The organism is Tabrizicola sp., from assembly GCF_022842145.1.
Classification (GTDB): domain Bacteria; phylum Pseudomonadota; class Alphaproteobacteria; order Rhodobacterales; family Rhodobacteraceae; genus Tabrizicola.
In genome coordinates this window covers 550434-608104 of record NZ_JALHQD010000002.1, presented here as the reverse complement: position 1 = coordinate 608104, position 57671 = coordinate 550434, and the positions used below count along the sequence as shown (strand labels likewise).

46 protein-coding genes (1 of these 46 only partly in view) are annotated in these 57671 nt (G+C 66.5%); 26 read left to right on the top strand and 20 right to left on the bottom strand.

Annotated elements, in window-relative coordinates; all coding sequences use genetic code 11:
- The 7 genes in view from Q0C42_RS07990 to Q0C42_RS07960 are tightly spaced (at most 1 nt apart) and all read left to right on the top strand, a layout consistent with a single transcriptional unit that may run on beyond the window.
- Positions 1–863: the 3' portion of an ABC transporter permease gene (locus Q0C42_RS07990; protein ID WP_295074278.1), read on the top strand. The gene continues 91 nt to the left of window position 1, outside the view; only the last 863 of its 954 coding nucleotides appear in the window; its start codon lies off the left edge, out of view; the stop codon is at positions 861–863.
- A 1-nt stretch (position 864) separates the two neighbouring features.
- Positions 865–1806 (top strand): ABC transporter permease, encoded by a 942-nt coding sequence (locus tag Q0C42_RS07985; protein WP_295074277.1) that lies wholly within the window; start codon positions 865–867, stop codon positions 1804–1806.
- The gene (locus Q0C42_RS07980; RefSeq protein ID WP_295074276.1) at positions 1803–2783 is read left to right on the top strand and encodes an ABC transporter ATP-binding protein; all 981 of its coding nucleotides are present in this window, start codon (positions 1803–1805) and stop codon (positions 2781–2783) included. Before Q0C42_RS07985 ends, Q0C42_RS07980 begins: the two co-directional genes overlap by 4 nt.
- Positions 2780–3778: an ABC transporter ATP-binding protein gene (locus tag Q0C42_RS07975; protein ID WP_295074275.1), complete on the top strand. Its 999-nt coding sequence runs from the start codon at positions 2780–2782 to the stop codon at positions 3776–3778. Before Q0C42_RS07980 ends, Q0C42_RS07975 begins: the two co-directional genes overlap by 4 nt.
- Positions 3775–4728 (top strand): 4-hydroxythreonine-4-phosphate dehydrogenase PdxA, encoded by a 954-nt coding sequence (pdxA, locus tag Q0C42_RS07970; protein WP_295074274.1) that lies wholly within the window; start codon positions 3775–3777, stop codon positions 4726–4728. Before Q0C42_RS07975 ends, pdxA begins: the two co-directional genes overlap by 4 nt.
- Positions 4725–5639 (top strand): dihydrodipicolinate synthase family protein, encoded by a 915-nt coding sequence (locus Q0C42_RS07965; RefSeq protein ID WP_295074273.1) that lies wholly within the window; start codon positions 4725–4727, stop codon positions 5637–5639. The genes pdxA and Q0C42_RS07965 overlap by 4 nt, the downstream gene beginning before the upstream one ends.
- Positions 5636–6748, top strand: coding sequence for an iron-containing alcohol dehydrogenase (locus Q0C42_RS07960; RefSeq protein WP_295074272.1), 1113 nt, complete (start codon positions 5636–5638; stop codon positions 6746–6748). The genes Q0C42_RS07965 and Q0C42_RS07960 overlap by 4 nt, the downstream gene beginning before the upstream one ends.
- Here Q0C42_RS07960 and Q0C42_RS07955 read toward each other — a convergent pair.
- The 3 genes from Q0C42_RS07955 to Q0C42_RS07945 all read right to left on the bottom strand — a co-directional run bounded on the left by Q0C42_RS07955 (position 6745) and on the right by Q0C42_RS07945 (position 9508).
- A complete protein-coding gene (locus Q0C42_RS07955; RefSeq protein ID WP_295074271.1) occupies positions 6745–7497 on the bottom strand; it encodes a FadR/GntR family transcriptional regulator in 753 nt (250 codons plus the stop codon). The genes Q0C42_RS07960 and Q0C42_RS07955 overlap by 4 nt on opposite strands.
- Positions 7494–8555 (bottom strand): four-carbon acid sugar kinase family protein, encoded by a 1062-nt coding sequence (locus Q0C42_RS07950; protein WP_295074270.1) that lies wholly within the window; start codon positions 8553–8555, stop codon positions 7494–7496. The genes Q0C42_RS07955 and Q0C42_RS07950 overlap by 4 nt, the downstream gene beginning before the upstream one ends.
- A gap of 80 nt (positions 8556–8635) precedes the next feature.
- Positions 8636–9508 (bottom strand): LysR family transcriptional regulator, encoded by an 873-nt coding sequence (locus Q0C42_RS07945; RefSeq protein ID WP_295074269.1) that lies wholly within the window; start codon positions 9506–9508, stop codon positions 8636–8638.
- A gap of 98 nt (positions 9509–9606) precedes the next feature.
- On the opposite strand from Q0C42_RS07945, the gene Q0C42_RS07940 reads away from it, so the two are divergent.
- Together Q0C42_RS07940 and Q0C42_RS07935 are read left to right on the top strand one after the other, a co-directional pair.
- A complete protein-coding gene (locus Q0C42_RS07940; protein ID WP_295074268.1) occupies positions 9607–11151 on the top strand; it encodes a proton-conducting transporter membrane subunit in 1545 nt (514 codons plus the stop codon).
- Positions 11152–11166: 15 nt separating this feature from the next.
- Positions 11167–13548 carry a YbcC family protein gene (locus Q0C42_RS07935; protein ID WP_295074267.1) on the top strand — a complete coding sequence of 794 codons (2382 nt, stop codon included), beginning with the start codon at positions 11167–11169 and terminating at the stop codon, positions 13546–13548.
- 5 nt (positions 13549–13553) lie between these two features.
- Here Q0C42_RS07935 and xylB read toward each other — a convergent pair whose 3' ends face one another.
- The 5 genes from xylB to Q0C42_RS07910 form a co-directional block, all read right to left on the bottom strand.
- Positions 13554–14999, bottom strand: a complete 1446-nt coding sequence (gene xylB, locus Q0C42_RS07930; RefSeq protein ID WP_295074266.1) for a xylulokinase — start codon at positions 14997–14999, stop codon at positions 13554–13556.
- On the bottom strand, positions 14999–15967 hold the full coding sequence (locus Q0C42_RS07925) for a sugar-binding transcriptional regulator (RefSeq protein ID WP_295074265.1): 969 nt from the start codon (positions 15965–15967) through the stop codon (positions 14999–15001). The genes xylB and Q0C42_RS07925 overlap by 1 nt, the downstream gene beginning before the upstream one ends.
- 7 nt (positions 15968–15974) lie before the next feature.
- Entirely contained in the window at positions 15975–16802 is an 828-nt protein-coding gene (locus Q0C42_RS07920) for a carbohydrate ABC transporter permease (RefSeq protein ID WP_295074264.1), read from the bottom strand.
- Position 16803: 1 nt separating this feature from the next.
- Positions 16804–17682 (bottom strand): carbohydrate ABC transporter permease, encoded by an 879-nt coding sequence (locus tag Q0C42_RS07915; protein WP_295074263.1) that lies wholly within the window; start codon positions 17680–17682, stop codon positions 16804–16806.
- A gap of 105 nt (positions 17683–17787) precedes the next feature.
- A complete protein-coding gene (locus Q0C42_RS07910) occupies positions 17788–19128 on the bottom strand; it encodes a sugar ABC transporter substrate-binding protein (protein ID WP_295074262.1) in 1341 nt (446 codons plus the stop codon).
- A 138-nt stretch (positions 19129–19266) separates the two neighbouring features.
- Between Q0C42_RS07910 and Q0C42_RS07905 the strand changes: the two genes are divergently transcribed.
- Genes Q0C42_RS07905 through Q0C42_RS07885 form a run of 5 tightly spaced genes read left to right on the top strand, consistent with a single transcriptional unit; the run spans position 19267 to position 23918 of the window.
- Positions 19267–20328 (top strand): ABC transporter ATP-binding protein, encoded by a 1062-nt coding sequence (locus Q0C42_RS07905; RefSeq protein ID WP_295074261.1) that lies wholly within the window; start codon positions 19267–19269, stop codon positions 20326–20328.
- Positions 20325–21665: a sn-glycerol-1-phosphate dehydrogenase gene (locus Q0C42_RS07900; protein WP_295074260.1), complete on the top strand. Its 1341-nt coding sequence runs from the start codon at positions 20325–20327 to the stop codon at positions 21663–21665. Before Q0C42_RS07905 ends, Q0C42_RS07900 begins: the two co-directional genes overlap by 4 nt.
- A complete protein-coding gene (locus Q0C42_RS07895) occupies positions 21662–22222 on the top strand; it encodes an SIS domain-containing protein (RefSeq protein ID WP_295074259.1) in 561 nt (186 codons plus the stop codon). Before Q0C42_RS07900 ends, Q0C42_RS07895 begins: the two co-directional genes overlap by 4 nt.
- Before the next feature lie 3 nt (positions 22223–22225).
- Complete coding sequence (locus tag Q0C42_RS07890; RefSeq protein ID WP_295074258.1) at positions 22226–22993, top strand: SDR family NAD(P)-dependent oxidoreductase; 768 nt, start codon at positions 22226–22228, stop codon at positions 22991–22993.
- The gene (locus Q0C42_RS07885; RefSeq protein ID WP_295074257.1) at positions 22986–23918 is read left to right on the top strand and encodes an HAD-IIA family hydrolase; all 933 of its coding nucleotides are present in this window, start codon (positions 22986–22988) and stop codon (positions 23916–23918) included. The genes Q0C42_RS07890 and Q0C42_RS07885 overlap by 8 nt, the downstream gene beginning before the upstream one ends.
- 10 nt (positions 23919–23928) lie before the next feature.
- Here the strand turns inward: Q0C42_RS07885 and Q0C42_RS07880 are convergent, their stop codons facing one another.
- Positions 23929–25587: an enoyl-CoA hydratase-related protein gene (locus tag Q0C42_RS07880; protein ID WP_295074256.1), complete on the bottom strand. Its 1659-nt coding sequence runs from the start codon at positions 25585–25587 to the stop codon at positions 23929–23931.
- Positions 25588–25880: 293 nt separating this feature from the next.
- On the opposite strand from Q0C42_RS07880, the gene Q0C42_RS07875 reads away from it, so the two are divergent.
- Complete coding sequence (locus Q0C42_RS07875) at positions 25881–27017, top strand: efflux RND transporter periplasmic adaptor subunit (protein WP_295074255.1); 1137 nt, start codon at positions 25881–25883, stop codon at positions 27015–27017.
- Positions 27018–27020: 3 nt separating this feature from the next.
- Entirely contained in the window at positions 27021–30128 is a 3108-nt protein-coding gene (locus Q0C42_RS07870; RefSeq protein ID WP_295074254.1) for an efflux RND transporter permease subunit, read from the top strand.
- Between the two features lie 6 nt (positions 30129–30134).
- Here Q0C42_RS07870 and Q0C42_RS07865 read toward each other — a convergent pair whose 3' ends face one another.
- The gene (locus tag Q0C42_RS07865) at positions 30135–30563 is read right to left on the bottom strand and encodes a hypothetical protein (protein WP_295074253.1); all 429 of its coding nucleotides are present in this window, start codon (positions 30561–30563) and stop codon (positions 30135–30137) included.
- A gap of 149 nt (positions 30564–30712) precedes the next feature.
- Between Q0C42_RS07865 and Q0C42_RS07860 the strand changes: the two genes are divergently transcribed.
- Positions 30713–31459 (top strand): Crp/Fnr family transcriptional regulator, encoded by a 747-nt coding sequence (locus Q0C42_RS07860; RefSeq protein ID WP_295074252.1) that lies wholly within the window; start codon positions 30713–30715, stop codon positions 31457–31459.
- A gap of 6 nt (positions 31460–31465) precedes the next feature.
- On the opposite strand, the gene Q0C42_RS07855 is transcribed toward Q0C42_RS07860, so the two are convergent.
- Genes Q0C42_RS07855 through Q0C42_RS07840 form a run of 4 tightly spaced genes read right to left on the bottom strand, consistent with a single transcriptional unit; the run spans position 31466 to position 36491 of the window.
- Positions 31466–32635 carry a zinc-dependent alcohol dehydrogenase gene (locus Q0C42_RS07855; protein ID WP_295074251.1) on the bottom strand — a complete coding sequence of 390 codons (1170 nt, stop codon included), beginning with the start codon at positions 32633–32635 and terminating at the stop codon, positions 31466–31468.
- Position 32636: 1 nt separating this feature from the next.
- Positions 32637–33287 (bottom strand): SRPBCC family protein, encoded by a 651-nt coding sequence (locus Q0C42_RS07850; protein ID WP_295074250.1) that lies wholly within the window; start codon positions 33285–33287, stop codon positions 32637–32639.
- Between the two features lie 49 nt (positions 33288–33336).
- Positions 33337–35946 carry a PAS domain-containing hybrid sensor histidine kinase/response regulator gene (locus Q0C42_RS07845; protein WP_295074249.1) on the bottom strand — a complete coding sequence of 870 codons (2610 nt, stop codon included), beginning with the start codon at positions 35944–35946 and terminating at the stop codon, positions 33337–33339.
- 20 nt (positions 35947–35966) lie between these two features.
- Positions 35967–36491 (bottom strand): molybdopterin-dependent oxidoreductase, encoded by a 525-nt coding sequence (locus tag Q0C42_RS07840; protein ID WP_295074248.1) that lies wholly within the window; start codon positions 36489–36491, stop codon positions 35967–35969.
- A gap of 301 nt (positions 36492–36792) precedes the next feature.
- Between Q0C42_RS07840 and Q0C42_RS07835 the strand changes: the two genes are divergently transcribed.
- The 9 genes from Q0C42_RS07835 (at position 36793) to Q0C42_RS07795 (ending at position 49708) form a co-directional block, all read left to right on the top strand.
- A complete protein-coding gene (locus tag Q0C42_RS07835; RefSeq protein ID WP_295074247.1) occupies positions 36793–37392 on the top strand; it encodes a response regulator transcription factor in 600 nt (199 codons plus the stop codon).
- 73 nt (positions 37393–37465) lie between these two features.
- Positions 37466–40561, top strand: a complete 3096-nt coding sequence (locus tag Q0C42_RS07830) for a hypothetical protein (protein WP_295074246.1) — start codon at positions 37466–37468, stop codon at positions 40559–40561.
- Positions 40545–41591 carry a hypothetical protein gene (locus Q0C42_RS07825; protein WP_295074245.1) on the top strand — a complete coding sequence of 349 codons (1047 nt, stop codon included), beginning with the start codon at positions 40545–40547 and terminating at the stop codon, positions 41589–41591. Before Q0C42_RS07830 ends, Q0C42_RS07825 begins: the two co-directional genes overlap by 17 nt.
- Positions 41588–43105 carry a hypothetical protein gene (locus tag Q0C42_RS07820; RefSeq protein WP_295074244.1) on the top strand — a complete coding sequence of 506 codons (1518 nt, stop codon included), beginning with the start codon at positions 41588–41590 and terminating at the stop codon, positions 43103–43105. The genes Q0C42_RS07825 and Q0C42_RS07820 overlap by 4 nt, the downstream gene beginning before the upstream one ends.
- A 188-nt stretch (positions 43106–43293) precedes the next feature.
- Positions 43294–44511 (top strand): glycosyltransferase, encoded by a 1218-nt coding sequence (locus Q0C42_RS07815; RefSeq protein ID WP_295074243.1) that lies wholly within the window; start codon positions 43294–43296, stop codon positions 44509–44511.
- A gap of 170 nt (positions 44512–44681) precedes the next feature.
- Positions 44682–45563, top strand: coding sequence for a glycosyltransferase (locus Q0C42_RS07810; RefSeq protein WP_295074242.1), 882 nt, complete (start codon positions 44682–44684; stop codon positions 45561–45563).
- A 1-nt stretch (position 45564) separates the two neighbouring features.
- Positions 45565–46845 (top strand): hypothetical protein, encoded by a 1281-nt coding sequence (locus Q0C42_RS07805; RefSeq protein ID WP_295074241.1) that lies wholly within the window; start codon positions 45565–45567, stop codon positions 46843–46845.
- A gap of 11 nt (positions 46846–46856) precedes the next feature.
- A complete protein-coding gene (locus Q0C42_RS07800; RefSeq protein ID WP_295074240.1) occupies positions 46857–48281 on the top strand; it encodes a mannose-1-phosphate guanylyltransferase/mannose-6-phosphate isomerase in 1425 nt (474 codons plus the stop codon).
- A gap of 59 nt (positions 48282–48340) precedes the next feature.
- Positions 48341–49708 (top strand): phosphomannomutase, encoded by a 1368-nt coding sequence (locus Q0C42_RS07795; RefSeq protein ID WP_295074239.1) that lies wholly within the window; start codon positions 48341–48343, stop codon positions 49706–49708.
- Here the strand turns inward: Q0C42_RS07795 and Q0C42_RS07790 are convergent.
- The 6 genes from Q0C42_RS07790 to Q0C42_RS07765 all read right to left on the bottom strand — a co-directional run bounded on the left by Q0C42_RS07790 (position 49705) and on the right by Q0C42_RS07765 (position 57646).
- Entirely contained in the window at positions 49705–50019 is a 315-nt protein-coding gene (locus Q0C42_RS07790; RefSeq protein WP_295074238.1) for a helix-turn-helix transcriptional regulator, read from the bottom strand. The two genes, Q0C42_RS07795 and Q0C42_RS07790, sit on opposite strands and share 4 nt — an antisense overlap.
- A 22-nt stretch (positions 50020–50041) precedes the next feature.
- Positions 50042–50245 carry a DUF2892 domain-containing protein gene (locus Q0C42_RS07785; protein WP_295074237.1) on the bottom strand — a complete coding sequence of 68 codons (204 nt, stop codon included), beginning with the start codon at positions 50243–50245 and terminating at the stop codon, positions 50042–50044.
- Between the two features lie 4 nt (positions 50246–50249).
- Positions 50250–51533 (bottom strand): FAD/NAD(P)-binding oxidoreductase, encoded by a 1284-nt coding sequence (locus tag Q0C42_RS07780; RefSeq protein WP_295074236.1) that lies wholly within the window; start codon positions 51531–51533, stop codon positions 50250–50252.
- An 18-nt stretch (positions 51534–51551) separates the two neighbouring features.
- Entirely contained in the window at positions 51552–54761 is a 3210-nt protein-coding gene (locus tag Q0C42_RS07775; protein ID WP_295074235.1) for an efflux RND transporter permease subunit, read from the bottom strand.
- The gene (locus Q0C42_RS07770) at positions 54754–55758 is read right to left on the bottom strand and encodes an efflux RND transporter periplasmic adaptor subunit (protein WP_295074234.1); all 1005 of its coding nucleotides are present in this window, start codon (positions 55756–55758) and stop codon (positions 54754–54756) included. The genes Q0C42_RS07775 and Q0C42_RS07770 overlap by 8 nt, the downstream gene beginning before the upstream one ends.
- A gap of 493 nt (positions 55759–56251) precedes the next feature.
- A complete protein-coding gene (locus tag Q0C42_RS07765; RefSeq protein ID WP_295074233.1) occupies positions 56252–57646 on the bottom strand; it encodes an aspartate aminotransferase family protein in 1395 nt (464 codons plus the stop codon).
- Positions 57647–57671 lie beyond the last annotated feature (25 nt).

Here is a 57671-nt window from a genome sequence, read left to right as displayed (position 1 = left end):
CGGGCGACCCGATCAAGTTGATCTTTCTCCGCGCGCCCGGCGACGTCGCCTATGACCCCGTCAAGATCGAGGCGATTCGGGCCGAGGCGGGACTGGACCGGCCCTTCCTTGTGCAGTTCTTCAGCTACATCTGGAACCTGATGCAGGGGAACTTCGGCAACTCGCTGACCTCGGGCCGGTCGGTCTGGGCGATGGTGTCGGCGGCAGCCCCGGTGTCGGCAGCCTTGGGATTGATGACCATCGTGGTGACTGCGCTGGTGGCCGTGCCTTTGGGCATGATCGCCGGGATGCGGCAGAACTCGCGGCTGGATTATTTCATCCTGGGCACGGCGGTTGCCTTATGGGCGATCCCAGCCTACGTGGCGGGCCCTTTGCTGATGGTGCTCCTCCTGATGATCCTGCCCGACGGCGCCGTGCCCTATGGCTGGGGTGGTATCTTCAGCGTCAAGATCCTCCTGCCGCTGATCGTGCTGTCTTTCCAGCCCATCGCGCTGATCCTGCGGCAGACCCGGGCCGCGGTGATCGAGGTGCTCAGCGAGGATTACGTCCGCACCGCCCGTGCCAAGGGCGTGCCAGAGCATATGGTTGCCCTGCGCCACATCCTGCGCCCCGTCCTGACCCCCGTGGTCACGCAACTGGGCCTGATCATGATCACCATCGTCAATGGTGCCATCTTCGTGGAACTGGTTTTCGGCCTTCCCGGACTGGGCCGCCTGACCGTGCAGGCGCTGATCAACAACGACTACCCGGTCATCCTGGCCGTCACGCTGATTGGCTCCTTCCTTGTGATGGCATCAAACCTGCTGGTGGATCTTCTGTATCCCCTCCTCGATCCCCGCGCCGCCGACGTGAAGGGGTCCTGAGATGACGATGATCGACATCGAGGACAAACCCTCCAGCCTCTGGCGCGATGCCTGGCGGCGGTTGAAGCGGAACAAGCTGGCCGTCGCGGGGCTGGCTATCATCGCCGCTCTGGTGATCGTCTCGGTCTTCGGCCCTTGGCTATCGCCCTACGACTTCCTGTCGCAGAACCTGGACCTGCGGAACCAGCCGCCCTCAAGCCAGCATTGGCTGGGCACCGACGACCTTGGCCGCGACGTCATGTCCCGCCTGATCTATGGCGCGCGGACGGCTTTCATGGTGGCGGTAGGGGTGACCATCATTGCCGTTCTGATCGGCGTCATCCTGGGCGCCATCGCGGGCTTCTACGGCGGTTGGTTCGACCGCTTCGTCATGTGGTTCACCGACATCACCATGTCCGTCCCGCAACTCCTTCTGGTCGTCGTGATCAACGCCAGCCTCAAGCAGCCGATCAGCCTCTGGATGGAAGCGCGCTACATGGAGACGCTGAACCCGATCTACCGAAATACTCAGATCGTCGACTTCGTGCTGGTCTTCGGGGCCATGGCGCTGATCACCTGGCCTCCCTATGCCCGCCTCGTCCGCGCGCAGGTCCTGTCAGTGCGACAGCGGCCCTATGTGACGGCGGCGCGGGCGCTGGGGCTGACCAACCGGTTGATCCTGACCCGCTATGTCCTTCCAAACGCAATGGGACCGCTGATTGTCGCGGTCTCGGCGGGGTTGGGCACGGCGATGGTGCTGGAAAGTGCGTTCTCGTTTCTGGGTGTCGGGGTCACACCACCGACGCCAAGCTGGGGCAACATGATTTCCGACGGTTTGCGGGTCTGGACAAACTATCCGCACCTTCTTGCCGCACCGGCTGCCGTACTGGCGGTGGTGACGGTCGCGTTCAACTTCCTTGGCGACGGTCTGAACGACGCACTTAATCCGAAGGGGCAGAAATGACCCTCTTGGACATCAAGGGCCTGACCATCGACATCGCCCGCGACACCGGCCCCGCGCGGGTGGTGGATGGCATCGACCTCGCAGTGATGGAGGGCGAAAGCCTGGGCATCGTCGGCGAATCCGGCTGCGGCAAATCCTTGACCATGCTGTCGCTGGTGGGCCTTTTGCCAAACCGCATCCGCGCGACCGGAGGGCAGGCGCTGTTCGGTGGGCGGGACTTGCTGAAGCTTTCGGCCAAGGAACTCCGCAAGGTCCGCGGTTCGGAAATCGGCTTCATCTTCCAGGACCCGATGACCAGCCTGAACCCCGTGATCCGCATCGGCGACCAGATCGCCGAGGCGCTGATCTACCAGAAGGGCCTGACCAGGGCTCAGGCAAAGGACCGGGCGGTCGAGCTGCTGGCCCTTGTTGGCATACCGGCACCCGAAGAACGCGCGAACGCCTGGCCGCATGAACTGTCGGGCGGCATGCGCCAACGGGTGATGATCGCGATGGGGCTGGCGGGCAACCCGAAGCTCTTGATTGCCGACGAACCCACAACCGCGCTGGACGTCACCATCCAGGCGCAGATCGTCGACCTTGTGCGCGAGTTGAAGGACCGGCTGAAGATGTCGGTGGTCTGGATCACCCACGACCTTGCGCTGATCGCTGGGTTGGCGGACCGCATTGCGGTGCTCTATGCCGGAACCGTTGTCGAAGATGCCCCGGTGGACGCGATCTTCGACCGCCCCACGCACCCCTATACCCGCGCGCTTCTAGGCTCGTTGCCCACACTGGCGGGCGCCGCGATGGAGCGGTTGCCGTCGATTGCGGGGACACCTCCCGAACCCGGACGCCGCCCGCCGGGCTGCCCCTTCGCTCCACGCTGTGCCTTCGCCCTGCCCTCCTGCCGCGAGGCCGTTCCGAAGCTGCAATCGGTGCCTGGCAATGCGCGACACAAGGTTGCCTGCCCGGTAATGCTGGAGGCCAACGTATGACCGCCTTGCTGGAAATTCGGGGACTGGCAAAGCGCTATGACATCCGTCTCGGCGCATTCGGCGAAAAGCAGGCCGTGGTCCGCGCGCTGGACGATTTCAGCGTGGATGTGGTCGAAGGCGAAACACTTTCCCTGGTCGGCGAGTCGGGTTGCGGCAAGTCCACGACGGGGTTCGCGATCCTGAACCTGCAGCGGCCCTCCGCGGGGTCGGTGCGCTACAAGGGACAGGATATCGCAGGGCTGGATGAGGACGCCATGCGCCCCTTCCGGCGCGATCTGCAGATCGTGTTCCAGGACCCCTATTCGACGCTGAACCCACGGATGACCATCGGTGAGGCCTTGGCCGAACCGATCCGCTTCCACGGCCTTGCCCCGAAGGGCGAAGTCCCGGCCCGTGTGGCGCGTCTTCTGGAAGACGTCGGCATGACCCCCCGCTTTGCCAACCGCTATCCGCACGAACTGTCGGGCGGCCAGCGTCAGCGGGTGGCGATTGCCCGCGCTCTGGCCTGTCAGCCCCGCTTCATCGTCTGCGACGAGGCGATCTCGGCCCTTGATGTCTCGGTGCAAGCGCAGATCCTGAACCTGCTCCTTGACCTGCAGGAAAAGTACGGGCTGACCTATCTGTTCATCGCACATGACCTTGCGGTCGTTCGCCACATCAGCGACCGGGTAGGTGTGATGTATCTGGGGCGGCTGGCCGAACTGGCTCCGTCGCAAGCCCTCTTCGCCGAACCGCTGCACCCCTACACCCGCGCGCTATTGTCCGCCGTGCCGGAACCCAACCCGCGCGCGCCGCGCAATCGCCAGCGGCTGGTGGGCGAAGTGCCAAGCCCGCTGAACCCACCCACGGGCTGCCGCTTTCATCCGCGCTGCCCCTTGGCACGTGACATCTGCAAGACCACGGTTCCCGACTGGCGCGAGGTGGTGCCAAGCCACCACGTCGCCTGCCATGCGGTAACAGGACCGGGACGGACGAACTGGGAAGGACCGGCATGACCGCGCCAATCGGCATAACCATGGGCGACCCCGCCGGGGTGGGCCCAGAGATCATCGTGAAGTCGATGGCTGCCATGACGCCCGAGGCACGGCGCGGCTACCGCATCTTCGGCAATTCCGACAGTCTTGCGGCGGCCGAGAAGGTGCTGGGGACCGGGCTGGATGTGTCCTCTCTGGACCTGCACCAGACCGATATTCCGGGCGGCATGATGCCTTTCGGCAAACTCGACCCGCGTGGGGGCGAGGCCTGTTTCCGCTTCATCGAGGCCGCCGTGCGCCAGGCGGAAAAGGGCGACATCGCGGGGATCGTCACCGCACCCATCAACAAGGCGGCGCTCAACGCCGCCGGGCATCACTACGACGGACACACGGGCATGCTGGCAAGCCTGACCGGGTCGAAGTCCAGCTTCATGCTGCTGACGTCCGAGCGGTTGAACGTGATCCACGTCTCCACCCATATCTCTCTGAAAGGGGCCATCGACCGGGCGCGAACCGACCGTATCCTGGCAACGATCCGGGCAGGCCATCAGCAGTTTCTCCGCCTCGGTATCACGCCGCGGATCGCCGTGGCGGGCCTGAACCCGCATTGTGGCGAGGGCGGCCTGTTCGGTGACGAGGATGACACCCAGATCGCCCCGGCCGTCGCGGCCGCCCAGGCCGAAGGGATCGATGCTTATGGCCCGATCCCGGCGGATACGGTCTTTCACCGCGCTTACGAGGGTGCCTTCGACCTGATCGTCGCGCAGTACCACGACCAGGGACACATCCCGATCAAGCTTGTCGCCTTCGACACGGCTGTAAATGTCAGCCTCGGCTTGCCGATCGACCGCTGCTCGGTGGACCACGGCACCGCTTTCGACATCGCGGGCAAAGGCATCGCGAAAAACGTCAATCTGGACCATGCGCTGGCCTATGCCCGCCGCATGGCCGCCACCCGGAGCCCGAGATGATCAGCGGAGTCTATTGCGCTTCGGCCACCCCGGTGAACGCGGACCTTTCACCCGACCTTGAGGCTCTGGCAGCCCATGCCAAGGCGCTGATAGCCGATGGATGCGACGGGATCGCGCTTTTGGGGACGACGGGCGAGGCCAATTCCTTCTCGCTGACCGAGCGGAAGACGATCCTCGAAGCGGCGGCGACTGCCGTGGGTCCGGAACGCCTCATGCCCGGCACCGGGGTCAATGCCCTGCCGGAAACCATCGACCTCACGCGCCACGCGCTATCCCTGGGCGTCACTCGTGTCGTCATGCTGCCACCCAGTTACTACAAGGGAGTCAGCGACGAGGGTCTGTTTCGTGCATACGCCCATGTCATTGAAACGCTTGCAGATACCCGGCTTCAAGTCATTCTCTACCACATCCCGCAAGTCTCGCACGTGCCGATCAGCCACGACCTGATCGAGCGTCTGGTGACGGCATTCCCGCAGACCGTGGTGGGCATCAAGGACTCGGCCGGCAAGATCGAGAACATGACGGCAATGATCGACCGCTTCCCGGGTTTCTCGGTTTTCGCCGGGGCCGATCCTTTGCTTTTGCCGCTGATGGGCAAGGGCGGCGCAGGCTGCATTACCGCGACGTCGAACCTGGTGGCCGACAGCCTGGCGACGGTCTTCCGCCACCACGCTGACCCTGCCCGCAAAGCCGAAGTAGAGGCCGCACAGGCCCGGATCAACGCCTTCCGCGACCTCTCGAACTCCTACACCCAGATCCCCGCGATCAAGGCGATGGTCGCCTTCCGCCACGGCTCTGCCGTCTGGACCCGGACGCGGCCACCCTTGGTGGGCCTTGCGCCCAACGAGCTAACCCAACTGAAAGACCGACTGACCGCCATTGGCGCCAGCGTGAAGGACCTTGCCGCATGACCGACCTCTCCCGCCCCCTGCGCATCCATCAGCCCCGACGCGTGGAGTTCGGCACCGGCACCGCAGCCGAGGTCGGCAGTTGGGCAAAAGCCGAAGGCTTCCAGCGCATCCTCGTGCTGACGCAACGGTCGATGGCCGGGCGGGTTCAGTCACTGGCCCTGCCGGGACAGGTCACGGTGTTCGACGGCGTGAAGCCCGAGCCTGACAGCGACAACCTCGCGCTTGCGGTCGCCGCGGCGCGCGAGGCAACACCCGATCTCGTCATCGGCTTCGGCGGTGGATCGGTGATGGACCTTGCCAAGCTGGTGACCGTGCTGCGCGGCGACCAGGTGCTGGCCGACATCGTCGGGCCGAACAAGGTGACCGGGCGGCAGAACGCGCTCGTTCTGGTGCCGACGACAGCAGGCACCGGATCTGAGGCCGGCATCCGCGCGCTGGTGACGGACACATCGACCGGGATGAAGGTGGCCGTCGAAAGCCCGCACCTCCTGGCCGACATGGTCGCCATGGACCCTGCGCTGACCATGTCCCTGCCCCCCGCCGTGACCGCAGCTACCGGGATCGACGCGATGGCGCACTGCGTCGAGGCCTTTACCAGCCGGAAGTCGCATCCGCTGATCGACAACTACGCCCTGATGGGCATCGAGTTGGTCGCCCGTTACCTGCCCCGCGCCGTCACCGATGGCTCGGACGCCGAGGCGCGGGCCGGGCTCCTCCTCGCGGCCTATTACGGCGGGATCTGCCTCGGGCCGGTCAACACCGCCGCCGGTCATGCGCTGGCCTATCCGCTGGGCACTCGGCTGAAGCTGCCCCACGGTTTGGCGAACGCGATCATCTTCCCGCATGTGCTGGCCTTCAACGCCGCCGCCGTCCCGGAAAAGACTGCCAAAGTGGCCGGGCTTCTGGGCCTGACCGGCGATCTGCTACGCGCGGCAGGCGGCTGGTGTGGTCGCTTGGGAGTGAAGATGCGCCTGTCCGAGAATGGCGCGACCGATGGTCAACTGGCCGGATGGGCAACCGAGGCGCATGGCATTCGCCGCCTGATGGACAACAATCCGCGCGACATGAGCGTCTCCGACGTCGAAGCGATCTACCGAGCCGCGTTCTAGCGCGACGACAGGTCCAGCAGGCGCCCTTCGAACAGCCGGTCTCGCGATCCCGTGACATGTCGCAGCATCGTCTCGCGCGCGGCTTCCGCCTGTCCAAGGCGGATCGCGTCGAAGATCGCCGTATGCTCATCCAGCACATGATCCAACCCGCCGCGGACCGTTTGCAGGGATAACCCGTGGAACTTCATGCCCACGGCGATGTGGTCCTTCAGCGCGCGCATCGAGGTCTCGAAATACTGGTTGTTCGACGCTGCCGTGATGGCAAGGTGAAAGCTGAAATCCGCGTCCTCACGGTGGCTGCGGCGCTCGGTGGCATCACGCAACAGCGCCAGGAACTTCGAGATTTCAGCAAGTTGCGCCTCACTGCGCCGGATCGCGGCCATCGCGGCGGCGGCGGGTTCGATGGTCAGGCGAAACTCGTAGCAGCGCTGCAGGTCCGCGATGGTTTCGACCGGCTGAAAGGCCAGGGTCTTCGGCTCTCCCCGCGCGGCGACAAAGCTGCCCGACCCCTGCCGCGAGATCACCAACCCCTCGGCGCGCAGCCGCTTAAGCGCGGCGCGGATGACCGGTCGGGAGACCTCGAACTGGCGGGCAAGGTCGTTCTCGCCCGGAAGCCGCGCCCCATCCGGATACTGGCCGTCCGATATTGCCCGCCGCATTCGGTCGTGGACGACATCGGCAAGCAGCACAGAACGGGGCGCCGAGGCGGGACGAGGATCCGAAGCTTCGGCAAGCTTGTACGCGGTCATGGGACGCCTTCCGGGCTTTGCGCGGCCTGCCAAAGCCGCAAAAACGTATCCGGCGGGCCGAACCCGCCAGACTTGGTGATCAGATCGGGAAAACCCGGCACGTCGACGGCGCGGCACAAAGGAAGGCCGGGCAGGACGTCCCCCACGACCTGCAAGAGCCGGATGCCGGCCGCGTCCAGCACGGCCGCAGCGGTTTCGCCCCCGGCCAGCACCAAAGTCCCAAGATCCGCGACCCTGTGAACCACGCCCTTGGCAAGACGTGAAGCGACCACTGGCCCATCAGCCCCTGGACCCGTAGTCGCCTGAATCATGAAGGCACCGGGGGCGCCGATGGGCCCAACCTCTCCGTCCGGGGCTGCAATGAACCTTGGCCCGCCTGCCGCCCGCAGCTCAGCAACCTGCGCCAGCGTGACCGGATCGCGCGAGCCGACGACAAAGCCGATAGCGCCCGGCTGCAGAGGGGCGGGGACTGGCACTCGCCCAGTGCACAACCGCCGCGCCAAGGCCGCAGCAAGGCCTTTCGCCGCCGCGACGAGTGTTCCGGGCTGGATCAAGGCGCCAATCCGGTCAAGGTCGCCATCGCTGGTCGCATCCGGCACCATGCAGGGCAAATCCAGATCGACCGTTTCCGCCACCGACAGATCCTGAGCGATACCATGCCCGCGCAGCCTGCCCTGAGCGACGACCCGACCCAACTCCGGAATGGCCGGGCAAAGCAGGACGCGCGCAGACTGCAGCACTTCGGACATCCCCGACACCTCAGCCGCGATCGGTCCCTTGAGCCGCGAGTCGATCTTCTTGATCCAGATCGTGTCCGGCCCCGCCGCCGCGATCACCGCCCTCGTCGCCGCCACCGCCCGCCTGCGGGCTTCATCCGGAGGCAACTCCCGCGTGCCAAGGTTGACCGACAGGACCTCTGGCGCAAGGGCAAGTGCCGGACCAATGGCATCAAGCGAAACCGCGGTAAGACACTTCATCCCCAATGCCGCGAAGGGAGCGACCGAATCCAGCGATCCGGTCAGGTCATCGGCGATCAGAACTGCGGTCAGAACAGACATGCCCCACACTGTTCTACTTGGCGTAACTGGGCAACATGTAAATCTGACACCAACTTGTCAAACCACGCATGATCTCCGTTTCAACCCGGCAGAACCTCCACAAGCAGGGGATTGGGAAACCGACGCGTCCGCGTCACCGCGAAGAACGTCTCGCCGATGCCATCCAGCCGGCTAGCCTCGACCAAGGTGCCCGACAGAAGTTCGTCGCGCACGACAATCGGCGGAATGATCGCAAGCCCGGCGTCGGCGCGTGCCAGAAGGCGGATCATCGCCATGTCGTCGACTTCGGCGGCGAAGATCGGAGTCACGCCCAGTCGGGTGGCCAAGGCATCGAATGCGGCCCGCAAGCCGGTTTCGCGGGTGGGCACGATCAGGGGATGCAGGGCCAGCAGGTCCCGCAGCGGCGGCGGCACTGTGCCGACCCGGGCAGGCGATCCGATCAGACTGACCAGCTGCTCGTCCAGTCGGTGCACAAGCCAGTGGCTCGTGGCATCCCGCGCCGGAGCGACGTTGGTCAGGATCACGTCCAGCGCCAATCCTTCCAGACCGCGCAGCAGTTCCTCCAGCGACCCGGACCGCAGAACGACCTCGACATCGGCCCGCCCGATCAACGGCCGCAGGAACTGCATCTGGAAATTGCGCGACAGGGTTGCCAATGCGCCCACCCGCAAAGCACGGCGCATCCTCCCGGTTTCGCGCAGGGTGGCCGTCAGGTCGTCGGCGGTGCGAAAGATCGCCTCGGCATGATCCAATGCAATGCGCCCGGCCTCGGTAATGACCAGCCCCCTTCCCCGGCGCTCAAAAAGATCCTGCCCCAAGGAGGCTTCCAACGCCTTGATCTGGCTAGATAACGCCGATTGCGAAAGGTTCAGGCTTCGTGCGGCCCCGGTCAGGGTTCCGTCACTGGCAACAGCGCGGAAAAGTCGCAAGTGGTGCAGGTTCAATGGTGCCATTATTCTACCCAACAGAACGTTCTGCGTGAATATATGTAATTTTTTGAAGGATTGGCAACTGATAGATCGCCCCGAACTGCCCAAGCTCGGAGACCGCGATGACCACCTTGCCGCTTCTTTCCCTTGCACCGGCCTTCGTGCTGGGCGCCGCCATTCCCCTCGCTGCGAATTCTGGTCGTCGTCCCGGACGCCTGCCCCAGCTTGCTGAAGCGGCAACTCTTGCAGCCATCGGCATGGCGCTAGCCGGTCTGATCCAGCTCTGGCTGACCGGACCGCAGGTGCTGACGCTTGGCGGATTGGCGCTTGTGAGGCTGGACGTCATCAGCGTGACGCTCGGGTTGCTGGTGGCTTTTGTGGGTTGGGTCGTCGCCCGTTTTGCGCGCCGTTATCTCGACGGCGAGGCGCAGGAAGGCCGCTTCCACGCGCTGACCCTGGCCGCCATCGCCTCGGTCCTGCTCCTGGTCCAGGCCGCAAGCCTGCCGGTCCTGATCCTCAGCTTCCTGGCCACGGGGCTGATCCTGCGCAACCTGCTCCTCTTCTACCCCGACCGACCCGAGGCGCAGCGGGCCGCGGCCAAGTTCATCCGCGTCTGGGGCGCCGGCGACATTGCACTGATCGCCGCTTCGCTCCTCCTGTGGCAAAGCCTTGGCACCGTCGACATCGCAGCCCTGACCGCCTTCCCGACCTTGCCCCCGCTCGCCGAGCTTGCCGTCGCCCTCCTAGTCCTCGCCGCAGCCCTAAAGACCGCCGCATTCCCGCTGCACGGCTGGCTGACCGAGGTGATGGAGGCCCCGACCCCCGTCTCAGCCCTGCTGCACGCGGGCATCATCAACTCTGGCGGAGTGCTTCTGATCACGCTGTCCGGACTGGTTCAGCACAGCGTCGGCGCGATGGCGGCGCTGGTGATGATCGGCGGCTTCACCGCGCTGTTCGGGGCGCTGGTCATGCTGACACAAAGCGCGGTCAAAACAGCACTAGCCTGGTCCACCGTGGCGCAGATGGGCTTCATGCTTCTGCAATGCGGGCTGGGGCTCTGGGCGCTGGCACTTTTGCACATCGTCGCCCACTCGCTTTACAAGGCCCATGCGTTCCTCTCCTCGGGAAGCGCCGTCCAGGCGGTGAACGCGGTGCGCAAGCCCGGCCCCGTGGCTGTTCCCGGCCTTTGGGCCGTGGCCCGGTCCTTCGCTCTCGCGCTGGTGCTTTACGTCGCCGTCGCTGCGGCCTTCACGACCCTTCTGGGAGAGAAATCGGCACAGGCGCTGGCTCTTGGCACCATCCTGATCTTCGGCGTCTCCTACCTGATCGCCCAAGGTCTGGCCGATACCGCACCGGGAACACTGACCCGGCGCACCGCCGCCGCTTCACTGGGGGCCGCGCTGGCCTACTTCAGCTTCCAGGTCGCAGCCCAGGCCATCTGGGGTCCCTCGCTGCCCCCTGCCCCGGTCGCCGGGCCGCTGGAATGGGCGCTGATCGTGCTGGCCGTCCTCAGCTTCGGTTTGGTCGCCTTTGCGCAGGCGCTGTTCCCGCTCTGGGCGCACCACCCGTCGACCGCCGGGCTGCGGGTGCATCTTGCCAACGGCCTTTACCTCAACGCGCTGCTGGACCGCCTGATCGGCGGCTTCCGGACGGCTCCGAAAGCCTGACCGATGGAGTTTTCCATGTTCTTGAAGCACACAGAAATCACGCCCTCGCGGTCCTCGCAGCTTCTGCTTGCCGCCGAAGCCGCCGCCCGCGCCATCCCGCCCGCCTTCCCGCTGGATGCCACCGTGGCTGTAAACCCCTTCCTCGGCCAGGCGCATGAGGATCTGGCCCAGACTTCGGCCCGGCTGGCGCGGGTGGCGGGAATCGCCCTGACGCAACCGCGCGCCGAGCTGGCGGCAAAAGTCGCCGCGGGCGAGATCACGGACGATGACCTTGCCGCCGCGCTGATCGCCTCGGCTTGCCCGGTGAAGCCCCGCGATCTGGCTTGGGCGAGGACGCGGATGCTGACGCCGGCAGCCGCCCCGCAGGCTCTGCCCACGGTGGCACAGCTCGCGGCGGAGGCGACCGGAACCGACTGGCCTGCCGTGATCGATCGCAGCTTCGGCCTGTGGGCTGCGGGCTACTTCGACCGTGGCCAGGCGCTCTGGACACCCCGGCCCGGCCACAGCGCGTATGCCGCATGGCGGGAATGGGCTACCCATGACCTTACTCCGGAAATCGCCGGACTGACCGGCTTCTGCGCGCATGTCTCCGAAGCCCCCGACACCGCCGAGCGTGCCATCCTGCGCGCCGCCGAGCGGCTGGGACTGACGGGTGAAGCGGCCGAAACCGCATTCCACAGGCTTATCGTCGACATGGGCGGCTGGCCGATGCACGCGCGCTGGCTGCTTTGGCAGGCGGAACTGCAAGGCGGGACCGATGCCACGCTGACCGATCTTCTGGCGATCCGACTGGTCTGGGAAGAGGCGCTTCTCGCACACGCGCCCGCCATCGCGGCAGACTGGCAGGCCACAGTGGTCGCCCACTCGCTGCCGCTCCTGCCCACGCCCGACCAGGCGCTGGACGCTGTCCTGCAGGACGCGGCGGAACGTGCTCACCAGCGCAAGCTTGCGGCGCTTCTGTCTGGCCCCACCCCGCGCACTGGCCGCCCTGCCCTGCAGGCCGCCTTCTGCATCGACGTCCGCTCCGAAGTCCTGCGCCGGGCGCTCGAAGCCCAGGGCGACCAGATCGAGACCATCGGCTTCGCGGGCTTTTTCGGCCTGCCCGTCGCCCATCGCCCCGAGGGCACCGATGAACTTCAGGCCCACCTGCCCGCGCTCCTGAATGCCGCCATGATCTCCACCAGCCATGGCGACGACGGCGTGGAGACCGAGACCCGCATCAAGGCTCGCGCCAAGCGCGCCTGGGGCCGGTTCCGGCAGGCGGCGGTATCCTCCTTCGCCTTCGTCGAAGCAGCGGGCCCGGTTTATGGCGGCAAGCTTGTCCGTGATGCCCTGGGCCTTGGCGGCAATGGCCTGCACCCCGGTCGGCTGCCGCAGATCGAGGGTGGCCTTTCGGCGGAAGCAAAAGCGCAAACGGCGGCGGCGATCCTTCGGGCCATGAGCTTGACCGAGGGCCACGCCCGGCTGGTCCTGCTGATCGGCCACGGGGCTCAGGTGACCAACAACCCACACGAAAGCGCCTACCACTGCGGCGCCTGCTGCGGTCAGACCGGCGAGGTCTCGTCCCGTCTGCTTGCCGCGCTCCTGAACGACCCGGAAACCCGTGCCGGTCTGCCTGCCCTGGGATTGACGCTTCCCGAAGACACGCTGTTCGTCGCAGGTTTGCACGATACGGTCACGGACAAGGTCACGCTTTACCGCGACGCGCCCGCCGCCGACCACACAGCCGACCTGACACAAGCCGAAGCTTGGCTTACGGCCGCTGGCAAACTTACCCGCGGCGAGCGCGCCCTTCGGCTGCCCGGGGCGAAGGGCGAGACCCTGGCGAAGCGCGCTGCCGACTGGGCCGAGGTGCGGCCCGAATGGGGTCTTGCGGGCTGTGCCGCCTTCATTGCCGCGCCCCGGACCGCGACGGCGGGCCGCGACCTGCAGGGCCGGGCCTTCCTGCACAGCTACAACTGGCAGGCCGACCAGGGCTTCGGCACTCTGGAACTGATCCTGACTGCCCCCGTCGTCGTCGCATCCTGGATCAGCCTGCAATACTACGGCTCGGCCGTCGCCCCGCAGCTTTTCGGGGGCGGCAACAAGCTGATCCACAATGTCGTCGGCGGGATCGGGGTCGTCGAAGGCAACGGCGGCGTCTTGCGGCCCGGTCTTCCGGTCCAGACGCTGCATGACGGGGCGAGCCCGGCCCACGATCCGTTGCGGCTATCAGTCATGGTCGAGGCCCCCGTCGAGGCGATCACCGAGATCCTGCGCAAGCACCACGGCGTGCGGCAGCTGTTCGACAACGGCTGGCTCCACCTCTTTGCGCTGCAGGACGGCCGCATCTCTGCGCGTTACCGCCGGGACCTCAACTGGGAGACAAGCTCGCCCATCGCGGTCCTTGCGGCGTAACGACCCTAGAGGTCGGCCCACATCCTCGCGCGGCGGTCGGCAAGGATATCGGCAAGGCCCCGATCCGGCTCGATGGCCCGGGTCGGTGCGACCGGTTCTTGCAGGCAGGTCAGCGGGGCACCGGCAGCGACGGCCGCCAGCCGACCGGCACCGCAAGGACCGGCCATGTCGGCCCCGTCGATCAGATGGACGGTCCGGCCTAGCGCCGTGGCAAGCAGCGTCAGCCACAACGCACTGCGGGTCCCGCCGCCGACCACGGTGAAGCGTTCGGGCCGAACGCCGACCTCCTCCTGCGCGGCGATGCAGCTTGCGAACTGGAAGGCCACGCCCTCCATCGTCGCATAGGCCAGCATGGCCGGGGTGACACCGGGATGCAGGCCGGTGATGCGTCCGGTCATGTCAGGTCGGTTCAGCGGAGTCCTTATGCCGGTCAGGCAGGGCAGGAAGACCGGCGCCGTGGCGGGCCCCTGTTGGGCCACGAAAGTTCCCGCCTCGGCGTCCAGCTCGGGAACCCGGCGTCCGGTCAGCTGCCCGACCCAGTCCAGGCTGGCCGTAGCCGACATCACCACCCCCATCGACAGGAAAACCTCCGGCACGACATGTGCCGAGGTCAGGATCGCCCGCTCTGGTCCGGGATGGAAGGCACCGTCCACGATGCAGGCAACGCCCGAGGTGCCGATGGTCAGCACTGCGTCTCCCGGCCGCGCCCCCCCTGCCCCAAGCGTGGACCCCATGTTGTCCCCGGCCCCGGCGGCAACCGCGACCGGTCCGGCCATGCCCCAGCGGCGCAGAAGATCGGGCTTCAGCCGACCGGCTTCGGCCCAGCTTGGCAGGATCGGCGGCAGGCAAACCGGGTCCCAGCCGACGATCGCACACAGGCCCCCGTCCCATTGGCCGGACGCCACATCCAGAAGCTGGGTTCCACCCGCGTCCGAGGGTTCCGTGGCGACCTCTCCGGTCAGCGCCAGCCGGACATAGTCCTTCGTCAGCATCAGCATCCGCGCCCGGTCCATGAGTTGCGGCTCATGTTTCCGCAGCCACATCAGTTTCGGCGCGGTGATGCCGGGATCGGGCGTGCCGTTCGTGCGCCGCCCGATGTCAGGAACGGCGGCCAGCAACTCGTCGCATTCGACCAGCGCGCGCTGGTCGTTCCACAGCATCGCCGGGCGCAGGGGGCGAAGCCCCTCGTCCAGGATCAGCGCGCAAAGCATCTGACCCGAAAGCCCGATCCCCCGGACTGCGGCCATCTCCCGTGGAGCGTCGGCCGCAAGCCGGTCCAGACAGGCCAGTACGGTAGATACCCAAAGGTCAGGATCCTGTTCGCTGTAGCCCACCTTCGGGCGGCGGACGGCCACCGGCTCGGCGGCTACGGCCACGACGCGGGTCAAGTCTTCGATCAGCACTGCCTTGATGCCGGAGGTTCCAAGGTCAATGCCGATATGCAGCGCCATCAGCCGCTTCCCAGCAGCGCGCGGGCCGTCGCCTCGTCGGTCACCAGCGTATTCACCACGCCCCGCTTCAGCACAGCGCGCACCACCAGAACCTTGTGCGGCCCCCCTGCGGCCAGGATAACGTTCGGGATCGGGCCAAGGTCGTCCAGCCCGATGCCGATGACGCGCTCGTTGATGGGATGCGCGATGGGATGGCCATCGGCGTCGATCACCACACCCAGGACATCGCCCACCGCACCAAGTGCGCGCAACTCGTCCATCGTGACATCCCCCGGCAACCCGTCCCGCATCAGCAGCGAGTTCTTCGAGATGTCCCCCGCCGCCATCGCCAGCGCATCGACGCCCCGCAGCTTTTCCAGCACTTCGCGGAACACGTCGAGCTGCATGATCGTGTCCCTGCTTTCCCGGGACCCTGCGTAAAGTGGCGCGGTGAAGTAGCTGTGCTGCGCACCCAGAAGGTCGGCGAGACGCGTGGTGATCTCGAAGCTGTTCAGGTCGGACCCGCGCGTCAGGCCGCCCATCACGCTCATCACCTCAAGGTCGGGGCGTTCCATCGCAGCGACAAAGCGGGTGGCGATGTTCAGTGTACCGCCCCATGACATGCCGAACAGGCGGACCACGGGGTCGGCAAGCACTTCCGAAAGCAGGTTTCCAAGGGCCGCGCCCACGATCATCTGGACGTCGCGCTGCTCCATCGGTGCCGGAGCGACGTAGGCCTGGCGCAAGCCGAACCGGGCACGAAGGGCTGCCTCCAGTTCGGCGCAGGCCGCGAAGGCGGTGTTGAAGGTAATGCGGACAAGCCCCCGCGCCGTCGCCTCGGACAGGGCCTTGTTGACCCGCAACCGGGTTGCACCCAGCTTTTCGGCGACTTTCTCCTGGGTCAGGCCCTCGACATGGTAAGCCCAGGCGACCTGAGCCAGGAACCTCTCCTCGGTATCGATTTGCGGAAGCTTCGGTGCGCGCGCCATCTGGACCCTACTTCACGGCCCCCATGGTGAGGCCCCGGACAAGGTGTTTTGATGCCAGGAGCGCAAAGATCAAGACAGGGACGACGATCAGCGTCGATGTGGCCATGATCTTTCCGTAAGGCACATCGTAACCCTCCATGAACGTCACCGCCATCGCCGGGGCGGTCTTGGCTGCCTTCGGGGCCAGGATGTAAGCGAAGAGAAGCTCGTTCCACGAGAAGATGAACGACAGAATGCTGCTGACGGCGACCCCCGGCATCGCCAAGGGCAGGCAGATCGATCGAAAGATCCGCCACTGGCTGGCACCTTCCAGCATCGCGGCCTCGTCCAGCTCGCGCGGGATCGACCGGAACTGGTCGGTGCAGATCCAGATCACGATCGGCAGTGTGAAAGTCAGATACATCAGGATCAGCGCCAGATGAGTGTCGCGGAGGCCAAGCTCGCGGCTGATCAGGAAGACGGGGAAAGCCAACACGACGGGTGACACGAAGCGGTTGGTGATGAACCAGAACCACAGGTCGGTCTTGCCGCGAAACTCGAACCGCGCCAGCGCGTAAGCTGCGGGTGTGCCCAAACCCACGGCCAGCGCAGTGGTGCAAACCGCCACGATGATCGAGTTGATCAGCGCCGGGCCGACCTTGTCGACGAAAAGCACCTCCCAGTAATTCGCCAGCGTGGGTGTGAACCACCAGACCGGCGGCGATTCCAGCGCGACGACCTGCGTCTTCAGGCTGGTCGTCACCATCCAGTAGAACGGGAAGACGCAGAAAACCCCGATCAGCAGAAGGAGGAGGCCCTCACCCCAAAGGCTGCGGCGTTGGATGGGAGCGGCCATGTCAGCGGACCTCGCGGTAGAAAAGACGGATGTAAAGCCGGGCGAGGATGATGGTGATCGCCAGCATGATGATCGACTGCGCCGCAGCCATACCGATGTCGAACTGGCGGTTGCCGACCCGCTCGATCAGGACGGCAATGAACTCGGTGGCAGACCCCGGCCCGCCCCGCGTCATGGTAAAGGGCATGTCGAACAACTTCAGCGTATCCGCCGTCCGCAGGATCAGCACGGCCACAAGGCTTGGGATCAGGAACGGCAGTTGCACATGTCGGAGTACGGTCCAGTTCGACTTCGTCTCCAGCTTCGCGGCCTCTTCGATTTCGGGCGGGACGGTCGCCAGGCCGGCCAGCAGGACCAGCGCCACGAATGGCGTCCACTGCCAGATGTCCCACATCACTACGGCAATGAATGCATTTGTCGGGTCGCCGATAAAATTGATCGCATCCACGCCGACCCAGCCCAGCATCTGGTTGATGACGCCGTATTTCTGGTTCAGCATCACCTGCGCCAGCAGTCCCACGACGGCGTAGGTCGTGGCCATCGGCAGCACCAAGGAAAGCCGCGTCAGGGTCTTCCAGAAGGTCAGTCCCGGGCGGTGCAGGACCAGTGCGATCAAGAGGCCAAGTGAAATCTGGATCGGCACCGCGATGATGAACAAAAGGCCGGTCCGGCCCATCGCCTGCCAGAAGACCGGGTCGCTCAGGACCGCCGCATAGTTTTCCAGGCCCACGAAGCGTTGTTGCGCCAGCTTGGTCAAGTTGAAGTAGTGCAGGCTCTTCCACACCGCGTACAGCAAGGGGGCGATGCCGACGATGGCCAGCGCCGCAACGGCAGGGCCAAGGAAGGCGGCGATCGTGCGCCGAGGCACGCGGAACGACATTGAAACCTCGTTTCGGTCTTGCGGTGGCAAGGCCCCCGCCACAAGGGACGGAGGCCTGTTCATGCCTTTCGGCACGTCTCCTGGGAGGAGCTTACAGCGCCCGGATCACTGGGCCAGAGGCTTCTTGCCGTCGTAGTAGCCGGCTTCGGCCAGAACCGCTTCCATCTTCTCGCCGATCATCTTCGAGCCCTCCTCGATGCTGACTTCACCCAGCATCATCTTGGTGCCCCACTCCTGCACGATCTCGGTGATCGCGGGCCATTCGGCAAAGCGCGGACGGAACTCCGGCACGCCTTCCTTCCACGACTCGACCAGTGCGGGAATGAACTTGTAGGTCTCAGCCAGTGCCGGATCGGCATAGGCCGACTGACGGCCCGGAACGCCGCCCATTTCCAGGTACTGCCCCGACTTGGCCTTCGACGTCACCCACTGGATGAACAGCCAGCCTGCAGCCTGCTCCGCCTCGTCGGCCTGCGACGCCACCGACAGCGAGAACCCGCCAAGCGCCGGCTTCCGGCCCGCAGGACCGGTCGGTTCCGGTGCAATTGCAACGCAATCAGCCACTTTCGAGGTTTCCGGGCTGACGACGGTCGAATAGAACGCCGACCATTCGGTGATCATCGCCACGTCGCCTTGGGCAAAGGCGTTGACCGTCTCGGCATGGTCATAGGCGACGATGCCTTCAGGCATGAACTTCATCAGGTCCTGACGGAACTGCAGGCCCGCCTGGCTTTCCGGCGACATCAGGTTGGACTTGAACTCGGCGTTCAGGAAGCTGCCGCCGAAGGGCCAGAGGAACCGCGCGAAGCTGTCGGCCGACTGAGTTTCGTTGCGCTTCGATTGCAGTGCATAGGCGTACTTGCCGTCCTTGGTCAGCGCCGGGCCATAGGTGTCCATCACCTCTTGCCAGGTTGCCGGAGGGGCGGTGAAGCCTGCAGCTTCCAGGGTGCACTTGTTGTAGAACAGCAGGCCCGAATAGTTGTCGAACGGCAGGCCGTAGTTGACCCCGTTCCACGACCCGAAGGCATCAAGGATCAGCGGGAAGAAATCCCCCATGTCCAGTTCGGGGTCGGCGAGGGCCGCATTGCTGATGAAGGTCTCGGACGGAACGACCCATCCGTTCTCGGCAAAGTTGCCCATCCAGACCAGGTCGATCAGCGCGATATCAAGGTCGCCCCCGGCCACGAAGTCCCGCACCTGTTCACCCAGCGCGTTCTCATAGGGCACTGTCGTGTAGTTGACCTTAATCCCGGTCGCCGCCTCGAATTCCGGCAGCATCTTGATCGCGGCGTTGTAGCCGGGACGGTCCAGGAACAGCACTTCAAGCTCGGTCCCGGCATAGGGCTTGGCTGCCTCTTCCAGCGACCAGGCCTGCGCGGCGCCGGCCAGTCCGGCAAGCGACGCGGACGCCAGCGCAAGGGCGCTGACATGCGACTTGAGTTTCATTGTAACCTCCCTAAGGTTCAGCGTTGCAGAGTTGACTTCCATTTGTAACGCTGCACATATAAATGTATCGAAACCGGAACGAGTCAACCGGAAAAATCGCAGTGCGCGGCTGGATGCAGCGCGAAGGAAGGGGTCGGCATGGCCGAGGTCAGGCTGTCAGACGTGAACAAGTTCTACGGCGGCGCGCAGGCGCTGCATTCGGTTTCTCTGGACATTGCGGACGGCGAATTCGCGGTCTTCGTCGGCCCGTCCGGTTGCGGGAAGTCCACGCTTCTGCGGTCCATCGCGGGGCTGGAGGATATCTCGGGCGGCACGATCCACATCGGCGACCGCGACGTTACCCGCATTGCCCCCTCGGACCGCGACGTGGCGATGGTCTTCCAATCCTATGCGCTGTATCCGCACATGACGGTGCGCGAGAACATGGATTTCGGAATGAAGGTCAACAATTTCGCCGCCGACGACCGCAAAAGGCGGATCGCCGAGGCCGCGCGCATCCTCCAGCTGGAACCCTATCTTGACCGCAAACCCGGTCAGCTTTCGGGCGGCCAGCGCCAGCGCGTCGCCATCGGCCGCGCCATCGTGAAAGAGCCGAAGGTCTTCCTGTTTGACGAACCGCTTTCGAACCTCGACGCAAAGCTGCGCGTGCAGATGCGCGTTGAACTGGAGGCTCTCCACCGCGACCTGAAGGCCACCATGATCTACGTCACCCACGATCAGGTCGAGGCGATGACGATGGCCGACAAGATCGTCGTGCTGAATGCCGGTCGCATCGAGCAGGTCGGTGCGCCGATGGATCTGTACAACAGTCCCGCCACCGAATTCGTCGCGGGCTTCATCGGCGCTCCGGCGATGAACTTCCTGACGGTGGATCTGAGCGACGGGCAGGTGGTGGTCGAGGGCGCAACTCTGGGCGCCGCCCCCACGGGCACCGTCAAGCTTGGCATCCGGCCCGAGCACCTGATCCTGCGACCCGCCGGTCAGGGTCAATTGTCGGCCACCGTCTCTTTGACCGAGACGCTGGGCGGCGACGCCTACCTTTACGTAAGGCTGGACAATGGGCAGACGCTGGTGGTCCGAGCCGATGGCGATACCGCCCTGGACCACGGGGAGAGGATCGGACTCGATCTGCCACCCCACCGCCAGCACCACTTTGCAGCAGACGGCCGGACGCTTGCCTCAGGCGGGGCGGCGGCATGAGCGGCGACCTCATCCGGGACGCTGTCGCGCGGTCAGCGAACGTGGCCGAGGTCCGCATCGGCCGAGGCGTGCTGGCCGAGGCGGGAGCGATCTACGCCCGCCACTTCGCCGGGCCCGTTGTGCTGATGGCCGATGATCGCGGCTGGGGAGCGGCGGGGGCAGCGGTCGAGGCCGCTCTCACGGCAGCGGGCATCGCCTCGCGCCGCCATGTGATCCCCGCCGCGCCACGTCCGAAACCCACGGTGGACCTCGCCGACTCGTTGCGCGCTGTCCTGAGGCCCGCAGAGACGCCCATCGCCATCGGCTCCGGCGTCATGAACGACGTCGTGAAGCACGCGGCCTTTACCGCCGGCATCCCCTACATGTGCGTCGCCACGGCCGCCAGCATGGACGGCTACACCTCGGCGGGTGCCCCCCTGTCCGAGAAGGGCTTCAAGAAGACCATCCCCTGCCGTCCCGCCAAGGTCCTGCTCGCCGACCTCGACGTCATCGCCGCGGCCCCGCCCGAGATGACCGGCTGGGGATACGGCGACCTTGCGGGCAAGGTGCCGGCGGGGGGAGACTGGATCATCGCGGACGCCCTGGGGATCGAAGCCATCGACGATGTGGCCTGGCCAATGGTGCAGGGCGGCCTCGAAGGGTGGCTTTCGCAACCCGACAAGATCGCGGCCGGGGACCGTGAGTCGCTTGAAGGGCTGTTTCTTGGTCTCACACTGGTGGGTCTCGCGATGGAGGCGCATGGTTCCTCGCGCCCGGCCAGTGGTGCGGACCACCAGATCGCGCATTTGTGGGAGATGGACGACCTCCACCACGGCGGCGAGCGGGTCAGCCACGGCGCCTGCGTCGCGGTGGGCACGATGGCGGCGCTGCGGATGTACGACTGGCTTCTCGCCACCGACCTGACAGCCCTTGATCCGGTGCGCCGCGCGGCCGAGGCGCCCAGCCTTGCCGACAAGGAGGCCGAAATCCGAGGCCGCTTCGGCGCAGGTGAGATTGCCGAACGCGCCATCGCTGAAACCCGTGCCAAGCATGTCGAGGGACCAGCTCTTCTGGCCCGGCTGACGCACCTTCGCGCCAGCTGGCCCGACCTCTCGGCCCGGCTGCGCGCGCGGCTCTGGACCGCGGATCGGATGTCCCGGCACCTTGCGCGAGCCGGAGCCCCGGTCGAGGCCGAAGACATCGGCGTCGACCCGGCCTACCTTTATCGTACCATCCTGAAAGCCCGCTTCCTGCGCAGCCGCTACACCGTGCTCGACCTCCTCGACGAAATCGGCCTCCTTGATCAGGCTGCCGTCGCCACTCTGCCACGGGCCGCGCAGTCAAAGGTGGGCACATGACGCTGTCCGACCTTGCCACCCGCGCCGCTGCGGAAATCCGTGACGCCGTGGCTGCGGTCGACCCCCAGGCACTGAACGGCATAATCATCGAGTTGGCGCAGGCAAAGCGGATCGCCTGCTACGGGGTTGGGCGCGAGGGGCTGATGATGCGGGCGCTCGCCATGCGGCTTTACCACATGGGCCTTGACGCGCATGTGGTGGGCGACATGTCCTGCCCGCCCGTCGGACCCGGCGATCTCTTGCTGGTCAGTGCGGGGCCGGGAGGCTTTTCCACCGTGGACGGGCTCATCGGCGTCGCCCGCGCAGCCGGGGCCCGCATCGCCTGCCTCACCGCACAGCCCACCGGCAGCGCCCCACGATCTGCCGACCGTGTGTTACTGATCCCGGCCCAGACGATGGCGAACGACCGGGGGGCTGCGGCCACCTCGGTCCTGCCGATGGGCTCCCTCTTTGAAGGCGCGCAGTTTCTTCTGTTCGAGTTGCTGGTCTTGGCCTTGCGTGACCACCTAGCCGTGGACCCGCAGGCGATGCGCGCCCGCCATACCAACCTGGAGTGAGAAATGTCCTGGCAAGACCGCTTTTCGCTCCAGGGCCGCAAGGCGCTGATCACCGGGGCCTCGAAGGGGATCGGCGCCGAGATAGCGCGCGTCTTCGCCGAAGCAGGGGCCGACATCGTCGCCCTTGGCCGTGACGAAGCGGACCTTGCCGCCACCGCCGCCGCCGTTCGGTCGCAAGGTCGCCGCTGCCTGACTCTCGTGGCCGAGATGGCCAGCCCGACCGAACCCGTCCTGGCCTGCGAACGCGCCCTTTCCGAATGGGGCACCATCGACATCCTCGTGAACTCGGCCGGGATCGCCAATGTCGCCCCGGCGGTCGATTTCTCGACCGAGGATTGGGACCGGATGATGGCCGTGAACCTCCGCGCGCCATTCCTGACCGCGCGCACCCTGGCACCGGCGATGATCGCGCAACGCTGGGGCAAGGTCATCAACATTTCCAGCCAGACCGGAGTCATCGCGCTGGACGACCACGCCGCCTATGCCTCATCCAAGGGCGGGCTCAACGCGCTGACGAAGTCCCTCTGCGCCGAATGGGCTCGGCACAATGTGCAGGTCAACGCCATCTGCCCGACAGTTGTGATGACCCCGATGGGCATCGAAGTCTGGGGCAAGCCCGAAAAGGGCGACCCATTCCGCAACGCCACCCCCGCCCGTCGCTTCGCCGAGCCGGTGGAAATTGCGGACGCCGCGCTGTATCTCGCCTCGAACGCCTCCAGCATGGTCAACGGCGCGCTTCTCATGGTCGAAGGCGGGTTCACCAGTGTCTGACGTCTCCCTTGATGCCGGTACGGGCGACATGGTCTCGGACGCGCCCTCGGCCTTCGCGCGCTATGAGGCGGTCCGTCCCCGCCTGCCCTTGGCCCATTATCCGGCCAAGTCGCTGGTCCTGCCCTCGCTGGACGAGGTGGCGGACCATGTCGACGGCTTCCTTCTTGATGCTTTCGGTGTCCTGAACGTGGGCGACACCGCGATCCCGGGCGCCGTGGCCCGGTTGCGGTCCCTGCGGGCGCGGGGCAAGCGCCTTGCGGTCCTGACCAATGCCGCCAGCTACACACGCGAACAGCTTCTGGCCAAGTATCACCGCCTCGGCTTCGACTTTACCGCCGACGAGGTCGTGGCCTCACGCGATGTCGCCGTGGCGCGGCTGGAGAAGATCGCCCCCGGCGCGACCTGGGCCGCCATATCGGCCGCGGGCGACACCTTCGCTGACATCCCGGCGCGGCTGGTGGACGCCGTCGCCGACCCCTCCGCGCTGCGGGATACGGACGGCGTCCTGTTCTTGTCCACCGCGCGCTGGACCCCTGCCCTGCAACAGGCGCTGGTCACCGCCCTTCAGCAGCGCCCCCGCCCTCTGGTCATCGCCAACCCCGACATCGTCGCACCCCGCGAAGGCGGCCTGACGCTGGAGCCGGGCCTTTTCGGCCACGACCTCCTCGACAAGGTCCCGGTCCAGACCCACTGGTTCGGAAAACCCTTCCCCGAGGCCTTCGCGGAAGGCATCGCACGGACCGGCCTGGCCGCTGGCCGGCTGGCAATGGTCGGCGACACACTGCACACCGACGTGCTGGGCGGCGCGGCGGCGGGATGTCGCAGCGTCCTCGTCACCGAACACGGCCTTTTCGCCGGCCTGGACGTCCGCCCCTTCGTCGCAGCATCGGGACTGATCCCCGACTTCATCATTGGCAGTATCTAGGACCCGAAGGTCAGACGATCCCGCCAGCGAACATCGGCCCACCCCGCCAGCGCGGAAAGCCCAAGCCGTGGATGGCCACCAGATCGATGTCCGACGCCTTCGCCGCGACCCCTTCGGCCAGAAGGGCACGCCCCTCCTCTGCCATCGCGTCCACCAGACTCTGGGCGATACCTGCCGGTCCCGTGACCGCCCGGTCCAAAGCCCCGCTCCCCAGAGCCGGATCCGGCTTTGCCTCGAACGGCTCCCACCGAAAGCCGTAGTCGCGCAACGCCGCGGCGATGTCGGCGACAGGCACACCCTCTGCCACAAGCGCGTCTGCGGCCGCCCGGCAACGTTCCCGAAGGCGCGTTGCGATGAAGCCGCCAGGACCAGACAGGACAGGGATGCTGCCAAGGCGCTTCGCCAACGCGAAACCTGTGGACAGTGTTTCGGGAGAGCTCTCTGCAAACGAGGCCACTTCCAGCAATCCCGCGCCACCATGATGCCCAAGGAACCACAGTCCGACACAACGCTCCGGGCCGATCAGGTCCGGGGACAGCACACCCGGCAAGCTGGAGGCAGTGGCAAGTACCGCATCCGGCCGACAAATCTGCCCCAGCGTGGAAAGGGCGACCGCCACCTCGCCCGGGTCGCCCTCCCCGTCCACGATGATGAGGTCAGCCGTGATCAGTCCGGGCTCCTGCGCCACCGTTCGAAGTGAAACATCGCCACCGCCAAAGGCGTGAACAGCCACGCCCGCGGCGCGCAGGATTGCCGCCGTCTCCACCGCCGTCCTGCCATCCCCGATCACCGCACCTGAACGGATCGGCCGCGGCTGGACACCGGACAGAACCGCAGGGCGTGGTGCCGCGCGCTCGGCAAAGAAGATGTGGCGCAAGGCGGCGGCCTGGGGCGACCCGCGCAGGCGCAGGAACGTTGCCCGTTCCTCGGCCAGCGCCTCCACAAATGGCTTCTCGGCCGCGCGCCGCAGGCAGTCCAGCGCAGCAAGCGGGGCGATTTCCCCCGGCCGTTCCCGGGCGATGGCCTCGCGCTGTGCCTCCCACCAGACGGGGTCCGGCGATGCCACAGGGCGGGCGGACACTGGCGGTGGAAGTGGACGCGACAGTGCCATGCGCGCAAAAGCCACGGCCTCCGCCTTCAGGTCACCCGAGACGACAGCATCGACAAGCCCCGTCTCCAGCGCCCGCGGGGCCGCGACCGGGCGGCCGGAGGTCACCAGTTCCACCGCCACCGCGACCCCGGCCAGACGTGGCGTGCGGACCGTGCCCGATGCGCCGGGGACGATCCCCAGATTGACCTCGGGCAGCCCGATTAAGGCGCTGTCCAGCGCCACCCGGAACCGGCAGCCCATCGCCACCTCGAACCCGCCGCCAAGGGCAGAGCCGTGGATCGCCGCCACCCAGGGCTTGACCGCCCCTTCCAGCCTGTCCACCAGATCGGGCAGATGCGGCGGGACGGGCGGCTTTCCGAACTCGGTCACGTCGGCTCCGGCGATGAAGGTACGCCCCGCGCAGATCAGCACCACCGCCCGCACCGAGGGGTCCGCGTCTAGGGCCGACACTGTCTCCCAAAGACCCTGGCGCAGGGCTTGGCTCAGGGCGTTCACCGGCGGGTTGTCCACCGTCACGACGGCAATCCCATCGGCATGCTCGACGCTGACGATACTCATCTCACCCCCTTCGGCCGGCCTCCGCCCCTTCTGATCCCGCAGATGCCGGGTCGCGTCCAGCCCATTCGGCACCTCGCTGGCGCAAAAGCCGGGCGGCAGCGGACTAGGCTTGGTTCAACCGAAGGTGACTTCAACGCAGCACGCCACGGCCTCAATTCTGCGACAGATGGACGGGACAGGGCCTTGCCTTGTATCCTGTCGGCTTAAGTCTCGTGCAGGGCCTTGGTCCGAAATGCATCATTGACGATGTCCGGACCCTGCAGGGGGAGGCGGACAATCAGGAAAGGTCTCGGATGAAGCTCGGCGTCCAGCTTGTCGTCGTCGCACTGCTTGGTGCCGTGGCTGTGCCGGTCTCGGCCCGCTTCGTCCCCGGGACCCATCCCTGGCTTGACCGGATCGGCCTTCTTGGCCCCCTGACGACGGCGGGGGTCGTGCCGTCCGAAGATGCGGACGCCGCGCAATCGGGCCAGACCCCGCGGGGCGGTGGCGAGGTCCCGGTCATGGCGATCCCGGTCGAAATGCGCGCCCAGCAGGATATCCTTTCGGTCATCGGTTCCGGCCTTGGCGCGCAAGCGGCCGATCTGTCCTTTGGGGTGACCGGGCGCATCATCGAAATTCCGGTGGCACCCGGCGACCAGGTGGCCGCCGGCTCGGTGATCGCACGGCTTGATCCCGCTGGCGCGCAGCTTTCTGTCGACCGCGCCCGCCTGGTGCTGGAGGATGCGCAACGCACCGTCGACCGGCTGGATCAGCTGGCCCAGACCGGCACAGCCACCTCGCTCCAGCGCCAGGAGGCCGAACTTGCCCTGCGCACGGCAGAACTGGAACTTCAGCTTGCCGAGCGCACGCTTGCCGACCACCAGCTTGTCGCGCCGATCGCGGGCTTTGTCGGTCTGATCGAACCGCAGCCCGGCGACCTTGTCACCACCGCCACCGTCGTCACCCGGATCGAAGACCGCTCCACCCTCACCCTCGACTTCCGCGTGCCCGAACGGCTTGCCCCGCTGATCCAGCCCGGAGACACGGTCACCGCCAGCGCGGTCTCCCTGCCCGAAAGCCAGGTGCAGGGCCGGGTCACCGCCGTGGACAACCGAGTGGACGAGGCCAGCCGCACGCTCCGCGTCAAGGCCAGCATTGCCAATACCGACGACCGCTTGCGCGCCGGCATGGCCTTCCGCATCGATCTTGGCTTCACGGGGGCCGAGTATCCCGCCGTCGATCCCCTGTCGATCCAGTGGGGGTCGGACGGTGCCTATGTCTGGGTCGTGCGCGAAACCAAGGCGACGCGTCTGCCCGTCGCCATCGTGCAGCGGAATGCCGACTTCGTCCTGGTGGACGGCGATTTCGCCCCGGATGACCTCGTCGTGACCGAGGGCGTCAATCTGTTGCGCCCTGGATCGGCCGTCATCGTCACCCCGCCGCGGAGCTAGGCGATGTCAGCGCCCTCCCCGAACCAGTCCCACCGCGTCGCGCTTTTTGTCCGCCGCCCCGTTCTGGCCTTCGTCCTGAACGCACTTATCGTCATCGCGGGCCTCGCCGCACTTCTTGGCGTCGATGTGCGAGAGCTTCCCGCCGTGGAACGCCCCGTCGTGTCGATCTCGACCAGCTATTCAGGCGCCTCCCCTGAAACCATCGACCGCGAGGTCACGGCGGTGATCGAAGGGGCTGCCAGCCGGATTCCGGGGGTCGAGACGATCTCGTCCTCCTCGCGCTTCGGCTCCAGCCGGGTGACGGTCGAATTCCAGGACGGCGTCGATCTCGACATCGCTGCCACCGATTTGCGCGACGCCGTGGCGCGGCTGGCGGGGTCCCTGCCGGACGAGGCGGACGCCCCCCGCGTGGTGAAGTCCGACGCCGATTCCGACGCGATCCTGCGCATCGCCGTGACCTCGCCGAAACTGACCGCCGACGAATTGACCGCCCTCGTCCGCGACCTGGCCGAAGCGCGCCTTCTGGCCGCTCCCGGCGTGGCCGATCTGCAGATCTTCGGTGACCGCGAGCTTGCGTTCCGCGTCGATATCGACCTGATGCAGTTGGCCGCACGCGGGCTGACCGTCGCCGACCTGCGCGCCGTTCTGGCCAATGTCGCGCAAGAGTCTCCCGCAGGCGCGCTCTCTTCCGACCGCCAGACCCTTCAGGTCCGCACAACGGCCGCCATCGCCACCGCCGAAGAGATCGAGGCGCTGACCATCGCCGACGACGTCCGGCTGGGCGACGTCGCGCAGGTGACGCTTGGCCCCGAACCCGGCGCCTCGGTCCTGCGTGCGAATGGAGAAACGGGGATCGGTCTTGGCATCATCCGGCAGGCCAACGGCAACTCGCTGGCCATCTCGGCGGCGGTGCGCGCGGTTGTGGCCGACCTCCAGCCGCTTCTGCCGCCGGACGTGCAGATTTACGTCACCTCGGACAGCGCCGATTTCATCGATGGCGCGATCCATGAGGTCGAACTGGCGCTGGTCCTGTCGGTCCTGATCGTGACCGGGGTGATCTACCTCTTCCTGCGCGACGCCCGTGCCACCCTGATCCCGGTCGTCGCGATCCCCGTCGCGATGATTGGCACGCTGGCGGCGATCTGGCTGGTCGGATTCTCCATCAACATCATGACCCTCCTTGCCCTGGTCCTTGCGACCGGCATCGTGGTCGACGACGCCATCGTCGTTCTGGAAAACATCGTCCGCCGCCGATCCGAAGGCATGGGCGCCCGCGCGGCCGCCGTCTTGGGGACCGAACAGGTGTTCTTCGCCGTCCTCGCCACCACCGTGACCCTGGCAGCAGTCTTCGTGCCGCTCTCTTTCCTGCCCGGCCAGACCGGCGGGCTTTTTCGCGAGTTCGGCTTCACCCTTGCCATCGCGGTCCTCCTCTCCTCGGTTACTGCGCTGACGCTTTGTCCGGTGCTGGCCGCACGGCTCTTGCGGCCTCATTCCCAAAAGCGCGGCTGGCTGGACCGGGTCGGCGATGCGTTGTCGCGCCTTTATGCCTGGACCCTGCGCCGCTGCCTGAATGCCCCGCTCGTGGCCGTCGCGGTCGCAGTTCTCTTCGCCACTCTGGCCTTCGCCACCTTCACCACGCTCCGCCAGGAGCTTACCCCGGCCGAGGACCGCTCCGTAATCCTGCTATCGGTCTCGGCCCCCCAAGGCGTGGCACTGGACTATACCGACGGCAAGATGCGCGAGATCGAGGCTCTGGTCGAACCCCTGCGCGCCTCGGGCGAGGTTACCAGCGTTTTTTCCATCTCGGGCACCGGAGGCGGCAGCCGCGGCTTCATGGTGGTGACGCTGGCCGACTGGGCTGACCGAACCCGCAGTCAGCAAGAGATCAGCGACGAGCTGACCGCAGGCCTGCGCAGCATCGTCGGCGTCCGCGCGTTCGCGATCCAGCCAAACTCGCTCGGCATCCGCGGCGCGGGACAGGGCCTGTCCTTCGCTCTGTTGGGCGATGACTACGCCGACCTGGCCGAGGTGGCGCGGGTCCTGGTCGAGAAGATGGAAGAAGACCCGCGCTTCGGTCAGGTGCGCCTTGGCTACGACACCACCCAGCCGCAGCTTTTCGTGGAGATCGACCGCGCCCGGGCCGAAGACCTGGGCGTCCGCATCGACGGCCTCGGCGAGGCGCTGCAGGCGGTGCTTGATGGACGCACCGTGGGCACGATCTTCCTGCAGGACGAAAGCTACGACATCCGCCTGGTGTCCACCGAAACCCCGGTCGACGATCCCGGCGACCTCGAGCGGACCTTCGTGCCCTCGGACAGCGGCCAACTGGTGGCGCTTTCCTCTTTTGCGACGCTGACCGAACGCCCGGTCGCCCCGGAACTCGGACGCGAATCACAAAGCCGGTCGGTGCCGATCAGCGCCTCGCTGACCCCCGACTTCCCCCTTGGCGCAGCACTGGCCGAGGTTCAGGCCATGTCCGACGACCTTCTGGCCGAAAACATGCGGCTCGTCCCGATGGCTGAAGCCGCCACCCTGGGCGAAACCTCCTCCGGCCTTCTGGTGACCTTCGCCATCGCGCTTGCCGTGGTCTTCCTCGTGCTGGCCGCCCAGTTCGAAAGCTTTGTCTCGGCCGTGATTGTCATGGCCACGGTGCCGCTTGGCATTGGCTGCGCCGTCTTCGCGCTCCTCCTGACCGGGGGCAGCATCAACGTCTACTCCCAGATCGGTCTCGTCCTGCTGGTGGGCATCATGGCCAAGAACGGCATCCTGATCGTGGAATTCGCCGATCAGCTCCGCGAACAAGGCCGCACGGTCCGCCAGGCAATCGAGGAAGCCTCGGTCGTCCGTCTCCGCCCGGTCATGATGACGATGATCGCCACCGTCCTTGGTGGGGTCCCCCTGGTCCTCGCCCAGGGCGCCGGGGCCGAGGCGCGGGAAGTCCTGGGATGGGTCATCGTCGGCGGGCTGGGCCTTGCGACACTCGCCACGCTTTACGTGACACCCGTGGCCTATCTTCTGCTGGCAGGCCTCTCCAAGCCCCGCTCGGCCGAAACCCTCCGCCTGCAGACCGAGCTTGATAACGCAGCCAGCTTGTCGGCCACTCGGCTCTGACGGCTGTCAGATGCCTGCCGCGGCAGGTTGGCCAGCGGGCATAACCCGGATCTTCAGGCGCAGGCGGGACGGACGGACGGTGACCGGCTCGGGTGCGACCGCCTCCTGGGGCACGGGCGCTGCCTGGTGAACCGGACGCGCCAGCACCAGAGCCTGACCATCTTCCGCGATCTCGCCGGTCGCCGGGTCGATGCCCACGTCGATCAGAAGGTGCGGGGAAAGCTCGCTCAGGCGCTTCACCGCGGCCTGCAGTTCGACCTGCGGGTCCGCAGGTGCGCGCTGCCACCGTAGCAACCGTGCCGCCAGCCGGGTCAGCGAGAAGGCCTCCATCTCGGCGCGACGTCCGCGCTCGACCGAGCTTTCCTCTTCGTGGAACTCGGTCATTTCCAGCCGGTGCGTGAAGATCTGCGCGATGGCACTGTGGGTCATGGTCATGGTCGTCTCCTCCTCCAGGGTGCAGCATTGCCGCTCCGTATGACCAAAGAGTGCCACCACGGTCCGGCCGCGTCTGTTCCCTGGGGAACACTTGCCTGTTGCCCGCAAAATCTGTCGTCGGTAGCATCTCAAGGCGAAGGGAGACGCCCATGTTCACGGCAGGCAGATCGCGCAGCGACGGCACCGACGGCAGCCGTGCCTTGCCGACACCGCAGGCGCGTCTGCAATCCTTCCCGATCTTCTCGGCGCTTTCGGCCGAAAGCCTGGCGGACCTGGCCCAAGGCATGCGTGAACAGCACTGGGGCGCAGGCAAGCTGATCTTCTCCCGTGGCGATGCGGGCGACCACATGTACGCCATCTTCACGGGCCGCATCCGGCTGGTCCTGTCCAACTCCAAGGGCCGCGAGATCGTGTTGCGCACCCTAGGACCCGGCGACATCCTGGGCGAGATGGCGCTGATCGACGGCGAGCCGCGCTCCGCCGATGCAACCGCAGCCGAGGACACCACCTGCCTCGTCCTGCCCCGCGCCCGGTTCGAGGCGGTGGCGCAGCTGCGCCCCGATGTCGGGATGGCTATGGCACGGCATCTGTCCAACCACCTGCGCCGGACCAATTTCCAGATGGAGTCGATCGCCCTTTACGATCTGCAGACCCGGCTCGTCCGCTTCCTGCTGCATACGCTTGCCCATACCCCCGATGCAGGTCACGGCAACCAGCGCCGGCTGATCCTTGGGGTAAACCAGACCGACGTGTCCGCGATCCTTGGTGCCTCGCGGCCCAAGATCAGTCAGGCGTTCCAGGCGCTCATCGCCGCCGGGGCGATCCGCCGCGACGGCGATGTCCTTCTGTGCGACGTGGCCGCCCTTACCGACCTGTGCGAAGGCCCGGCGGACTAAGCCCGATCACGGCTTCAGCACCACCTTGGTCCATTCGTTCTGGTTGTCGCGGAAGTTGCGGTAGCCCTCGGCGGCTTCTTCCAACGGCAGACGGTGCGAGATCAGGAAGGTCGTGTCGATCTGCCCCTCCATGATCCGGTTCAAGAGGTCCCGGGTATACCGCTGGACATGGGTCTGCCCCGTCCGAACCTCCACCCCCTTCTGCATCAGCGCGCCCATCGGGAACTTGTCGACCATCCCCCCGTAGACGCCCGGAATGGACACCCGGCCCCCCTTCCGGACCGCCATCAAAGCCATCCGCAGCACATGCCCCCGGTCCGTGCCCGGCAGCACCTTCTGCTTCAGCGTATCCAGCACATTGTCGGGCGCGAAGCCGTGGCTCTCCATACCGACCGCGTCGATGACCGCGTCCGGGCCGATCCCGCCCGACATCTCCATTAGCGCCTCAAGCACGTGGGTCTGGGTATAGTCGATCACCTCGGCCCCAAGGCCCCGGGCAAGGTCCAGCCGGTGCGGATGGTGGTCGATCGCGATCACCCGCCCGGCCCCCATGATCAGCGCCGACTGCACCGCGAAAAGGCCCACCGGCCCGCAGCCCCAGACCGCGACAGTGTCGCCCGGCTGAATCTGCGCGTTTTCCGCCGCCATCCATCCCGTCGGCAGGATGTCGGACAGGAACAGCACCTGCTCGTCCGGGACGCCATCAGGCACCACGATCGGACCCACGTCCGAAAACGGCACCCGCGCATATTGCGCCTGCCCGCCCGGGTAACCGCCCGTCATGTGCGAAAACCCGAACAGACCGGACACCGCATGCCCATAGACAGCTTCCGAGGCGTCCTGCTTTTCGACGGGGTTGGAGTTATCGCAGGCCGAGAACTGTCCAAGCTGGCAAAAGAAGCATCCACCGCACGAGATGGTAAAGGGCACCACCACCCGGTCCCCCTTCCGCAAGCTGGACCCTGGGCCGACATCGACCACCCGGCCCATGAACTCGTGCCCCAGGATATCGCCCTTCTGCAGGCCAGGGATCACCCCGGCATACAGGTGCAGGTCCGACCCGCAGATCGCGGTTGAGGTGATTTCGATGATCGCATCGCGCGGGTTGACGATTTCGGGATCAGGAACAGTCTCGACCCGGACGTCGTGGGTCCCTTGGAAGGTCAGTGCACGCATGTCAGGTCCTTTCCTCGCGGCGGTTGGCCGAGGTGGCGATCTCGCCCGTCTCGACCAGCATCTTCAGCCGTTTCAACTCGTGCCGACCCTGCAGCCGGGGATCGGCGCGGAACGCCTTGGCGATCCAGTGCCCGATGGTGCCACCGGGGGGCTGATAGGCGATGATCGCCTCGACCACCGTCCCTCTCCCAGCCGGGGCGTCGTGAAAGAAGACCTTGCCCTCCGCCTCGATCTCGGACCCCGCAACCGACCGCCAGGCGAGAAACTCGCCTTTTCGCGCCTCTACGACACGGGTGACCAGCTTCACCTCGGTCCCCGCCGGCCCCGCCACGACCCAGCGCCAGGTGCCGTCCGGTCCTTCTTCGACCGACCGCACGTTTTCCATGAACCCGGCCAGCGCGGAAGGATCGGTCCAGCGTTGGAACAACTCCTGGCGGGGCGCGGCGATGGTCACGGACCGGCCCGCAACCTTGTAGTCGCCGAACCAGCTTTGCCGGGCGGTCCGGCCCGGCGCGCTGTCAGGCGGGTGTCCTGCTCGGGACTGCTGCGAGAGGTAGTAAAGCGCTACGGCCGCACCTGCGAGCGCAAGCGGCACCGCGATACGGGTCGATGATCGGGTCGTGGATGATCGTGTCGTTGGTGATCGGGTCATGGCAAGGTCCTTTCACCGGGGCCAACCGGGGACCTTGCCGGAATGTTCCCTAAGCCTGGTCCTTGACCTCAAGGCAGCCCTGGATCTCGGCCCGGGTCGCCTGCCAGCGCTGTGCCAGCATCTCCAGCCCGCGCGCGATCGCCACGGCGTCGCCCTGCCGATAGCCGCCTTCCAGCGATTGCAACGCCGCGTGCAGCCCGGCCGCCCCCAGCACCGCCGCCGAGCCTGCCACCTTGTGCACCGCATCGGCCCGGTCCGACATCGGCAAGTCCTCCCAGCCGGCCGATGCCGTGCGCTGAACCAGCGCCTCCGCCTCTGTCTGGAAACTCGCCATCAGCCGGGCGGACTTGTCGCGCCCCAGGCTCTCCACCAGATCGCCAAAGACGCCTGATAGGGTCGATGTTGCCGTCTCTGGCACCGCCTCCGGCCTTGGCGCCGCGACAGGTGCAGGAATTTCGCCGACACCGGCCAGCACTTCCTGTAAGGCCGCAATGCTTAACGGTTTGACCAGCGTCTCGTTGATACCCGCTGCCAGGAAGCGCTGGGTATCCTCGGCCAGTGCATGTGCTGTCAGCGCGATGATCGGCGTCCGACGGTTCGGGCCGTCCGCCCCCCGGATCACCCGAGTCGCCTCGACCCCGTCCATCTCGGGCATGCTGATATCCATCAGGATCGCGTCGAAAGCCTGCTGTCCGGCGGCATGAACCCCTTCGCGGCCGTCATGCGCCTCGACCACGATATGTCCCGACTTCTGCAACATTTCCCGCGCGACCAGCCGGTTGATCTGGTTGTCTTCGACCAGCAGCAACCGCAGAGCCTTTGCCGGGACCCTGCTGCGTACCGGCCTTGCCGCCGCCACCTTCTTCGGCCGGTCCTGCCGGGGGGCCGGCTTGCCGACGGGCAGTCGTACCCAGAACAGGCTGCCCTCGCCCGGCTCGCTGTCCACCCCGATCTCGCCGCCCATCGCAAGCACCAGCCGACGCGAGATCGCCAGACCCAGCCCCGTGCCCTCGGCCTGCCGCGCATAGCTGGAATCCAGCGTCCGGAATTCTTCGAAGATCTGGTCAAGATGCTCTTCGGCGATGCCGATCCCGGTGTCGAGCACCCGGAACTCCACCTGGTGAAGGTCCGGAATGCTGTCGCATTCCACCCGGATCTCGCCATTACGCGTGAACTTGTTCGCGTTGCCGACCAGGTTCAAGATGACCTGACGCAGCCGCAGCGGGTCGCCCCAGATCACCGGCGGAGCTGCCTTCGTGTCGCAATGGATGCGGTTGCCATGCGCTTCGATCACATGCACCTGGCTCGCCACCAACTCGGTCAGCAGCCCCGCCGGATCGATTTCCGTTGCCACAAGGTCCAGTTGCCCGGCCTCGGCCCGCGACATGCTGAGCACGCCGTTCACGTGGTGCAAAAGCAACCCGGCCGAGGTCTTCATCGCCGCCAGGAAACGTTCCTGCCGCGCCGTCAGCTTGGTGTCCTGCAACAGCTCGACCGTGCCCAGGATGCCGTTCAGCGGTGTCCGCATCTCGTGGCTCATCACGGCCAGAAGCTCGGCCTTGGCCCTCTCGCCCGCCACCGCGCGGTCGCGGGTCAGGATCAACTCCTGCTCCGACGCCACCCGATCCGAGATATCGCGCAGGAACGAGACGATGATCTCCCTTCCCCCGAAAGTGATCGAAGACAGCGACAGTTCGACCGGAAAAACGGTGCCATTCTTGCGCTTGGCCTCAAGCCGCACCAGCCCCTTGCCGACCACCCGACGCTCTCCCGTCTTGCGATAGCGCCGCATTCCCTCGACATGGGCGGTGCGAAGATGGTCCGGCACGACGAGGTCGGCCATGTCCTGCCCCAGGGCCTCATCGCGGGTGTAGCCAAACACCCGCTCGGCAGCCCCGTTGTACTCGATGACCCGGCCCTCGACGTCCGACGCTATGATCCCGTCCAGCGAGGTTGCGATCACCTCCTGCAGCCGGTTCCGCGCATCCGCGGCCGATCGCTCGGACCGGATGCTTCGGCGGTACATTGCCATCAGGATGGCAATCCCGCCCAGAAGCGCTAGCACCAGTGCCAGCGTCAGATAGCCGATCGTGGCAAGCGTCGCCGCGACGCTTTCCCGCTTCCGGTCCGAATCCTCGGCGTAGAAGCGCACCCCCAACAACGAGAAACTGCGCCCTGTCGCCCGCAAGGCGACCAGGTCCGACAGCAGCGACGGCAGTTGCGCCGCAAGTTCCGCATCCGAGCCGTCGATGGCCGGCGTGTGCTTGTCCAAAAACGCGTTCAGCGCCGCTAAGCTGCCGGCAGCACCGGGATCGTTCCTCAGGTCGGCAAACTGTCGGCTTTCTCCGATCAGCCGGACCCGGCTGTAGAGCACGTCGTAACGCCGCCGCAACTCCTGCAGACCGGACTGCACCGCCTGTCCGGAATCATGCACCTCTGCATCATGCACCGCGACCAGGAGAGCAAGCAACTCGACCTCGGCTTGCACCAGCGTCCATTGCGTCGTGTCCGAATTGGCCACGCCCAGCTCGTTGACCTCGCGTTGAACATTGGTTGCCAGGAACGAGATCGCCAGGACACACAGCAGGATGCCCGACAGGGTGGCCGCCAGGACCAGAGTCGGCAGCCCACGAAAGCGGCGCTTGATTCGGGACGGCATGCCCTGCGCCGAGACCACCGTCAGTCGGCCGCAACGTCCAGGCGGACAAGCTGCCAGATGCTGCGCGAGTAGATCACTTCCGCCTGGTAGGCTTCGTTCAGGTCATAGGGATAGACCAGCCAGAGCGGTCCCTTGTCACGCACCGACATCGGCTCGCCATTCTGCAGATAGGCCAGGATGGGACCGCCCTCGACGGCATCCGACACGGGAATGTCGATGGCATAGTCGTTGATCGCCGTCGCCTTGATCGTTCCTTCCGTCACGCCCAGCGTTTCTGCCAGAACCTGCACGGAAACTCCGGTGAACTCCTGGACGCCATCGGTCCAGGGGGTCGTCGTGGCAAAGGTAACCTCGCCCAGGTTCCGCAGCATCTCCATGTCGAAGACGGCACTATCGTCCTGATTGCGGAGCGAGATATCGCCGCTGATCGTAAGGACGATTTCGCCTTTCGGCACCGGAAGGTCTTCAGCGGCAGCCGGAACGGCGACCAGTGCCATTCCCATCGCCACCACCACCCGGCAGCTTCTCTTAATGCAGTCAAGCATAATGCGGTCCTTGCCCTTCAAATCGTCCCTCAGTTCCTTTCGCACAAGCCGGACGGTCGGTCAGCAGCGCATCCGGATAGATCGATACCCTTTCGTATAGCGCAACGTATCTTTTGCGCCATCCAGGTCTCCGTTTGGTAACGAGACCAGCTGAGGGATAGCCATTACTGTCTTGTTAGCACCTCTCAGTCCCTCTCGTCATGATCTGAAACTCAATTGGAAGGCCCAACCTATGCAATCGATACATTCCCTACGGCAGCGCCCGTTGACGGTGGTCTCGGAAGTCCCCAAGATCAGCAGCATGCGTGTATTGATAGCTGATGATCACGACCTGGTGCGTGAGGCGCTCGCCTCCTTCCTGCAAAGCGAAGGCGTGGTCGAGGTTGTGACCGTTCCCACTCTGGACGACGCGATCCGTAATGCCGACGAATCCGGCAGTTTCGACCTCGTGCTGCTGGACTACAACATGCCCGGGATGAACGGGCTTGAAGGTCTGGATCGCATGATCGTCGCCAACGATCGCCGCCCGGTTGCCATCCTGTCCGGCAATACCTCGCGCGCCCTGGCCGAACAGGCTATCCGCGCCGGGGCCGCAGGCTTCGTGCCCAAGACCATGTCCTCCCGCTCGATGGTCAGCGCCGTCCGCTTCATGGCAGCGGGCGAGATCTACGCCCCGTTCAACTTCATGCAGAGCGCGGAACCCAGCACCAGCACCCTCAGCCAGCGCGAGACCGAGGTGCTGCGCGGTCTTACCGAAGGCAAGTCCAACAAGGAAATCGCCCGCGTGCTGGACTTGCAGGAAGTGACGATCAAACTGCATGTCAAGACGCTCAGCCGCAAGCTGAACGCGAAGAACCGCACCCACGCCGCGATGATCGCGCGTGAGCTGAACCTCATCTGATCCCCGAAAGCATTGGCGCTCACCGCTCCGGACGGCCCCCGCGGCCATCCGGCAGGGTCCGCCTTGTCCGATCATGCCCATCACCCTCGCCCCCCCCCAGGATGCCGATCCCGCCGACGACAGCGCGGGGCTACGGCTGCTCCTCATCGCCATGGCGGCGGCGGTGCTGTTTCACGGCGGGCTTTTGCCATTCACCCACGGCAATACCTACGACGCCTTCATCCACATGTTCTTCGCCGACCACTACCACCGCAGCTGGTTCGACCCATGGGAGCCGCGTTGGTACACCGGATTTGCCGTCACCTCCTACCCGCCCGGCACCCATATGGCCATCGCGGGACTCATGGCCTTCCTGCCCCTGCGCGCGGCCTTCGTCCTTGTCCAGCTTGGCGGGCTCCTCCTCCTGGTCACCGGAGTGTTCCGCTTCGCCCTTCTCTGGGTCCCGCCCCGTGCCGCGGGCTATGCCGCGATCGCCGCCGTGCTTGCCTCCTCGATCTCCGAGACGGTGCATCTCTTCGGCCAGCTTCCCACCATCTGCTCGCTCGGAATCTTCCTCAACGGGTTGCCTTACGTCTACCGCTGGATCGTCCACGGCGGCTGGCGAAGCTGCCTTGCCGCCGTGACCTTCTCGGCCGCCACCACCGCCGCGCATCATGTCACCACGATCTTCGGCGGCGTCCTTTTCATTCTGCCGCTGGGCGTCCACGCGCTGGTCGCCACCGCCGCCCTGCGCCCCGCCACCGGCCGCGCCCGCTTTCTGCGCTTTGCCCCGCCCCTGGCGCGCGGAGCCATCCTCGCCGTTCTGATGATCGGGGCTATCGTCCTGACCGTCTTTCCCTACTGGTACTGGTCGGTCACCGACCCGATCACCCAGGTCTCTATCCCGCATGGCAGCCGCGAAAGCTTTCTTGAACGGCTCGACCTAGGCATTGTTTTCTTCGTCATTCCCTGGGGCGTCGCGATCCTGTTCCTGCCCTATGCGATCTACAAGACCGCCACCACGCGACTGTGGCCCCTGGGCCTTTCCCTCCTCCTCTGCGTCCTTCTCGGCACCGGAGGCACCACGCCGCTTCCCCGCGCGATCCTGGGCGGAGCCTTCGACATCCTGACCCTCGACCGCTTCACCTTCTGGGCCACGATCCTGATCCTGCCCTTCCTTGGCCTGATGTTCGACGGCCTTCTCCACGGCCGATCCCGCCTTGTCATCGGCGAGGCGTTCGGCAAGGGGACCCACCGGCTGATCGTCGGCGCCATCTTCGCTGCCTTCACCGGAATGGCCGTCCTTCCCGCCGTGCTTCCGACGCTGCAGCCCACGCAGCCCGTTTTCGTCGACCCCGCCCCCATCGCCCGCTTCATGGCCGAGGACGAACATCACCGCTGGCGTTATCTCACCCTGGGCCTCGGCGACCAGTTCGCCTATCTTTCGGCAATGACGCCGGCGCTGTCGGTGGACGGCAACTACCACTCCGCCCGCCGCCTGCCCGACCTGACCCGTTTCTCGGTCGAACGGCTGGAGAACGCCAAATACCTTGGCGTCCCCGGCCTGGGATCGCTCCGCCAGTTCCTGGTCAATGCCGAGCGTTACAATCTGAAATACGTTTTCAGCAACGATGCCTTCTATGACCCCCTCCTGCATTTCACCGGCTGGACCCGGCTCAACCGGCTGACCAACGGCATCGTCGTCTGGGAAAAGCCGGACATCCCACCCCTGCCGCTTGTCCTGCCCCGGCGCGACATCCCGGCACTGCATGTCCTGATGTGGGGCACCCTGCCGCCCGCCGCCCTCGTCGCCGCCGGGCTGATCTTCCTTGCCTCGGCCCTGCAGCGCACCCTCGGCGCCCGCCCGGGCGAGTTCCGCCCCGTCGCTCCCGCTCCCCTGTGCTATACCAACCCGCGCCGGGTCCGGCAGATCGTCTTCGGTCTCGCTCTTCTGGTCATGATGGCCACGACCGCCCTCCTCTGGACCCTGCGCAGCCAGCTGACCCGCGCCGACACGCCCGAGGACGTCATCACCGCCTATTTCGACGACCTCGACTTCCGCCGCCACGACGCGGCCTATGCCCGGCTCGACCCCGGAACCCGCGGCAGTCTGGAAGTGGCCCAGTTCGCCTGGCGCTGGACCGGCGGCCTTATCGCGTCCTACGGAAAGCTCAGCGCCATCACTGTCAAACCTCTCGGCCAGCAGGAGGCCATCGCCGACTTTGCCGTCTCGCTCGACTGGCTGACGCCGCTCAAGATCGTCCGGCAAGAGCTGACCATCCGCACCGTCCGCCGCGACGGCCAATGGTTCGTCGCCCCGACCGCACTGCGCCCAGTGCAGACGCCCCTCCTCCTTCAGCGCCAAGAGGTTCTCGACCTCAACGTCACCGGCCGCCGCCAGCCCCGCCCCGAGACCGACCTTCACCGCGACCGCCTTGACCGCCCTCGCATCGCCGTATCCGGGGCCCGCCTCGTCCGTCACGCAGGCCGCTTCGCCGTCGTGGGCCAGATCACCAACGCTGACGCCGACCCCGCTCACATCTCGCTCGCTGCCGAACTGTTCGGCCCGACCCTCGCCCTTGGCCGCGAAGCTGCCGGCACCGTCGCTTCCCACCGCCTTCTCCCCGCCGAATCCGCCGGTTTCCGCGTCGATTTCGAAGGGGTCCTGTCGCTACAGGACGCCCGCGCCGAGTACGACCCCACCCTCTTCATCCCACCGGAATTCGCCGAAGCCCCGGCCACCGCCACCCTCGACGCCCGCGCCCTTGTCACCGGAAGCGACCTCTACCGCGGCGTGTCGCTGAACGGCATCCGCGCCGAGGTGAAGAACGGCGCCCTCCTCCTCACCGGTCTCGCCGTCAACACCGGTACCGAGACCGCCAGCATCACCGGCCTCACCCTGCTTCTCTACGGCCCGGATGGCCTCCCGCTCTGGGCCGAGGCAGCCTACGTCGAGACCAACATCTACCCCGGCCAATCCGCCCCCTTCGCAGTCACCCTGCCTCTGGGCAGCGAGATCACCGTTCTCGCCGACCTCGCCCCTTCTGCCTTCACCGCCAACGGCCGGACGCAAGAGCCAGACCTCACCCCGCCCGACGCCAGCCAAGGCACGATCCCGCTCGACCCCGCCACCGGCTACACCCACCTCCGCATCCTTGCCGCGAGCATGACCCATGATCCGCTGTTCTGACCTGGCCCTTGCCCTCCTTCTGTCCACTCCAGTCGGGGCAGGGCCGCTTGTCGCCGACGCTTTCGGCCTTTACGACCCCGCCACTTCCGGCGACCGGGCCGCCTGGTCAGGTGTGACCAGCACCGGGACCATCGCTCCCAGGGGACCCGACCACATCGCCATCTTCGCCGGTCCGAAAAGCCTGGTCGCCGGCCATGACCGCGGCCACGTCGTCGCAATCGTCCTCGACCGTGCAGGCAACCTCGTGGCCGACGGCACCCCCGCCACCCTCACCATCGCCGGCACCCGCCAGGCCGTCCGAACCCGGCACGGCATCGCCGAGGTCCTCATCCTGCCCCGCACCCATGCAGGCGACCTGTTCGCCGGGGCCACCTCGGGCGACCGCCAAAGCCCACGGGCCATGCTGACCGTGGTCGCCGACGTCGGATCGATCCGACCGCAGGTCGCCAGCCCGCTGCCCGCTCCGCAAAGCGAGACCATATTCGAGATCGCCTCGACCCCACTGGCCGACCGCTTCGGCAACCCCGCCCCGGACGGCACCGCGGCCTCGCTCCTTCTTGCCCATGCCGACGGCAGCTACAGCCTGTCCTTCGCACAGACCCTTGGCGGAAGCTTGCGCGCCCAGTTGATCGCCCGCGACATCCCCGGTCCGGCCAAGGCCACCCTCACCCTCGGCGCCTACAACTCCCCCGCCGCTCCTCTGACCATCACTGCGCCCACGCCTTCGGGCCGACCCGCCCTCGGCCTGGAACCCCTGCCAACCATCGCGGCGCAGCGCGTGACGCTGGGGCCGTTCCTCACCACCGACGGTTACGCCATCTCGGACGGAGCAAAGGTCACCCTCACCGCCGTGCTGGCCGACGGCAGCGGGTTCACCGACAGCGCCTTCACCCAGGACGGGAGCATCAGCCTCCTCCTCCCGATCGCCGACCCCACTGCCGTCACCAGCCTTCAGGTTCAGTCCCCCCTCGGGCTCCTTGATCTGACCGAAGACTGGCGCACCGCCAGCGCCACCGGGCCCGCGCCATGAGCCGGACACTCCGCCTTGCCCTCACTCTCACCGGTTTTCTGACGCTTGCGGCCACCGTCCTCTGGCTTGCCGCCGGGGCCTTCGCCGCCGCCCAGAACCGGACCCGCGAGTTCAGCTACCTGTCCGAGGCATTGGACCCCGTGACCCAGCCTGCCTCCACCGTCGCATGGCTGCCACCCGACCGCCCCCTCCACCGCCCCCTCTCTCCCGGCGACGAGGCGCTGATCGGCCGCGCCCTGACCGAGGCCTGGCGCGCCTTCGCGGCAGTGCAGGACACCGGGCAAACCCTGCTTCTGGCCGAGCATTTCTCCGGCCCCGCCCTCCAGCGCGCCGAGACCGCCGCCGCCCAGGCCCAAGCCGATGGCACCCGGATGATCGTCCTCGACCAGACCGCCCGGCCCGTCTTCCAGCACCTCGACGGCTCGATCTTCCAGCTTTCCGCCAGTACAACCACGCTCCGCTACCAGCTGACCGGCGACCGCCTGTCGCATTACGAGCTGACGACGGACGCCGTTGTCACCACCCTAACCAACGAAACCACCGGCTGGCGCATCTTCAGCCACGAACGCACTGGGACGCAGCCGATCCCGCAGCCGGACCGCAAGCCCCTGACGCTTCCCCGGCTGAACGGCGTCAACTACTACCCCGCCCAGACCCCGTGGAGCCGCTTCTGGCCCGAATTCGACGCACGCGTGATCGCCGCCGACCTGGACCTCGTCACCCGTCTCAACGGCAACTCCCTGCGCATCTTCCTGCCCGTTGCCGACTTCACACCCGACGCCGCAGGTGCCGCCAACCTGCTGAAACTGAAAACCTTCCTCGACCTGGCGGGGTCACAAAACCTGTCGGTGATCCCGACCCTCTTCGACCTCAAGCACGGATTCCGTCCCGCGTATTGGGCCGAGGACGTGGCCTATCTCCGCCGCGTCCTGCCTGTCCTCGCCGCCTCGCCCGCCGTGGTGCTGGTCGACCTCAAGAACGAACCCGATCTCGACCGGGCGACCCACGGGGCGGACCTGATCGAGGCTTGGCTCACCACCATGATCCTGATGTCGCGCGAGATTGCGCCGGATCTTCCGCTGACCATCGGCTGGGCCAAGGCCGACGCGGCCCTCGACCACGCCGCCGATCTCGATGCCATCAGCTACCACGACTACGCGGCCGCCGAAGGCACTGCCAACCGACTGGCGCAGGTCCGCGCTGGTGCCGGGGGCAAACCGGTCCTCGTGACCGAAATCGGTGTCAGCTCCTATGCGCTTTTTCTCAGTTTCCCCGGCTCGCCCGCCCGGCAGGCACAGGAACTGGGCGAGCGCATCGCAGCCCTTGCTGCCGCCGACGGTGTTTTCGTCTGGACCCTGCACGACTTCGAAGCACCCGAGGCGCGTGCGGTGGGTGCCTCGCCATGGGTCCGCAACCTGCAATCCCGCTTCGGGCTTTTCGACGCCGCCGGGGTCGGAAAACCAGCCGCAGAAGCCGTTTCCCAAGCCTTCGCGATCCCGCCAGAAGCAAAGTAGGCGGATCCTATCCCGATGTCCCACCGCCTATCCTTTGGTGAGCGGGACAGGCCTCAGGATACCAACGATATATCGGACGGGCCTGGATCGGCGACCGGTCGGGCCTTTGGTGGCCCCGCTCCGGGCAGGGCACCGCCGCCGATCCGGGACCAGCCCGCCCATTGACCTTCTCCAGTACAGGATTTGCCATGTCCCTTCCCACCCGCCGCATTGCCCTTGTCACCGCCTTTCCTCCAGGCCGCCAGACGCTCAACGAATACGGTCTGCACCTTGCCCGCGCTTTCGCCGATCGCCTCGACGTGGCCGAAGTCGTCGTCATTGCCGACCGCCTTCCCGTGCCCGCCGCCGAGCTGGACCTTGGCCCGAAGATCCGCGTCCGCCGCACCTGGTCTTTCAGTGCCCTCACCTCCGCCCCCCGCATCCTGTCGGCCCTTAATTCCGAAAAGGTGGACGCCGCGATCTTCAACCTGCAGATGGCCAGTTTCGGCGACCGCGAGCTTCCGGCGGCCCTCGGACTTCTGTCTCCGATGCTCGCCCGGCTGACAGGCGTGCCCAGCGGCGTCATCGCCCACAACCTGATCCTCGGCGTCGATCTGGAACAGACCACCCTCAAGGGCCAGCCGATGCGCCAGCGCCTGGTCAAGCTGGGCGGGGCGGTCATCACCCGCGCCCTCCTGGCCGCGAACTACCTGACCGTGACGCTGGAAAGCTACCGCGCCGACCTCGCCGCCCGCTATCCCCGCGCGCCAGTGCTCCTGGTCCCGCACGGCACTTTCGACACCAACCTCCGCCCGCTCGTCCCGGCCTCCGCCCGCCAGCTGCGGATCGTCACGATGGGCAAGTTCGGCACCTACAAGCGGCTGGAGACGCTGATCGGCGCCTTCCGCCGCCTGCGCCCGACGCATCCGGGGCTGGAACTGGTGATCGGCGGCTCGGATCATCCGAACACCCCCGGCTACCTGGCCGCCACTGCGGCGACCTGCACCGATGACCCGGCCATCCGCTTCCACGGCTATGTCGCCGAGGATGACATTCCCGCCTTCTTCGGCGACGCCCGCATCAGCGTCTTCGACTACAGCGCCACCACCGGATCTTCAGGCGTGCTGCACCAGACCGCCTGCTACGGCGCGGTCCCGGTCTTTCCCCGGATCGGCGATTTCGTCGACGTCTGCCGTGACGAGGGCCTCGACGGTGCCAACTACGCCCCCGGAGACGCCGAAGGCATGGCCCGCGCCATCGCGGGTCTCCTAGCCGACCCTTCCCGGGCGGACCGGCTGGCGACCGCGAACCGCGCCGCCGCTCTGGAGATGCCGATCTCCCAGGTCGCGCAGGTCCACATCGACCGCCTCGCGCTCCATTGGCGCGACCGACCGGCCGACGAATCCCCGCTGCAAGCCGCAGGCTGATCCGGGTAGCGACCCTATCCTAAAGGCCAGCGCGGGGTCTCCGAAAGGGGGCCCCGCACGCGTTTCGGATAGGTCCACTATCCCGCTGACCTCCCAAGTATCCAATGGGTTGCAAGACATGACCACTCGGGTTCGCCATCCTGTCTTTAAGCCAGAAAGGACCGCACCCCATGACCTTCCACGCCCCGCTAACCCCCGCCAACGTCGTCCCGCTATTTGCCAACGCCGCGCCGAAACCTGCCCATGTCGCCATTGTGGTCCCCTGCTACAACGAGGCGATGCGGCTGGACCTCGCCGCCTTCTCCACCTTTCTGCGCCAGTCTCCCGAAACCCGCCTGATCTTCGTCAATGACGGCAGCAAGGACGACACCCTGTCCGTCCTCGCCATGCTCCACGAAGCCCACCCGACCCAGGTCGAGGTCCTCTCTCTCTCGCGCAACTCCGGCAAGGCCGAGGCCGTGCGCCAAGGTCTCCTCTACGCCGCCGCCGGCAGCTACACCTTCGTCGGCTACTGGGACGCCGACCTCGCCACTCCCCTCGACGCGATCCCCGACTTCACCAACATCGCCCAGCGTTACACCGAGGTCGAGGTCGTCTACGGCGCGCGCCTCCAGCTTCTCGGCCACCGCGTCCACCGCACCCTCTCGCGCCGGATCATCTCGCGCATCTGCGCCCGGCTGGCCCGCGTCGCCGTCGGCCTGCCCATCGGCGACACCCAGTGCGGCGCAAAGCTTCTGCGCAACACCCCCCGCCTGGCGCAGTCCCTCGCCCGGCCCTTCTCCGCCGGCTGGCTTTTCGACGTCGAGCTCTTCTCGCGCATCGCCGAAACCGCCGCCTCTTCGGCCAAGGCCTTCTACGAATACCCCCTGTCGGAATGGACCGAGGTTCCCGGCTCCAAAGTCACCGGCCGCGCCATCCGCCGCGCGGGCCTCGCCATGCTCCGCCTCATTGCCGAGCGTCGCCTGGGCCTTGCTCCCCAGGCCCCCGCCACCGATCTGCCCCGGCTTGTCGTCCAGCGGACCACTGCGGCAACCATCGAGAAGGCCGCCTGACATGCACGCCGCCGCCCTGCCCGGCCGGATGCTTGCCCGGCTCGGCGCGCCCAGCGCCGGGCCTCTGGTCGCCATCTTCCTCTCCGCGAACATCGTCAATGTGGGAAACCTCGGCTTCAACGTGCTCTTCAGCCGCTGGATGGGTCCGGTCGCCTTCGGCCAACTCGCCACTCTCCTGACCCTGTTCCTCGCCGTGATGGTGGTCCTGACCGCCCTGCAACTCGCCATCAGCCAGCGCATCGCAGCCCAGCACGACCGCGCGCTGACCGAAGGCATGGCCCGCCTCGCCCGGCGCAGCTTCGCCCTCTGCCTTGCCGCCCTGCCCGCCCTGATCCTCGGCCTCTACCTTCTCGACCTCGGCCCTGCGCTTGGCCTCAGCTCGCCGCAAAGCTTGGCCCTCCTCCTTCTGTGCCTGCCCTTCGCCCTGCCGCTCGCCCTGGCCCGGGGCATCGCCACCGGCCAGCTCGACGCCCGCCGCGTGATCGCTTCCGCCCAGGCCGAGATGTGGCTCCGCCTGATCCTCGCCGCCCTGGCTTGGGCTTCCGGCCTCGGCCTGCCTGGAGTGGCTGCCGCCATCTCCCTTTCAGTCCTCGCCGGTCTCGCCCCTCTCTGGTCTCTCCTCCCCGCCCGCCCACACGCCACCGTGCCGCAGGGCTTGCTCCTCGCAGCCCTCCCCTTCGCCGCCCTCCAGGCCGGCCAGGTGATCCTGATGGACGGAGACATCCTTCTCGCCCAGACCCTTCTCGGCCCCGAACCCGCAGGCCACCTGGCCGCCCTCGGCCTTTTCCAGCGCATCCAGTTCTTCGCCTGCTTCAGCCTGGCTGTCGTCCTCCTGCCCTCCGTCACCTCCGAGCGCGCCGCCGGTCGCAACCCCCTTCGCGCCGCCGCCCCGGTCTTCGCGCTTTACGCCGCAGTCACCCTGCCGGTGATCGCCGCCGCCTTCGCCGCGCCGACACTGCTCATCACCACCCTCGTTGGCCCCGCCTTCCTGCCGGCCGCAGACATGCTCCCCATGGTCGCGCTGGCCGCTGCCGCCTTCACCCTCTCCTTCCTCCTCGCCACCTACCTCGCCGCAACCGGGGACCGCACCGGCATCTGGGCGGTCGCACTTGCCTGCCCGGTCCAGCTGACCGCCATGTCGCTGGCCGCCCAGGATCTTTCCTCGATGCTCACTGCCAAACTCCTTTGCCAGCTGGCGCTTGCGACCCTTCTTCTGATCCGCGCCACCCGGCGCAGCCATTCCCCCGCGCACCTTCGCGCATCCCTTTTTCCCAACCCATAAGGAAGCCCACCATGTCCCTGCCCAAGGTCCATCCCGTCATTCTCTGCGGCGGCTCCGGCAAGCGCCTCTGGCCCGCCTCGCGCAAGTCGATGCCAAAGCAGTTCGTCCGCCTCGCCGGCGACACCAGCCTCCTCCAGCAGACCATCCGCCGGCTGGAAGACATCTCCTGCGCCCCGCCGGTCCTGCTCACCGCCAACGATTACCGCTTTGTCGTCGCCGAACAGGCGGACGAGATCGGCCTGCAAGGCCATCGCCTCGTCGTGGAACCCGAGGGCCGCAACACCGGCCCCGCCGTCTGCGCCGCGGTCGAGCTGATCCACACCCAGGACCACGACGCCCTGGTCCTCGTCTGCCCCGCCGACCACGTCATCGCCGACGTGATGGCCTTCGCCCGCGCCGTTGCCGCCGCCATCCCCACCGCCGCAAGGGGAGAGATCGTGACCTTCGGCATCCGCCCTGATCGCGCCGAAACCGATTATGGCTACATCGAGCTTGCCTCGGACGGTCATCCCGATGGCCACCCGCTGCCCTTCGTGCGCTTCACCGAAAAGCCCGACGCCGCCACCGCCGAAGCAATGGTCGCATCCGGCCGCTACGTCTGGAACGCAGGCATCTTCCTCGCCTCGGCCAAGACCCTGATGGCCGCTTTCGGCCGTCACGCCCCCGCCTTGCGCGCTGCTGTCCGTCGCTCGATCCGCGAGGCGACCACCGACCTCGACTTCCTGCGCCTTGGCCCCGCCTATGCCGAGGCCCCGGACCTCTCCATCGACTACGCCGTGATGGAGCACGTCCAAGGCACCGTCGTCCCCGTCTCGGTGGGGTGGAGCGACCTTGGCAGCTGGCGCGCCGTGTGGGAGGCCTCGAACCGCGATGCAGCAGGGGTCACCACCACCGGCCAGTCCCTTGCCCTCGACTGCCAGGACACGCTCCTCACCTCGCGCGATGACGGCATCCAGGTCGTCGGCATCGGTCTGCGCAACATCGCCGCCATCGCCACCCGCGACGCCGTCCTGATCGCCGACCTCGACAGCAGCCAGTCCGTCGCCGATGCGGTGAAAGAGCTGAAACTCCGGCGCGCGCCGCAGGCCGAAGCCTTCCGCCAGGAATTCCGCCCCTGGGGTCACTACGAAACCCTGGCGCTCGGCAAGCGCTACCAGGTCAAATCCATCGTGGTGAAACCCGGCGGCGAGCTCTCCCTGCAAAGCCACATGCACCGCTCCGAACACTGGATCGTGGTCGAAGGCACCGCCAAGGTGACCATCGGCGACACCGTCTCCCAGGTGGCCGAGAACCAGTCGGTCTACATTCCCCTGGGCGAGATCCACCGTCTGTCCAACCCCGGCAAGGTCCAGCTGCGCCTGATCGAAGTACAGACCGGCGCCTACCTCGGCGAAGACGACATAACCCGGTACGAGGACATCTACGCCCGCGCCTGACCCCGTGACCGGGCGGGGTTGTCCCGCCCGGCTGTAACCCGTGCCATTGGACCCAAATCATGACCCTGACATCCCCATTCAAAGCCTATGACATCCGCGGCAAGGTCGGCTCACAGATCGACGCCGATTTCGCCTTCCGGCTCGGCCGCGCGGTTGCCCTGCAACTCGCTCCCGGCTCCGTCGTCGTCGGCGGCGACGTCCGCGAAAGTTCCCCGGCCCTTGCTGCCGCTCTTGCCCGGGGCCTTGCCAGCGAAGGCGTGCAGGTCCACGACCTCGGCCTCTGCGGTACCGAAGAGGTCTACTTCGCCACCGACCACCTTGGCGCAGGCGCGGGGATCATGGTCACCGCCTCGCACAACCCGGTCGAATACAACGGCTTCAAGCTGATCGGCCCCGAGGCCCGCCCCCTTCCCGATGCCGACTTCCGCGCCATTCAGGCGCTGGTCGATGCCCCGCCCCCTCCGCGCCAGATACAACCGGGCCGCATCCTGCCAACCGACACCCGGGCCGCTTACGTCGACAGGGTCCTCTCCTTCATCGACCCCGGCTCCCTCGCGCGCCTCCGCATCGTCGCCAACGCCGGAAACGGCGCCGCCGGGCCGACCTTCGACGCCATCGCCACCGCCCTCAAGACCCGTGGCGCAACCTTGGACATCCACCGCGTCCACCACGCCCCAGACGGCAGCTTTCCGAACGGCGTTCCGAACCCCCTTCTCCCCGAGAACCACGCCGCGACCGGGGACGCAGTCCGCGCCACCCGATCCGCCCTCGGCATCGCCTGGGACGGCGACTTCGACCGCTGTTTCCTCTTCGACGAAACCGGAGCCTTCGTCCCCGGAGAATATGTGGTGGCCCTCCTCGCCCGGTCGATCCTTGACCGCGACGACCCCGGTCCCATCGTCCACGACCCCCGCGTTGTCTGGAACACCCGGCGCATCGTCACCGCTCACGGCGGCCGCGCCATCGCCTCTCCGGTCGGCCATGTCTTCATGAAGGACCGCATGCGCCGCCACAACGCGGCCTACGGCGGCGAGATTTCAGCCCACCACTACTTCCGCGATTTCATGTTTTGCGACAGCGGCATGATCCCCTGGCTCCTGATCCTGGCGCACCTGTCGCGCACCGGACAGACCCTCAGCGCCGAGGTCGCCGAGATGCGCCAGCGCCACCCTTCCTCGGGCGAGATCAACTTCCGCGTCCGCGATCCCGCGGCGATCCTGGACGCAATCCTTCGCCGCTACGCCCCCCGGGCCGAGACGGTAAACGACCTCGACGGTCTCAGCTTCGAATTCACCGACTGGCGGTTCAACCTGCGCAGTTCGAACACCGAGCCGCTCCTGCGCCTCAACGTCGAAACCGCGGGGTGCCAGGACCTTCTCGCCCGGCGGCAGGAGGAACTGTCTCAGCTGATCCGCTCGGCCGCCTAGGCCCTTTTGCAGAACGCATTGCGCAGGGCCGAGACCACGGTGGCGACCTCGGCCCGCGCCAGACGGTAGATCACGCTCTTGCCGTCGCGCCGGGTCTGCACGATCCCTTCGGCGCGCAGCCGCATCAGCTGCTGCGACACCGTCACGGGACTGGAGCCCACCGCCTCCGCCAGCTGGCTGACGTTCATCTCGCCCTCGACCAGGCAGCAAAGGATCTGCAACCGCCCTTCGTGCGACAGCGATTTCAGCAAAGCCACCGCCTTCGCGGCCTGCTCGGCGGTACCGCCGAACCCTTCCAGAATCTCCGCCATCACCCGCTCCTCCACGCCCGCCTCACTCGAAGGCGCACCCCTTCCTGATCCCCATCGCCCGGAACACCCGCGCCGCCGGACAGAACCCGGTGAACGACGATTGCAACAGATTCAACCCGATGAAGACGGTGAACCAGACGAACAGAGGCGATACATAGGTCGTCAGCACCACGCTGAGAAGGACCATCACCCCGGCAAAACGCAGAACAGCGGCATCAATAGACATTTCATCATCCTTTCGTGGTTTGCTTCAGCTTGTCGATCCCCAGCACCTTCAGTGCCAGGCTTTCGTAGAACGGCTCGGATGTCCCCTTCCGCAGCTTGCGGATGAAGTACTTTTCGAACCCCGCCTTCGCGAGGTGCACCCATTTGCCGGAAGACGACCAGTTGACGTTGCGCGGCGGAATCTGCGGCTGGGCGACAAAAGCGATGCCTCCGTCGCCAAAGTCCGCCAGGCAGACCGCGTTCCAGGTGCCGATGCTGTCGGGTTCCTTCCCGCGCACGATGTTGCCGATGTTGTGCGCCGTCGCGGTGACCATCGATTCAATCATGAACCCGGTCTTCGGCACGCCGCATGGCACGGGGGTCGGCCCCATCGGCGGGATCGCCACGCAGACACCCACGGCAAAGACATTGGGATACATCGGATTGCGCTGGTGCTTGTCGACGATGGTGAACCCGCGCGGATTGCTCAGGCCCTCGATCCCCGCCACCGGCTTGATCCCCCGGAACGCAGGCAGCATCATCGAGAAGGCGAACGGCAGGTCCTTCTCGGGTTTCGCCACACCATCGTCGCCGACTTCCTCGACGAACATATGGCCCTCCTCGACCCGCTTCACCCTGGTGTTGGTCATCCACTTGATGTGCTTCTCGCGCATCTGGCTTTCCAGAAGCCCCTTGGTATCCCCCACCCCGTCCAGCCCCAGGTGACCCACGTAAGGCTCGGGCGTCACGAATGTCATCGGCACCCGGTCGCGCACCTTGGCGCGGCGCAGGGCCGTCTCAAGGATGAACAGGAACTCGTAGGCCGGGCCGAAGCAGCTCGCGCCCTGCGCCGCCCCGATCACCACCGGGCCGGGGTTGGCCACCAGTTTCTCGAAAACCGCCTTCGTGGCCTCGGCGTGGTCGATGTGGCAGATCGACTGGGTGAATCCTTGCGGCCCCAACCCCGGCACCTCGTCGAACGCAAGCTCCGGCCCCGTCGCGATCACCAGATAATCGTATGGGACCGAGTTGCCATCGACCAGAAGAACCCGGTCCTCCTCGGGGATAAGCCGTTCGGCGGCCACTGGGATGAAGGCGATCCCCTTCTTCTGCATGACCGGTGCCAGATCCACCGTGATATCCTCCCGGTCGCGCCAGCCGACGGCGATCCAGGGGTTCGAGGGCACGAAGTGATACTTCGGGTCCTTCGTGACCACCGTCACCTTGTCCTCGGGACGCAACTGGTCCTTCAACTCGTAAGCCATGATGGCGCCGCCAAGTCCGGCCCCCAAAACAACGACATGTGCCATTTCAGTCTCCTCTTCTGATCAGGCGATGGCTTCCGACCCGGTTCGGAACACGCGGTAGATCGCCGGGATGACAAGGACGGTCAGGAGCGTCGAACTCAGCAGACCGAAGAGCAGGGAAATCGCGAGACCCTGAAAGATCGGGTCCGCCAGGATCACCACCGCGCCGATCATGGCGGCGATGGCGGTCAGAAGGATCGGCTTGAACCGGATCGCCCCGGCCTCGATCAGAAGGTCCACCGTCACCGTGTCCCCCTTCCCGTGGCGGATGAAGTCCACCAGGAGGATCGAGTTGCGCACGATGATCCCGGCCAGCGCAATGAAGCCGATCATGGACGTGGCCGAAAACGGGGCCGCAAACAGCCAGTGCCCGACCATGATTCCCAGAAACGTCAGCGGGATCGGCGTCAGGATCACCAAGGGCAGCTTGAACGACCCGAACTGCGCCACGACCAGGATGTAGATGCCCAGAAGTGCTATCCCGAACGCGGCCCCCATGTCGCGGAAGGTGACGAAGGTCACTTCCCACTCGCCGTCCCACAGGAGGGTGACCTTGCCCTCGTCCTCGGGCTGTCCATGCAGCGAGATCTCGGGTTTCATGCCTTCCGGCCAATCCATCTTCTCGATCTCGTCGGCCACCGCCAGCATCCCGTAAAGCGGCGCTTCGAAGTCGCCGGCCAATTCCGCGGTCACCATCTCGGCATCGCGGCCGTTGTGGCGGAAGATCGGGAAGCTCGCGGCCTCCTCCTCGACCCGGATCACGTCGCCCAGTTCCACCACGCCCCGCGCGCCCGGCAGGGCATTGGCGGGGATCGGAGTCGTCAGGAACCGTTCATCCAGCACCCGGTCCGACTTGTCGCGGCCCACCACCAGCGGGATCGGCAGGCGGCCTTCGCCCCGGTGCGAATAGCCGACGGTCTGCCCGCCATTCAGCAGCGCCAGCGTGTCGAACACGTCCTGCTCCTGCACCGCGTAGAAATCGAGGTCATCGCTGGAAATTGTCGCCCGCAACCGCCGCGCCTGGGTCCCGAAACTGTCGTCCACGTCCACGATGAACGGCACCGCTTCGAACGCAGCCCTGATCATCGTCGCCGCCTCGCGCCGCGTCTCGGCATCGGGCCCGTACACCTCGGCCAAAAGGGTCGCGATCACCGGCGGCCCCGGCGGCGGTTCCACCACTTTCAGGCTCGTCCCCTCGGGCACCGCAAGCGAGGCCAACCGCTCCCGCAGGTCCAGCGCGATGTCATGGCTCGCCCGGTCCCGGTCGGTCTTCGGCGCAAGGTTGATCGCCACCTCGCCCAGCTGCGGTTCCGACCGCAGGTAGTAATGCCGCACCAACCCGTTGAAATTGAACGGCGCAGGCGTGCCGGCATAGGTCTGGACCGAGGTCACCTCCTCCAATCCCATCACCACATCCGCCACATCCCGCGCCACGCGGTCCGTCGCCTCAATGGACGAGCCCTCGGGCAGGTCGATCACCACGCTCAGCTCCGACTTGTTGTCGAAGGGCAAGAGCTTGACCGTCACGTCCCGCGTATACAGCGCCGCAAGCGACCCAAAGGACAGCACCGCCGTGACCAGGAGGAAGCCCAGGCTTCGGGCCTTGGTTTTCAGGATCGGGCGGGCGGTGGCTGCATAGGCCTTCTCCAGCCACCCACCATGATGTCCGCCGTGGACATCATCGCCGGCATGGTCGTGCATGTCCGCCCGACCCGCGATCTTGACCATCAGCCAGGGCGTGATGATCACCGCAACGAAGAAGGAAAAGATCATCGCCGCGCTGGCATTGGCCGGGATCGGCGACATGTAGGGCCCCATCAGCCCGCTGACGAACAGCATCGGCAGAAGGGCCACCACCACCGTCAGCGTCGCCACGATGGTCGGGTTGCCGACCTCGGCCACCGCCTCGATGGCCGCCTCAATGCGCGACTTCCGCCGGTCCATGCCCCAGTGCCGGTCGATGTTCTCGATCACCACGATGGCGTCGTCGACCAGGATACCGATGGAGAAGATCAGCGCGAACAGCGACACGCGGTTCAGCGTGAAGCCCATGACCCAGGCCGCAAACAGCGTCAGCAGGATCGTCACCGGAATGACGATCGCCACCACCCCCGCCTCGCGCCAGCCGATGGCAAGCCAGACCAAGAGGATGATCGACACCGTCGCCAGCCCCAGATGGAACAGCAGCTCGTTAGCCTTCTCATTCGCCGTTTCGCCATAGTCGCGGGTGATCGTCACCATCACACCCTCGGGGATCAGCTTGTCCTCCAGCGCCTCGACCCGGTGCAGCACCTCTTCGGCCACCACGACCGCGTTCGCCCCCGCCCGCTTCGCAATCGCCAGCGTCACGGCCGGGCCGCCCGTCCCGTCCTTCGCCAGATGCGAGACGATGGCGTCCTTGGTGTTCTCCACGTACCGCACCGTGGCGACGTCCGAGACATAGACCGGCCGCCCGTCCCGCGTGGTCAGCAGCAATTGCGCCACCTCGGCCGGAGCCGTCAGCGTCTCGCCTGCCACCAGGTCGACCATCTGACCCTGATCGCGCAGCTTGCCGGTGTTCAGCGTCCGGTTCGCCTGGGAAACCTTCCCGGCCAACTGCTGCAAGGTCACGCCATACAGCGCCAGCCGGTCCGGGTCCGGTTCGATCCGGATCGCGTCCTGCGCGTCGCCGACCAGATAGGTCAGGCCCACATTCTCGGTCTTCGCAACCTCGGTCTGCAACACCCGCGCGATCCGGGTCAGGTCATTGGCGGACAGGTCTTCGGCGGACAGCGTCAGCGTCAGGATCGCCACATCGTCGATCCCGCGGCCCACGATCAGCGGCTCGGGGATGCCCACCGGGATCGCCCCGATGTTCGCCCGCACCTTGTCATGCACCCGCAGGATCGCATCCTCGGACCGCGTGCCGACCTCGAACCGCGCCGTCACCATCGCCGCATCGTCCCGGGTGGACGAATAGACATGCTCGACGTCGTTGATTCCCTTGACGATCACTTCCAGCGGCTCGGTCACCAGCTTGACCGCATCCTCGGCACGCAACCCCTGCGCCATCACATGGATGTCGACCAAGGGGACCGAGATCTGCGGCTCTTCCTCGCGCGGCAGGCTGACCAGCGCCACGATCCCTGCTGCCAGTGCGGCCAGGATGAACAAGGGCGTCAGCGCCGAACTGATGAAGGCCTTCGTCAGCCCTCCGGCGATCCCCAGCGGATGCTTGCCACGTTCACTCATGACCCACCCCAGTGGCTACATCCGCGGCCGAAACCACCACATCACCGGCCGCGAGTCCGCTGATCACCTCGACCATCTCGACCCCGTCGACCACATGAACTTCACCCGTCACGATGGACCGCAGAGCCGGGCCTTCGGCACCCTGCACTCCGACGAAATCCAGTCCCGACCGGGTCACGACAGCGGCCGCCGACACCAGCAGGGCGTCGCGTTCACCGACGGGCAGACGCACCAGCATCCGCGCTCCGACATAGGTGTCCGGCAGACCCTCGATCTCGACATCCGCAACAACCCGGCCGCCCTCGATCAACGGATAGACCCGGGCCAGCGTCCCTTCGCGGTCGACGTCCGCCTCGGAAAGCACGATCCGATCGCCCGCCTCCAGCGCCGCCGCATGGCGCTCCGGCACCGCGATCCGCAGGAAGGTCCCGCCACCGCCCACCACCGCCACAGGCTCGCCCGGCATGACCACCGCGCCTTTGGTGACCGGAACGTCCAGCACGCGGCCCGCGACCGGGGCCACCACCACACCTTCCTTCGTCTGCTGCGCAATCACATCCGACTGCGCCTCCAGCGCGGCGATCTGGCCCTTCAGCACATCCACCTGGGTCCGCAGCCCGTCCACCCGCTGTGCCGTGGTCACCCCGTTCTTCAGCAAGTCTTCACCGCGCTGCAGGTCCGCCTCGGCATTGGCCAGTTGCGCCGCCACCGCCTCCGTCTGTGCCGCAAGCGCCGCCAACTGGAACTCCAGCTTGTCATCGACGATCCGGGCCAGTTCCTGACCCGCGGCGACTGCGTCGCCCTCGGCCACCAACAGCTCGACCAACACCCCACCGATCCGGGCCCGCGCCGGGATGCGGTCCTTCGCCTCGACCGTGCCATAGACCGCCTTCCACTCCGTCACGGCGGTCGGGACCAGCGTAAAGGGCTCGGCCCAGAGCGGTGCCGACAGGGCGAGAAGGCTGGTGGCGAGCAGAAAGAATGCGGGACGGATCATGCAACGGTCTCCTGGTTGGCCTTTACATATATAAAGCTTGTAAGGTTTGCAATATACAGCAGGAGATTTCCCGCCCTTCCCCGGCAAGGAACGGACAGTCGGACCGATACCGGCCGCTTCGACAAAAATTTCAAGGACTTGGCCGCAGCCCAGCGCCTCGGCCAGAAAACCGAACACCACCCGGATGCGACGGCTGGTCTGCACTTCCCGGTGCGCGATCAGCCACACCGGGATTGCCGGTCAGTCCCGCAACCCCGGCTCCAAACCTGCCATCCTCCCGGCGAAGACCAAGGGCGTCACCGCCACCCCCGCGCGATGATGATCACCAGCGCACGGGTCTTCAATCTGGCCGCGGCGGAGTGGCTGATGACCCAAACGAAACGGCGCGCCGGACCTACTCCGACGCGCCGACCAATTCTTGACAGTTCCTGAACGCCCACGCCCAAGACATTGATTTGTCAGGGCCAGACAGGACCGCCCACCGTGGACAAGGTCAGGCTTCGACCCACAACCCTTCGTCCTTGACGACCTTGTAGGCCTCATCCAGCGACGTCTTCGCACGGCTGATCAGCACGTCGATCTCATCCGTGGTGATCACCAGCGGCGGCGCGATGATCATCCGGTCCCCGACGTGCCGCATGATCAGGTTGTTGGCAAAGCAACGCTCCCGCATCTTGAACCCGACCGTCCCGGCCTCGCTGGCAAACTTGGCCCGCTTGGCTTTGTTCGGGGTCAGGGCGATGGACCCCATAAGACCCACCAGCTTGGCCTCGCCGACCATCGGATGATCCACCAGCGCGTCCCAACGCTCCTTCAGATAGGGGTGGGCCACGTCCCGGACATGGTCGACGATACCCTCATCCTGCATGATCCGCAGGTTCTCCAGCGCCACCGCTGCGGCGACAGGATGACCCGAATAGGTGTAGCCGTGGAAGAACTCGCCCCCGCCACCGACAACCTCGGCCACATCGTCACAGACGATGCTGCCGCCAATCGGCTGGTAGCCCGACGACAGACCCTTGGCGATGGTCATGATATGCGGCTTGATCCCGAAGGTTTCCGACCCGAACCAGTTGCCGGTCCGCCCGAACCCGGTGATCACCTCATCCGCGATCAGCAGGATGCCGTACTTGTCGCAGATCCGCTGGATCTCCGGCCAGTAGGTGCGCGGAGGAATGATCACCCCACCTGCGCCCTGCACCGGCTCGCCGATGAAGGCCGCCACATTGTCCGGCCCGACCTGCAGGATCTTCTCCTCCAGTTGCCGCGCGCGGGCCAGGCCGAAGTCATCCTCCGACATGTCCCCGCCCTCGCCCCACCAGTAGGGCTGATCGATATGCTCGATCCCGTCGATCTTGCCGCCATGCGCGTGGATCGGCTTCATGCCACCCAACGAGCCGCCGCCCATCGTGGACCCGTGATACCCGTTCCAGCGCCCGATGATCGTCCGGCGCCACGGCATCCCCTTCACGTCCCAGTACCGGCGCACGAGGCGGATGTTGGTATCGTTCGCCTCCGACCCCGACCCGGCAAAGAAGACGTGGTTCAAATCACCGGGAGCCAGCTTCGCGATCTCCGCCGCAAGGGCAATTGCCGGCACATGGGTCGTCTGGAAGAAGGTGTTGTAATAGGCCAACTCCTCCATCTGCCGCGCCGCGACCTGGGCCAGTTCCTTGCGCCCGTAGCCGATGTTCACGCACCACAGGCCCGCCATCCCGTCGATGATCCGGTTGCCCTCGCTGTCGGTCAGCCAGACCCCTTCGCCCCGCGTGATGACCCGGGCCCCCTTGGCAGCCAGCCCAGCCTTGTCGGTGAAGGGGTGGAAGTGATGCGCCGCGTCCAGGCGCTGCAACTCTGCCGTCGGCATGTGGTTGGTGATCATGTTCATGGGGTGACCTCGCGGAATCAGCAGG

Coding starts and splice junctions, on each gene's coding strand:
- Q0C42_RS07985 (WP_295074277.1), top strand. CDS start 865: ATGACGATGATCGACATCGAGGACAAACCCTCCAGCCTCTGGCGCGAT.
- Q0C42_RS07980 (WP_295074276.1), top strand. CDS start 1,803: ATGACCCTCTTGGACATCAAGGGCCTGACCATCGACATCGCCCGCGAC.
- Q0C42_RS07975 (WP_295074275.1), top strand. CDS start 2,780: ATGACCGCCTTGCTGGAAATTCGGGGACTGGCAAAGCGCTATGACATC.
- pdxA (WP_295074274.1), top strand. CDS start 3,775: ATGACCGCGCCAATCGGCATAACCATGGGCGACCCCGCCGGGGTGGGC.
- Q0C42_RS07965 (WP_295074273.1), top strand. CDS start 4,725: ATGATCAGCGGAGTCTATTGCGCTTCGGCCACCCCGGTGAACGCGGAC.
- Q0C42_RS07960 (WP_295074272.1), top strand. CDS start 5,636: ATGACCGACCTCTCCCGCCCCCTGCGCATCCATCAGCCCCGACGCGTG.
- Q0C42_RS07955 (WP_295074271.1), bottom strand. CDS start 7,497: ATGACCGCGTACAAGCTTGCCGAAGCTTCGGATCCTCGTCCCGCCTCG.
- Q0C42_RS07950 (WP_295074270.1), bottom strand. CDS start 8,555: ATGTCTGTTCTGACCGCAGTTCTGATCGCCGATGACCTGACCGGATCG.
- Q0C42_RS07945 (WP_295074269.1), bottom strand. CDS start 9,508: ATGGCACCATTGAACCTGCACCACTTGCGACTTTTCCGCGCTGTTGCC.
- Q0C42_RS07940 (WP_295074268.1), top strand. CDS start 9,607: ATGACCACCTTGCCGCTTCTTTCCCTTGCACCGGCCTTCGTGCTGGGC.
- Q0C42_RS07935 (WP_295074267.1), top strand. CDS start 11,167: ATGTTCTTGAAGCACACAGAAATCACGCCCTCGCGGTCCTCGCAGCTT.
- xylB (WP_295074266.1), bottom strand. CDS start 14,999: ATGGCGCTGCATATCGGCATTGACCTTGGAACCTCCGGCATCAAGGCA.
- Q0C42_RS07925 (WP_295074265.1), bottom strand. CDS start 15,967: ATGGCGCGCGCACCGAAGCTTCCGCAAATCGATACCGAGGAGAGGTTC.
- Q0C42_RS07920 (WP_295074264.1), bottom strand. CDS start 16,802: ATGGCCGCTCCCATCCAACGCCGCAGCCTTTGGGGTGAGGGCCTCCTC.
- Q0C42_RS07915 (WP_295074263.1), bottom strand. CDS start 17,682: ATGTCGTTCCGCGTGCCTCGGCGCACGATCGCCGCCTTCCTTGGCCCT.
- Q0C42_RS07910 (WP_295074262.1), bottom strand. CDS start 19,128: ATGAAACTCAAGTCGCATGTCAGCGCCCTTGCGCTGGCGTCCGCGTCG.
- Q0C42_RS07905 (WP_295074261.1), top strand. CDS start 19,267: ATGGCCGAGGTCAGGCTGTCAGACGTGAACAAGTTCTACGGCGGCGCG.
- Q0C42_RS07900 (WP_295074260.1), top strand. CDS start 20,325: ATGAGCGGCGACCTCATCCGGGACGCTGTCGCGCGGTCAGCGAACGTG.
- Q0C42_RS07895 (WP_295074259.1), top strand. CDS start 21,662: ATGACGCTGTCCGACCTTGCCACCCGCGCCGCTGCGGAAATCCGTGAC.
- Q0C42_RS07890 (WP_295074258.1), top strand. CDS start 22,226: ATGTCCTGGCAAGACCGCTTTTCGCTCCAGGGCCGCAAGGCGCTGATC.
- Q0C42_RS07880 (WP_295074256.1), bottom strand. CDS start 25,587: ATGAGTATCGTCAGCGTCGAGCATGCCGATGGGATTGCCGTCGTGACG.
- Q0C42_RS07875 (WP_295074255.1), top strand. CDS start 25,881: ATGAAGCTCGGCGTCCAGCTTGTCGTCGTCGCACTGCTTGGTGCCGTG.
- Q0C42_RS07870 (WP_295074254.1), top strand. CDS start 27,021: ATGTCAGCGCCCTCCCCGAACCAGTCCCACCGCGTCGCGCTTTTTGTC.
- Q0C42_RS07865 (WP_295074253.1), bottom strand. CDS start 30,563: ATGACCATGACCCACAGTGCCATCGCGCAGATCTTCACGCACCGGCTG.
- Q0C42_RS07860 (WP_295074252.1), top strand. CDS start 30,713: ATGTTCACGGCAGGCAGATCGCGCAGCGACGGCACCGACGGCAGCCGT.
- Q0C42_RS07855 (WP_295074251.1), bottom strand. CDS start 32,635: ATGCGTGCACTGACCTTCCAAGGGACCCACGACGTCCGGGTCGAGACT.
- Q0C42_RS07850 (WP_295074250.1), bottom strand. CDS start 33,287: ATGACCCGATCACCAACGACACGATCATCCACGACCCGATCATCGACC.
- Q0C42_RS07845 (WP_295074249.1), bottom strand. CDS start 35,946: ATGCCGTCCCGAATCAAGCGCCGCTTTCGTGGGCTGCCGACTCTGGTC.
- Q0C42_RS07840 (WP_295074248.1), bottom strand. CDS start 36,491: ATGCTTGACTGCATTAAGAGAAGCTGCCGGGTGGTGGTGGCGATGGGA.
- Q0C42_RS07835 (WP_295074247.1), top strand. CDS start 36,793: ATGCGTGTATTGATAGCTGATGATCACGACCTGGTGCGTGAGGCGCTC.
- Q0C42_RS07830 (WP_295074246.1), top strand. CDS start 37,466: ATGCCCATCACCCTCGCCCCCCCCCAGGATGCCGATCCCGCCGACGAC.
- Q0C42_RS07825 (WP_295074245.1), top strand. CDS start 40,545: ATGATCCGCTGTTCTGACCTGGCCCTTGCCCTCCTTCTGTCCACTCCA.
- Q0C42_RS07820 (WP_295074244.1), top strand. CDS start 41,588: ATGAGCCGGACACTCCGCCTTGCCCTCACTCTCACCGGTTTTCTGACG.
- Q0C42_RS07815 (WP_295074243.1), top strand. CDS start 43,294: ATGTCCCTTCCCACCCGCCGCATTGCCCTTGTCACCGCCTTTCCTCCA.
- Q0C42_RS07810 (WP_295074242.1), top strand. CDS start 44,682: ATGACCTTCCACGCCCCGCTAACCCCCGCCAACGTCGTCCCGCTATTT.
- Q0C42_RS07805 (WP_295074241.1), top strand. CDS start 45,565: ATGCACGCCGCCGCCCTGCCCGGCCGGATGCTTGCCCGGCTCGGCGCG.
- Q0C42_RS07800 (WP_295074240.1), top strand. CDS start 46,857: ATGTCCCTGCCCAAGGTCCATCCCGTCATTCTCTGCGGCGGCTCCGGC.
- Q0C42_RS07795 (WP_295074239.1), top strand. CDS start 48,341: ATGACCCTGACATCCCCATTCAAAGCCTATGACATCCGCGGCAAGGTC.
- Q0C42_RS07790 (WP_295074238.1), bottom strand. CDS start 50,019: ATGGCGGAGATTCTGGAAGGGTTCGGCGGTACCGCCGAGCAGGCCGCG.
- Q0C42_RS07785 (WP_295074237.1), bottom strand. CDS start 50,245: ATGTCTATTGATGCCGCTGTTCTGCGTTTTGCCGGGGTGATGGTCCTT.
- Q0C42_RS07780 (WP_295074236.1), bottom strand. CDS start 51,533: ATGGCACATGTCGTTGTTTTGGGGGCCGGACTTGGCGGCGCCATCATG.
- Q0C42_RS07775 (WP_295074235.1), bottom strand. CDS start 54,761: ATGAGTGAACGTGGCAAGCATCCGCTGGGGATCGCCGGAGGGCTGACG.
- Q0C42_RS07770 (WP_295074234.1), bottom strand. CDS start 55,758: ATGATCCGTCCCGCATTCTTTCTGCTCGCCACCAGCCTTCTCGCCCTG.
- Q0C42_RS07765 (WP_295074233.1), bottom strand. CDS start 57,646: ATGAACATGATCACCAACCACATGCCGACGGCAGAGTTGCAGCGCCTG.